The organism is Bradyrhizobium sp. 164 (assembly GCF_023073715.1).
Taxonomy (GTDB): domain Bacteria; phylum Pseudomonadota; class Alphaproteobacteria; order Rhizobiales; family Xanthobacteraceae; genus Bradyrhizobium.
Genome location: NZ_JADPKA010000029.1, coordinates 275,671 through 331,094 on the forward strand (window position 1 = coordinate 275,671; position 55,424 = coordinate 331,094).

At 63.2% G+C, this 55,424-nt stretch carries 55 protein-coding genes and 2 tRNA genes (1 of these 57 running past the window's edge); 30 read left to right on the forward strand and 27 right to left on the reverse strand.

The window, feature by feature from the left end; all coding sequences use genetic code 11:
• Window positions 1–943, forward strand: partial view of a polysaccharide deacetylase family protein gene (locus tag IVB01_RS12505; RefSeq protein WP_247277096.1) — the 3' portion only. It extends 101 nt beyond the left edge of the window; the window shows 943 of its 1,044 coding nt (coding positions 102–1,044); the start codon falls outside the window, past its left edge; it ends in the stop codon at window positions 941–943.
• Here IVB01_RS12505 and IVB01_RS12510 read toward each other — a convergent pair.
• A complete protein-coding gene (locus IVB01_RS12510) occupies window positions 940–1,170 on the reverse strand; it encodes a DUF2842 domain-containing protein (RefSeq protein WP_247277097.1) in 231 nt (76 codons plus the stop codon). The two genes, IVB01_RS12505 and IVB01_RS12510, sit on opposite strands and share 4 nt — an antisense overlap.
• A 108-nt stretch (window positions 1,171–1,278) precedes the next feature.
• Between IVB01_RS12510 and IVB01_RS12515 the strand changes: the two genes are divergently transcribed.
• A complete protein-coding gene (locus IVB01_RS12515; RefSeq protein ID WP_247277098.1) occupies window positions 1,279–2,361 on the forward strand; it encodes a COX15/CtaA family protein in 1,083 nt (360 codons plus the stop codon).
• Here the strand turns inward: IVB01_RS12515 and IVB01_RS12520 are convergent, their stop codons facing one another.
• The 4 genes from IVB01_RS12520 to IVB01_RS12535 form a co-directional block, all read right to left on the reverse strand.
• Entirely contained in the window at window positions 2,362–2,706 is a 345-nt protein-coding gene (locus IVB01_RS12520) for a hypothetical protein (protein WP_247277099.1), read from the reverse strand.
• A 155-nt stretch (window positions 2,707–2,861) separates the two neighbouring features.
• Window positions 2,862–4,142 carry an O-acetylhomoserine aminocarboxypropyltransferase gene (locus tag IVB01_RS12525; protein ID WP_247277100.1) on the reverse strand — a complete coding sequence of 427 codons (1,281 nt, stop codon included), beginning with the start codon at window positions 4,140–4,142 and terminating at the stop codon, window positions 2,862–2,864.
• Between the two features lie 137 nt (window positions 4,143–4,279).
• Window positions 4,280–4,864, reverse strand: a complete 585-nt coding sequence (locus IVB01_RS12530; RefSeq protein WP_247277101.1) for a CoA-binding protein — start codon at window positions 4,862–4,864, stop codon at window positions 4,280–4,282.
• Window positions 4,865–4,883: 19 nt separating this feature from the next.
• Entirely contained in the window at window positions 4,884–5,708 is an 825-nt protein-coding gene (locus IVB01_RS12535) for an enoyl-CoA hydratase (protein ID WP_247277102.1), read from the reverse strand.
• A gap of 86 nt (window positions 5,709–5,794) precedes the next feature.
• On the opposite strand from IVB01_RS12535, the gene IVB01_RS12540 reads away from it, so the two are divergent.
• From IVB01_RS12540 to IVB01_RS12565, 6 genes are all read left to right on the forward strand, one after another.
• The gene (locus IVB01_RS12540) at window positions 5,795–6,223 is read left to right on the forward strand and encodes a PaaI family thioesterase (protein WP_247277103.1); all 429 of its coding nucleotides are present in this window, start codon (window positions 5,795–5,797) and stop codon (window positions 6,221–6,223) included.
• Window positions 6,224–6,378: 155 nt separating this feature from the next.
• Complete coding sequence (gene rplM / locus IVB01_RS12545) at window positions 6,379–6,843, forward strand: 50S ribosomal protein L13 (protein ID WP_011087726.1); 465 nt, start codon at window positions 6,379–6,381, stop codon at window positions 6,841–6,843.
• 1 nt (window position 6,844) lies between these two features.
• Window positions 6,845–7,324: a 30S ribosomal protein S9 gene (gene rpsI / locus IVB01_RS12550; RefSeq protein ID WP_247277104.1), complete on the forward strand. Its 480-nt coding sequence runs from the start codon at window positions 6,845–6,847 to the stop codon at window positions 7,322–7,324.
• Window positions 7,325–7,553: 229 nt separating this feature from the next.
• Window positions 7,554–8,774 carry a GGDEF domain-containing protein gene (locus IVB01_RS12555; RefSeq protein ID WP_247448795.1) on the forward strand — a complete coding sequence of 407 codons (1,221 nt, stop codon included), beginning with the start codon at window positions 7,554–7,556 and terminating at the stop codon, window positions 8,772–8,774.
• A gap of 59 nt (window positions 8,775–8,833) precedes the next feature.
• Complete coding sequence (locus tag IVB01_RS12560; protein WP_247277106.1) at window positions 8,834–9,070, forward strand: hypothetical protein; 237 nt, start codon at window positions 8,834–8,836, stop codon at window positions 9,068–9,070.
• Window positions 9,071–9,171: 101 nt separating this feature from the next.
• A complete protein-coding gene (locus tag IVB01_RS12565; protein WP_247277107.1) occupies window positions 9,172–9,468 on the forward strand; it encodes an antibiotic biosynthesis monooxygenase family protein in 297 nt (98 codons plus the stop codon).
• A 9-nt stretch (window positions 9,469–9,477) separates the two neighbouring features.
• Here the strand turns inward: IVB01_RS12565 and IVB01_RS12570 are convergent, their stop codons facing one another.
• On the reverse strand, window positions 9,478–10,617 hold the full coding sequence (locus IVB01_RS12570) for an AI-2E family transporter (protein WP_247277108.1): 1,140 nt from the start codon (window positions 10,615–10,617) through the stop codon (window positions 9,478–9,480).
• A 248-nt stretch (window positions 10,618–10,865) separates the two neighbouring features.
• Here IVB01_RS12570 and IVB01_RS12575 point away from each other — a divergent pair, with 248 nt between their 5' ends.
• The 3 genes from IVB01_RS12575 to IVB01_RS12585 all read left to right on the forward strand — a co-directional run bounded on the left by IVB01_RS12575 (window position 10,866) and on the right by IVB01_RS12585 (window position 14,136).
• Window positions 10,866–11,639 carry a gamma-glutamyl-gamma-aminobutyrate hydrolase family protein gene (locus IVB01_RS12575; protein ID WP_247277109.1) on the forward strand — a complete coding sequence of 258 codons (774 nt, stop codon included), beginning with the start codon at window positions 10,866–10,868 and terminating at the stop codon, window positions 11,637–11,639.
• 356 nt (window positions 11,640–11,995) lie between these two features.
• Entirely contained in the window at window positions 11,996–13,378 is a 1,383-nt protein-coding gene (locus tag IVB01_RS12580) for a nodulation protein NfeD (protein WP_247277110.1), read from the forward strand.
• Window positions 13,375–14,136, forward strand: coding sequence for a slipin family protein (locus IVB01_RS12585; protein WP_247277111.1), 762 nt, complete (start codon window positions 13,375–13,377; stop codon window positions 14,134–14,136). Before IVB01_RS12580 ends, IVB01_RS12585 begins: the two co-directional genes overlap by 4 nt.
• Window positions 14,137–14,426: 290 nt before the next feature.
• On the opposite strand, the gene glnA is transcribed toward IVB01_RS12585, so the two are convergent.
• The gene (gene glnA, locus IVB01_RS12590) at window positions 14,427–15,836 is read right to left on the reverse strand and encodes a type I glutamate--ammonia ligase (protein ID WP_247277112.1); all 1,410 of its coding nucleotides are present in this window, start codon (window positions 15,834–15,836) and stop codon (window positions 14,427–14,429) included.
• Window positions 15,837–15,986: 150 nt separating this feature from the next.
• Window positions 15,987–16,325, reverse strand: coding sequence for a P-II family nitrogen regulator (locus IVB01_RS12595; protein ID WP_007603495.1), 339 nt, complete (start codon window positions 16,323–16,325; stop codon window positions 15,987–15,989).
• Between the two features lie 381 nt (window positions 16,326–16,706).
• Here IVB01_RS12595 and IVB01_RS12600 point away from each other — a divergent pair, with 381 nt between their 5' ends.
• Window positions 16,707–18,206, forward strand: a complete 1,500-nt coding sequence (locus tag IVB01_RS12600) for an NAD(P)H-hydrate dehydratase (RefSeq protein ID WP_247277113.1) — start codon at window positions 16,707–16,709, stop codon at window positions 18,204–18,206.
• A 4-nt stretch (window positions 18,207–18,210) separates the two neighbouring features.
• Here IVB01_RS12600 and IVB01_RS12605 read toward each other — a convergent pair whose 3' ends face one another.
• Window positions 18,211–19,515 (reverse strand): multicopper oxidase domain-containing protein, encoded by a 1,305-nt coding sequence (locus tag IVB01_RS12605; RefSeq protein ID WP_247277114.1) that lies wholly within the window; start codon window positions 19,513–19,515, stop codon window positions 18,211–18,213.
• A 153-nt stretch (window positions 19,516–19,668) separates the two neighbouring features.
• Here IVB01_RS12605 and IVB01_RS12610 point away from each other — a divergent pair.
• The 3 genes from IVB01_RS12610 (at window position 19,669) to IVB01_RS12620 (ending at window position 22,213) form a co-directional block, all read left to right on the forward strand.
• Window positions 19,669–19,753, forward strand: a tRNA-Leu gene (locus IVB01_RS12610).
• A 173-nt stretch (window positions 19,754–19,926) separates the two neighbouring features.
• Window positions 19,927–21,288 (forward strand): trigger factor, encoded by a 1,362-nt coding sequence (gene tig, locus IVB01_RS12615; protein WP_247277115.1) that lies wholly within the window; start codon window positions 19,927–19,929, stop codon window positions 21,286–21,288.
• 289 nt (window positions 21,289–21,577) lie between these two features.
• Window positions 21,578–22,213: an ATP-dependent Clp protease proteolytic subunit gene (locus IVB01_RS12620; RefSeq protein ID WP_247277116.1), complete on the forward strand. Its 636-nt coding sequence runs from the start codon at window positions 21,578–21,580 to the stop codon at window positions 22,211–22,213.
• A 13-nt stretch (window positions 22,214–22,226) separates the two neighbouring features.
• Here IVB01_RS12620 and IVB01_RS12625 read toward each other — a convergent pair whose 3' ends face one another.
• The gene (locus tag IVB01_RS12625) at window positions 22,227–22,481 is read right to left on the reverse strand and encodes a hypothetical protein (protein WP_247277117.1); all 255 of its coding nucleotides are present in this window, start codon (window positions 22,479–22,481) and stop codon (window positions 22,227–22,229) included.
• 178 nt (window positions 22,482–22,659) lie between these two features.
• On the opposite strand from IVB01_RS12625, the gene clpX reads away from it, so the two are divergent.
• From clpX to IVB01_RS12640, 3 genes are all read left to right on the forward strand, one after another.
• Window positions 22,660–23,931, forward strand: a complete 1,272-nt coding sequence (gene clpX / locus IVB01_RS12630) for an ATP-dependent Clp protease ATP-binding subunit ClpX (RefSeq protein ID WP_008547851.1) — start codon at window positions 22,660–22,662, stop codon at window positions 23,929–23,931.
• A 323-nt stretch (window positions 23,932–24,254) separates the two neighbouring features.
• A complete protein-coding gene (lon, locus tag IVB01_RS12635; protein WP_247277118.1) occupies window positions 24,255–26,678 on the forward strand; it encodes an endopeptidase La in 2,424 nt (807 codons plus the stop codon).
• A 71-nt stretch (window positions 26,679–26,749) separates the two neighbouring features.
• Complete coding sequence (locus tag IVB01_RS12640; protein ID WP_247277119.1) at window positions 26,750–27,154, forward strand: GFA family protein; 405 nt, start codon at window positions 26,750–26,752, stop codon at window positions 27,152–27,154.
• Window positions 27,155–27,280: 126 nt separating this feature from the next.
• Here the strand turns inward: IVB01_RS12640 and IVB01_RS12645 are convergent.
• From IVB01_RS12645 to IVB01_RS12655, 3 genes are all read right to left on the reverse strand, one after another.
• Window positions 27,281–27,357: transfer RNA gene (locus IVB01_RS12645), tRNA-Val, on the reverse strand.
• Between the two features lie 227 nt (window positions 27,358–27,584).
• On the reverse strand, window positions 27,585–27,941 hold the full coding sequence (locus IVB01_RS12650) for a hypothetical protein (protein ID WP_247277120.1): 357 nt from the start codon (window positions 27,939–27,941) through the stop codon (window positions 27,585–27,587).
• 149 nt (window positions 27,942–28,090) lie between these two features.
• Window positions 28,091–28,705 carry a hypothetical protein gene (locus IVB01_RS12655; protein WP_247277121.1) on the reverse strand — a complete coding sequence of 205 codons (615 nt, stop codon included), beginning with the start codon at window positions 28,703–28,705 and terminating at the stop codon, window positions 28,091–28,093.
• Between the two features lie 801 nt (window positions 28,706–29,506).
• Between IVB01_RS12655 and IVB01_RS12660 the strand changes: the two genes are divergently transcribed.
• Window positions 29,507–30,367, forward strand: a complete 861-nt coding sequence (locus IVB01_RS12660) for a methyltransferase domain-containing protein (protein WP_247277122.1) — start codon at window positions 29,507–29,509, stop codon at window positions 30,365–30,367.
• A 152-nt stretch (window positions 30,368–30,519) separates the two neighbouring features.
• Here IVB01_RS12660 and IVB01_RS12665 read toward each other — a convergent pair whose 3' ends face one another.
• From IVB01_RS12665 to IVB01_RS12705, 9 genes are all read right to left on the reverse strand, one after another.
• Entirely contained in the window at window positions 30,520–31,404 is an 885-nt protein-coding gene (locus IVB01_RS12665) for a cation diffusion facilitator family transporter (RefSeq protein WP_346015615.1), read from the reverse strand.
• A gap of 101 nt (window positions 31,405–31,505) precedes the next feature.
• Window positions 31,506–34,724, reverse strand: a complete 3,219-nt coding sequence (locus IVB01_RS12670; protein WP_247277123.1) for a CusA/CzcA family heavy metal efflux RND transporter — start codon at window positions 34,722–34,724, stop codon at window positions 31,506–31,508.
• Window positions 34,717–35,694, reverse strand: a complete 978-nt coding sequence (gene ihpB, locus IVB01_RS12675; RefSeq protein ID WP_247418463.1) for a divalent metal ion exporter adaptor subunit IhpB — start codon at window positions 35,692–35,694, stop codon at window positions 34,717–34,719. Before ihpB ends, IVB01_RS12670 begins: the two co-directional genes overlap by 8 nt.
• Window positions 35,691–36,965, reverse strand: a complete 1,275-nt coding sequence (gene ihpA, locus IVB01_RS12680; RefSeq protein ID WP_247277125.1) for a divalent metal ion exporter subunit IhpA — start codon at window positions 36,963–36,965, stop codon at window positions 35,691–35,693. The genes ihpB and ihpA overlap by 4 nt, the downstream gene beginning before the upstream one ends.
• Window positions 36,966–37,019: 54 nt before the next feature.
• Window positions 37,020–37,394, reverse strand: a complete 375-nt coding sequence (locus IVB01_RS12685) for a hypothetical protein (protein ID WP_247277126.1) — start codon at window positions 37,392–37,394, stop codon at window positions 37,020–37,022.
• Window positions 37,395–37,530: 136 nt separating this feature from the next.
• The gene (locus tag IVB01_RS12690) at window positions 37,531–40,689 is read right to left on the reverse strand and encodes a CusA/CzcA family heavy metal efflux RND transporter (protein WP_247494582.1); all 3,159 of its coding nucleotides are present in this window, start codon (window positions 40,687–40,689) and stop codon (window positions 37,531–37,533) included.
• Window positions 40,686–42,125, reverse strand: a complete 1,440-nt coding sequence (locus IVB01_RS12695) for an efflux RND transporter periplasmic adaptor subunit (protein ID WP_247494583.1) — start codon at window positions 42,123–42,125, stop codon at window positions 40,686–40,688. The genes IVB01_RS12690 and IVB01_RS12695 overlap by 4 nt, the downstream gene beginning before the upstream one ends.
• Window positions 42,122–42,520, reverse strand: a complete 399-nt coding sequence (locus tag IVB01_RS12700; protein WP_247277129.1) for a FixH family protein — start codon at window positions 42,518–42,520, stop codon at window positions 42,122–42,124. The genes IVB01_RS12695 and IVB01_RS12700 overlap by 4 nt, the downstream gene beginning before the upstream one ends.
• A 132-nt stretch (window positions 42,521–42,652) precedes the next feature.
• Complete coding sequence (locus IVB01_RS12705; protein ID WP_247277130.1) at window positions 42,653–43,027, reverse strand: hypothetical protein; 375 nt, start codon at window positions 43,025–43,027, stop codon at window positions 42,653–42,655.
• A 192-nt stretch (window positions 43,028–43,219) separates the two neighbouring features.
• On the opposite strand from IVB01_RS12705, the gene IVB01_RS12710 reads away from it, so the two are divergent.
• A complete protein-coding gene (locus IVB01_RS12710; protein WP_247277131.1) occupies window positions 43,220–43,624 on the forward strand; it encodes a hypothetical protein in 405 nt (134 codons plus the stop codon).
• A 10-nt stretch (window positions 43,625–43,634) separates the two neighbouring features.
• A complete protein-coding gene (locus IVB01_RS12715; protein ID WP_247277132.1) occupies window positions 43,635–44,528 on the forward strand; it encodes a hypothetical protein in 894 nt (297 codons plus the stop codon).
• Between the two features lie 63 nt (window positions 44,529–44,591).
• Here the strand turns inward: IVB01_RS12715 and pepT are convergent, their stop codons facing one another.
• From pepT to IVB01_RS12730, 3 genes are all read right to left on the reverse strand, one after another.
• Window positions 44,592–45,842: a peptidase T gene (gene pepT, locus IVB01_RS12720; RefSeq protein ID WP_247277133.1), complete on the reverse strand. Its 1,251-nt coding sequence runs from the start codon at window positions 45,840–45,842 to the stop codon at window positions 44,592–44,594.
• A gap of 104 nt (window positions 45,843–45,946) precedes the next feature.
• A complete protein-coding gene (locus tag IVB01_RS12725; protein ID WP_247277134.1) occupies window positions 45,947–46,246 on the reverse strand; it encodes an HU family DNA-binding protein in 300 nt (99 codons plus the stop codon).
• A 478-nt stretch (window positions 46,247–46,724) separates the two neighbouring features.
• A complete protein-coding gene (locus tag IVB01_RS12730; protein WP_247277135.1) occupies window positions 46,725–47,096 on the reverse strand; it encodes a cupin domain-containing protein in 372 nt (123 codons plus the stop codon).
• A 395-nt stretch (window positions 47,097–47,491) separates the two neighbouring features.
• Between IVB01_RS12730 and IVB01_RS12735 the strand changes: the two genes are divergently transcribed.
• The 3 genes from IVB01_RS12735 (at window position 47,492) to IVB01_RS12745 (ending at window position 49,992) form a co-directional block, all read left to right on the forward strand.
• A complete protein-coding gene (locus tag IVB01_RS12735; RefSeq protein WP_247277136.1) occupies window positions 47,492–47,881 on the forward strand; it encodes a helix-turn-helix domain-containing protein in 390 nt (129 codons plus the stop codon).
• Complete coding sequence (locus IVB01_RS12740; RefSeq protein WP_247277137.1) at window positions 47,862–49,013, forward strand: hypothetical protein; 1,152 nt, start codon at window positions 47,862–47,864, stop codon at window positions 49,011–49,013. Before IVB01_RS12735 ends, IVB01_RS12740 begins: the two co-directional genes overlap by 20 nt.
• Before the next feature lie 271 nt (window positions 49,014–49,284).
• Complete coding sequence (locus IVB01_RS12745; protein ID WP_247277138.1) at window positions 49,285–49,992, forward strand: hypothetical protein; 708 nt, start codon at window positions 49,285–49,287, stop codon at window positions 49,990–49,992.
• 7 nt (window positions 49,993–49,999) lie between these two features.
• Here IVB01_RS12745 and IVB01_RS12750 read toward each other — a convergent pair whose 3' ends face one another.
• A complete protein-coding gene (locus tag IVB01_RS12750; protein ID WP_247277139.1) occupies window positions 50,000–50,395 on the reverse strand; it encodes a response regulator in 396 nt (131 codons plus the stop codon).
• 387 nt (window positions 50,396–50,782) lie between these two features.
• Between IVB01_RS12750 and IVB01_RS12755 the strand changes: the two genes are divergently transcribed.
• The 6 genes from IVB01_RS12755 (at window position 50,783) to IVB01_RS12775 (ending at window position 53,763) form a co-directional block, all read left to right on the forward strand.
• Entirely contained in the window at window positions 50,783–51,319 is a 537-nt protein-coding gene (locus IVB01_RS12755; protein WP_247277140.1) for a hypothetical protein, read from the forward strand.
• Complete coding sequence (locus IVB01_RS12760) at window positions 51,319–51,903, forward strand: hypothetical protein (protein ID WP_247277141.1); 585 nt, start codon at window positions 51,319–51,321, stop codon at window positions 51,901–51,903. Before IVB01_RS12755 ends, IVB01_RS12760 begins: the two co-directional genes overlap by 1 nt.
• A 164-nt stretch (window positions 51,904–52,067) precedes the next feature.
• Complete coding sequence (locus tag IVB01_RS12765) at window positions 52,068–52,574, forward strand: HK97 family phage prohead protease (RefSeq protein WP_247277142.1); 507 nt, start codon at window positions 52,068–52,070, stop codon at window positions 52,572–52,574.
• A 159-nt stretch (window positions 52,575–52,733) separates the two neighbouring features.
• Complete coding sequence (locus IVB01_RS35455) at window positions 52,734–52,862, forward strand: hypothetical protein (RefSeq protein WP_256464556.1); 129 nt, start codon at window positions 52,734–52,736, stop codon at window positions 52,860–52,862.
• Window positions 52,859–53,482, forward strand: a complete 624-nt coding sequence (locus tag IVB01_RS12770; RefSeq protein WP_247494584.1) for a hypothetical protein — start codon at window positions 52,859–52,861, stop codon at window positions 53,480–53,482. The genes IVB01_RS35455 and IVB01_RS12770 overlap by 4 nt, the downstream gene beginning before the upstream one ends.
• The gene (locus tag IVB01_RS12775; RefSeq protein WP_247277144.1) at window positions 53,479–53,763 is read left to right on the forward strand and encodes a hypothetical protein; all 285 of its coding nucleotides are present in this window, start codon (window positions 53,479–53,481) and stop codon (window positions 53,761–53,763) included. The genes IVB01_RS12770 and IVB01_RS12775 overlap by 4 nt, the downstream gene beginning before the upstream one ends.
• Before the next feature lie 1,365 nt (window positions 53,764–55,128).
• Here the strand turns inward: IVB01_RS12775 and IVB01_RS12780 are convergent.
• A complete protein-coding gene (locus IVB01_RS12780; protein ID WP_247277145.1) occupies window positions 55,129–55,326 on the reverse strand; it encodes a hypothetical protein in 198 nt (65 codons plus the stop codon).
• Window positions 55,327–55,424: the final 98 nt, after the last annotated feature.

The window sequence follows — 55,424 nt, forward strand, 5'->3', positions numbered from 1 at the left end:
CTTTGCGCATGTGCGGCCGCGGCGGCGCGGCGGCTTTCAGCCGCTGGGGGCGCACGAGATCACGCCGCAGTTCCTCGACCGCGCCATTCGCGCGCTGAAGCAGTGGAAGTACGATTTCCTTGGCATGGACGAGGTCTGCCGCCGCGCGGTGACGCTGCCGGAGAAGCGGCGCTTCGTGGCGCTGACCTTCGATGGCGCCAACAAGGATTTCATCAACTTCGCCTATCCGGTGCTGGCGCGGCACGCTGTGCCTTGCACGATCTATGTCCCTACCGCCTTTCCCGACGGCGTCGGCGAAGCCTGGTGGTTCGGGCTCGAACGGATGATCGCGCGCGAGAGCCGCATCAGCCTGATGATGGGCGAGAAGGAGCAGCGCTTCACCGTCACCGACAATGCCGAGAAGCAGGCGCTGTTTTCGTATCTCGAGAGCTGGTTGCGTTCGCTACCGCCGGCGGATCTGTCGGCGGCGATCGCCGATCTTTGCGCGCGCTACCGGATAGACCTCGCCGCGATCTCGCGCGAGGCGTCGATGGGTTGGGAAGATCTGACGAAGCTCGCCGCCGATCCGCTCGTCACGATCGGCAGCGCGACCGTCAACTATCCTGTTCTCGCTAACATGAAGGATGCGGCCGCGCTCCGCGAGATGACCATGGGCAAGGCGGTCGCGGAAGCGGCTTTCCGCCGCGAGATCAGGCATTTCGCCTTTCCGTTCGGCGATCGCTCTTCGTTTGGGCGCAGCCACGTCGTGATGGCAGAGGAGGCCGGCTTTGCCAGCGCCGTGTCGACGATCCCGGGCATCGTGGATGCAGAGGGACGCACCAATCTGCGCGCGCTGCCGCGGATCTCGTGGGACGGCCGGGTGCGATCGCTGCGCATGATGCGCGTGCTGGTGTCCGGCGTTGCCTTTGCGCCGGTGAAGCCGACCGGCAGTGCCGCGAACTAGAAGGGCTGCGAACTGGACTTGGCGCGATCGGGACGCTGCATCCAGCTCACGATCGGCATCGCCGGTAGCACCCATCCCATGCCAACGACCACGTAGTAGATCGCCTGGCGCCAGCCGGACTCGGCGATCCACGGCATCTGCGCCAGCGCCATGCCGAGCAGGGCCCAGACCGTGGCCAGCATCAGGAGCAGGATGGCGCCGAGGAACTTGCGGGTGCGGATCGTCATGGCGGGAGCTTGCTGCGTTGGCGTAACTTGCGCTGCGGGAGCGGGGGACTATAAGGGGCGCGCAGTCCGGTTCAAGCCTCCTTGGTTCAAGTCCTGGTTTTTGCCCTAATGACGACGATTTCCGCCCCGTCCGAACCGCATCGCGCCGTGCGCGTGTGGCTGATCGCCGTGGCCGCGCTGATCGCGCTGATGGTGCTGGTCGGTGGCGCGACGCGGTTGACGGAATCCGGCCTCTCGATCGTCGAATGGAAGCCGGTAACGGGCAGCGTGCCGCCGCTCACCGAGGCGCAGTGGACCGAGGCGTTCGAGGCCTACAAGAAGATCCCGCAATATCGCGAGCTCAATGCAGGCATGAGCCTGTCCGAGTTCAAGGAGATCTTCTGGTGGGAGTGGAGCCACCGGTTGCTCGGCCGTTTCATTGGCATCGCCTATCTGCTGCCGTTCCTGTTCTTCCTATGGCGCGGCGGTCTGTCGGGTGAGCTGAAGCGGCGGCTATGGCTGCTGTTTGCGCTCGGCGGGCTTCAGGGCGCGGTCGGCTGGTGGATGGTGGCCTCGGGCCTGTCGGAACGCATCGAGGTGTCGCAATATCGGCTGGCGACGCATCTGGTGCTCGCGCTTCTGATCTTCGCCGGCATCGTCTGGACGGTGCGGCGGCTCAAGGAGCGGCCGCAGATCGCAGCACCTGCGCGCCTGCGGTTCACGAGCGCGCTGCTCCTCGTCGTGACTTTCGTGCAGATCTATTTCGGCGCGCTGGTCGCGGGCCTGCGCGCCGGACGCGCCTACAACACCTGGCCGCAGATCGACGGCGCGTTCATTCCTTCGGCAGAACGGCTGTGGTTCGAAACGCCGTGGTGGCGCAACCTGTTTGACAACGTGCTGACGGTGCAGTTCGAGCACCGTATGACCGCGTACGCGTTGTTCGTGCTGGCGGCGCTGCACGCGGTTGACGCCGTGCGTTCGCGCGCAGGTGCGGCGGCAAGCGGCGCGCTGTGGTTGTTGGCTGCGGTAAGCATGCAGGCGGTGCTCGGTATCCTGACGCTGCTCAACCAGGTTCCGATTGGACTGGCGCTTGCGCACCAGGCGGTCGCGATCGTCGTGTTGATACTCGCGGTGGTGCAGACGGAGCGACTGGCTTCGCGGCAGTCGATCGAGGCGCGGCCGCGCGGTGTTCCGCTCGGTCAGGCGAGCTGATCAGCAATAGCCATAGATGCCGCACGCGTAGGGCAGTCGCCAGAAATAGTCGACCTGCTTTCCGCCGTAATACGGGCCCTGATAATCGTAATCCCAGGGGCGACCGTAATAGCCCGGCAGCGTGTGCGAGCCGGGCAGCAGCGGCGTGCCGGGCAGGTTGCGGATGTAACTGCCGATGCCATAGGCCGGCGAGATCAGCGCGTCGGGATCGGTCTCGACATAGACTCTTGGCGCTTCCTGCGGCGGAACAGCTGCGCGCCGCTGCGGCGTGGCCGGCAGATCGGCAGCCAGCGCGGTTGAAACCGTCAGCATCGCCGCAAGGGCAGGCACCATCCAGCGCAGCATCGTCGGCTCCGAATCAAAGGAGGGATCCAGTGACGATGTATGCGGCAGATATGGTTAACGACTGTTAACTGACGTGAGCCATTCCGGGCGGGCGAAGCACCGAACCCGGAATCTCGGGTTCAGCGCTACGCGCCCCCTGGCATGACGCCAAAGCCTTACGCGCCCAGCGCCTGTTCCAGATCCGCAATCAGATCTTCCTTGTCCTCGATGCCGATCGAGAGCCGCACCACGTCGGGGCCGGCGCCGGACTTGATCTTGGCGGCATCGTCGAGCTGGCTGTGCGTGGTCGAAGCCGGGTGGATCACCAGCGAGCGGGTGTCGCCGACATTGGCCAGATGCGAAAACAGCTGCAATTTCGACACCAGGCTGACGCCGGCATCATAGCCGCCCTTAAGGCTGAAGGTGAACACGGCGCCCGCGCCCTTCGGTGCATATTTGCGCGCGAGCTGATTGTATTTGTCGCTCGGAAGGCCGGCATAACTGACTGAAGCCACCGCCGGGTGGCCGACGAGGAATTCGGCGACCGCCTTGGCATTGTCGCAGTGCTTCTGCATGCGCAGCGGCAGCGTCTCGATGCCGGTCAGGATCATGAAGGCGTTGAACGGCGACAGCGCCGGCCCAAGATCGCGCAAGCCCAGCACGCGGCAGGCGATCGCGAAGGCAAAATTGCCAAAGGTCTCCTGGAGGCGGATGCCGTGATATTCGGGCCGTGGCTCCGACAGCATCGGATATTTGCCGCCGGTGGACCAGTCGAAGGTGCCGGCATCGACGATGATACCGCCCAGCGAATTGCCATGGCCGCCCAGGAATTTCGTCAGCGAGTGCACGACGATGTCGGCGCCATGGTCGATCGGGCGGATCAGATAGGGCGAGGCCAGCGTGTTGTCGACGATCAGCGGCACGCCGGCTTTGCGCGCCACCGTCGAGATCGCTTCGATGTCGGTGATGCCGCCGGCGGGATTAGCGATCGACTCGATGAAGATCGCCTTCGTGCGCGGCGTCACCGCGCGCTCGAAGCTTGCGATGTCGTCGGGATCGGCCCACACCACGTTCCAGCCAAAGCTCTTGAACGCATGCGTGAACTGATTGATCGAGCCGCCATAGAGCTTTCGCGCCGCGATGAATTCGTCGCCGGGCTGGAGCAATTGCTGCAGCACCACGACTTGCGCAGCATGGCCCGAGGCCACCGCAAGCGCGGCCGTGCCGCCTTCGAGCGCCGCGACACGTTCTTCCAGCACCGCGTTGGTGGGATTGCCGATGCGGGTATAGATGTTACCGAACGCCTGCAAACCGAACAGCGAGGCGGCGTGGTCGGCATCGTTGAACACGAAAGACGTCGTTTGATAAATCGGAGTTGCGCGCGCACCGGTGGTGGGATCGGGCTGTGCACCGGCATGCACGGCGAGCGTGGAAAATCCTGGAAGGCGATCGCTCATTGAGGCGTCCTGTTCTCTTGATCTGAAATCGCGCGGCATGCTGATCGGCGCGGCATCCGCCGTCAAGCTGCTGCTTCACATCGGAACGATCGTGCTACGCATTGTCGCGATCGCGAAATGAATCCTTCGCGATCGCGTCAGCGCTGCTCGGTCTTGTTTTTGGCGGCGCGATCGGATGCCGCGGTGTCGCCACCGCCGACACTCATCCGATTGAGGGATAGCCGCATGCCTTGCGTCGGTGCCGGAGCGCGCTTGGAACTGAGCGTGCGTGAATTGACGCCCATCCAGGAGATCTCGGACGACAGGCGGCCGTATTCGATCTTGGGACAGCGGTTCATCACCACCTTGATGCCGACGGACTCTGCCTTCGCCGCCGCCGCGTCGTCGCGCGCGCCAAGCTGCATCCAGATCACCTTCGGCAGCGGATCGAGCGTGAGCGCCTCTTCGACGACAGGCATGATGTGGCTCGAGTTGCGAAAAATGTCGATCATGTCGACGGGACGGCCGATGTCTACGAGCGAGGCGACGAAGGGGTTTCCGAGCAGCTCCTTGCCGACATGGCCGGGATTGACCGGGATCATGTCATAGCCGCGCTGCGCCAGATATTTGAACGCAAAATAACTCGGCCGCACGTTGACGGGCGAGGCGCCGACCATTGCGATCGACTTCACGCTGTTGAGGATGCCGCGGATGTAATTGTCGGGGTAGGCGTCGTGGTTCATCTCTTATCTTTTCTTGTTATCATTCATCCCGCCACGTCGGCGTACGCTTCTCGATGAAGGCGCCAATGCCTTCCTCGGCGTCGCGCGCCATCATGTTCTCGGTCATCACCTCTGCCGCATAGCGATAGGCATCGGCAAGGCTCATCTCGGCTTGGCGATAGAACGCCTCCTTGCCGAGCTTGACGGTGTAGGCGGATTTCAGCGCGACCTGATTTGCGAGCGCAATCGCGGCCTCGCGCTCAGTGCCGGCGGGGACCACGCGATTGATAAGGCCGATCTCGCGGGCGCGCGCGGCCGGAATCGGCTCGCCCGTCAGCAGCATCTCCATCGCCTGCTTGCGCGGAACGTTGCGCGACAGCGCCACCATCGGCGTCGAGCAAAACAGTCCGATATCGACGCCGGGCGTGGCGAAGCTCGCAGCGTCCGAGGCGATCGCGAGATCGCAGCTTGCAACCAGCTGGCAGCCGGCCGCGGTGGCAACGCCCTGGACCGCGGCGACGACCGGTTTGGGCAGGCGCACGATCGCCTGCATCATGGCGCTGCAGGCGGTCATGATCTGCGCAAAATAGGCGCGGCCGTGATCAGGATCGACGCGGCGACCGCTCAGTTCCTTCAAATCGTGGCCCGCGCAGAATGCCGGTCCGTTGGCCGCGATGACGGCCCCGCGGATACGCTTGTCCTCGGCGATCGCATTCACGCTCGCGTGCAGATGCCCGATCATCGCCTCAGAGAGGCTGTTGCGGGCCTCGGGCCGGTTCAGCGTGAGGATGGCAATGCTGCCGACGATTTCGCGCAGCAGGATCGGCGGTTGCGGGGAAGGGGCGCGGGCGACCTGGGCGGACATCGAAGCGTTTCCGGTTAGATTATTGCATTTGGATGACGCAGATAACTTAATGTACCAGGGGACATGAAGCGAGGGTGGGGAACAGCATGGCGTTAGCAAAAATGAGCGTGGCAGAGCTCGAGCAGTTTCTGCGCGACGAGTTTCCCCAGGCCTTCAGCGGCGATGACGTTACGATCGAAAGCGCCGATGGCCAAACCTGCCTTTTGCGTCAGCGCTACAGCGAAAGGATGCTGCGGCCGGGCGGAACCGTGTCCGGCCCGACGCTGATGGCGCTGGCCGATTTCGCCATGTACGTGGTGCTGCTGTCGGCGATCGGGCCGATCGGGCTGGCGGTCACCACCAATCTCAACATCAACTTCCTGCGCAAGGGCCAGCCGGGGCAGGACGTGCTGGCGGAGGCGCGGCTGCTCAAGCTCGGCAAGCGCCTTGCGGTCGGCGAGGTAAATCTGCTGTCCGGAACCTCGCCCGACCCAATCGCGCATGTCACCTCCACCTATTCCATTCCAAATGTTTGAGGTTTTTGCAGGTATATTAGTACCATAATTTCAAACCATTGATATTGTTAGTGTAATTTCGCGCTTTGGGCATTGACCGCTGCGCCGCTCTTCTCTAGAAACCGCCCAGTCCGGTGCGGTGTTCGCGCCGATGTCTCCCTCACGGAAATTCTGACATGAAAACCTTTTCGGCAAAGCCGGCCGAGGTGACGAAGAAGTGGGTGCTGATCGACGCCAAGGGTCTGGTCGTCGGCCGTCTCGCCACCATTGTCGCCATGCGGCTCCGCGGCAAGCACCTCCCGACCTACACCCCGCACGTCGATTGCGGCGACAACGTCATCATCATCAACGCGCAGCATGCGGTCCTCACCGGCCGCAAGCGCGAGCAGAAGACCTACTACAAGCACACCGGCTACGTCGGCCACGTCAAGGAGCGCACAGCGCGCCAGATCCTCGAGGGCAAGCATCCTGAGCGTGTGCTCGAGAAGGCCGTCGAGCGCATGATCCCGCGTGGTCCGCTCGGCCGCGTGCAGATGGGCAATCTCCGCGTCTACGGCGGCGCCGATCATCCGCACGAGGCGCAGCAGCCCGAGAAGATCGACATCGCCAAGTTGAACCGCAAGAACACGAGGGCCGCATAACATGGCCGAATCCATCCAGTCGCTCGACCAGCTCTCGCAGCTCAAGACGGCGGCCGCGCCCGAGGCGCCCAAGCACGAGAAGAAGGTCGACAAGTTCAACCGCGCCTATGCTACCGGCAAGCGCAAGGACGCGGTCGCCCGCGTCTGGATCAAGCCGGGCGCCGGCAAGGTCATGGTCAACGCGCGTGAGGTCGAGGTCTATTTCGCCCGTCCCGTGCTGCGTATGATGATCCAGCAGCCGTTCGTCGCGGCAGCGCGCGCCGGCCAGTATGACGTGATCTGCACCGTCGCCGGCGGCGGCCTGTCCGGCCAGGCCGGCGCCGTCCGTCACGGCATCTCCAAGGCGCTCACCTATTTCGAGCCGGAGCTGCGCAGCGTACTCAAGAAGGGCGGCTTCCTCACCCGCGACTCCCGCGTGGTCGAGCGCAAGAAGTACGGCAAGGCCAAGGCCCGCCGGTCCTTCCAGTTCTCGAAGCGTTAATCATTTCGGCCGCATTCGCCGCGAAAGCGGCTTCAATGAGATGCAAAAGGGCGCTGATTTCAGCGCCCTTTTTGTTGTTCGTTTGTACGCAAATTGATGGCGTGTTTCCCGAAAACTTGGGTCCGCGCGAAAACCTGAATGGAACCCGCGGGACATAGCGTCGCATTCGGAAGGGCGCGCAAATCGGCGGTGCCGATCGCGTAACTGCTATGTTCTAGAGGGGGCCGACATGATGTCGCTCGATAGCATCACGCTCTATTTGGTCGCCACCATGGTTGCCGCACTGCTCGGCGCCATGATGGTGTTTTTCGGCAGGCAAGAGAACAGCCCCGCGCTGAAATGGTGGGGCACCGCCTATCTGCTCGGTGCAGCCTCCGTCGCGCTGTGGACTGCGGCCGGCGAAAAGCTGGGGCCGCATCTTTACCTCGCGCTGAACGCGATCGGATTCGCGGCCTGCGGCATGGTCTGGAACGCCGCGCGAGTCTTTCATGGCCGCAAGCCGAACTGGCCCGGCCTCGTGCTTGGCGCGCTCGCCTGGATCGCCGCCGTGACGCTGCTCGGCGCCGAGCCGTCCATGCTGCGTATGATCATCGGTGCTGGCATCGTCTCGGTCTATGCGGCGCTGACCGCGAGCGAACTCTGGACCGAGCGGCGCAAGAGCCTGCAACGGCGCTGGCCGGCCTTCGCGGTGCCGATGATGCATGGCTGCGTCTTGATGCTGCCAATCCTCATCGGCAGCTTCCTGCGCCCCCACGATGCGACCTTCTCGTCGAGCATCTGGGTCACCGTGTTCGCGGTCGAACTCGTGCTCTATGCCGTCGGCACCGTGTTCGTGATCTTCATGCTGGTGTCCGAGCGCACGGTGACCGCGCACCGGACCGCCGCGTCCACCGATCCCTTGACCGGCATGCTCAACCGGCGCGGCTTCTCCGAAGCCTGCTCGCGCGTGATCGAGCGCGAGGCCAAGGCCGGGCGGCCGGTGACCGTGATGATCTTTGATATCGACCACTTCAAGTCGATCAACGACCGGTTCGGCCATCCCGCCGGCGACGAGATGCTGAAATTGTTCTCGACCGTAGTCGTCAACAACCTGCGCATCTCCGACCTCTCGGGCCGTATCGGTGGCGAGGAGTTCGCAGCCCTGCTGCCGTGTTCGCTGGAAGAGGGGGTGCTGGTCGCCGAGCGCGTGCGCGAAGCGTTCGAGACCTCCGGCGTCGTGGTCGATGAAGGTCCGGTCGATACCACCGTCAGCATCGGCGTCGCCGGCGGTCCGGCCGGCACCGAGCTCGAGGTGCTGCTGGCCTCGGCCGACACCGCGCTCTACCAGGCCAAGCGCGGCGGCCGAAACCGCGTCGAGGCGGCGGAGGAGCTGCCGCTGTCGCTGGAGAACTGGCGCCGCCAGAGCGCGGCGCGGACCGGCGCCGCGCAGGTGCGTCCGGCCACCGCCTGAGACGGCAGGCGACCTTGCGGTAATCCTCTGTTTACCATTCGATCCCTACCATCATGGTCATGGAATCGATCCGTCGACAGACCCCGCAGGCCGCCCTGATGTCACTCGAAGCCCAAGCTGCCTCGGCGCGCGGTGGCTTCGCCTGTCTGTTCTCGACCGCGGACGAATACGAGCGCGCGCTGATCACGGAGCGTCGTTCTCAAGGACGATACGGCCAACGCCGCAGCTACTGGCCCTTCGTGCTGTTCGTCGGTTGCGCGTTCATCGTGGTGGGCACCGTGCTGCTGCTCGCCTGAGAGATCTGCGTTTGCCAGCCGGCCAAGCGCCGTTTCGGAGCCTTTTTCTTTTGCGACGGCTGCGGTAGACACGCCCATCGAACAAAAATGGGTGGAAACCGATGATCACCGAGATCGCGCAGATCGACGTCAAGCCGGGCAGCGAAAAGGATTTCGAGGCGGCTGTGGCGAAGGCAAAGGCCGCCTTCGGCCGCTCCAAGGGCTTTCACGGCTTCGAACTGCACAAGTCGATCGAGAAGCCGCAGCGCTATCGGCTGATGGTGAAGTGGGCGAGCCTGGAAAACCACACCGTCGATTTTCGCGGCTCCGAAAACTTCACGGAATGGCGCGGCCTCGTCGGCCAGTATTTTGCTTCACCCCCCGAAGTCGAGCACACCGAGATCGTGCTGACGACCTGACGAGCAGGCTCAGGCCGCCTCGGTCAGAGACGGCGCCTCATACGTCTTGAAATGATCGATCATGACCTTGGCAATGGCGACCAGTGGCAGCGCCAGCGCGAGGCCCCAGATTCCGAACACGACGCCGAGCAGGATCTGGAACGCGAACAGCGTGGCCGGTGGAATGTCCAGCGCCTGGCGCTGAAGGAGCGGCGTCAGCACGTAGCTCTCCATGGCATGCACGCCGAGGAAAAGCAGCAGCGCGGACAGCGCCGCGATCCAGCCCGAAGCCAGGCTCGCCAGCACCACGATGACGCCGGCGATAATGGCGCCGACGGTTGGGATGAAGGCAAGCAGGCCAGCCTGGATTCCCAGGATGAACGCGCCGGGGATGCCGATGATGGCCAGGCCGATCCAGGTCACCGCCCCGACCGCGAGCATGACCGTAATCTGCGCGATCAGCCAGCGCTCCAGCGTCTCAGCGGTACGGTCGATGATGAGGGTGACGCGCGTACGATGCTTGGCCGGCGCGAGGAACAGCAGGCCGTCGTGATAGACGCCGGGTTGGGCCGCGAAGGACAGCCCCAGGAACAGCACGATAAAAATGTTCCCGACACCGTGGATGGTGCCGAGCAGCAGCTTGAAGGTCTGGCTCACAATCGCTCCGCCGCTGGAAGCGAGTGCGCCGGCGCCGGGCAAAGGACCGCGCGTGGGCGCTGCTGGTGAGGGCGTAGAGCTCGCCGGCGCGTCGGCCGAAGAGTCAGATGCAGCATTGCCGAGGTCGAAGAAGCTGGTGTCGATGCCGTGGTTTTCGAGGAAAGACCTGACGTTGGTGATCTGCGACTTGATGGTCTTGCTCAGCAGCGAGGCCTGCTCCGCGATGGTGGCGCCGCCGAGGTAGGCGACGCCCGCGAGCATCAAAGCGAGGGCGATGCAGACGATCGCGAGCCGGACGGGATGGGGCAGTTGCACGCGGCGGCCAAGCGCGCCCGTCAGCGCGTTAAGGCCAAGGCCGAGCAGCATGCCGGTGAAGATCAGCAGCAGGGTGGCGGCAAAATACCAGGTGAAGACCAGCATCGCCGTGAACAGCACGACACTGACGCCCCCGACCGAGATCGCCCAGGCGAGATCGGCGCGGGCGCGGGGCCGTTCATCTGCGGGAATGGTCACATCGGGTCCTTTCGGCGGCTGCGGGGAGGCACTCTTTCGCGAAATCCCGCCTCGGATCAAGCCGGTCGAAAACCGCCGGTTTGACGTTGTCCACGGCCTCGTCGGGCCAGCGCGAACAGTGTCGCGGCCGCCCTCCGGCCAGGCATTTGCGCGAAAATGGCATTGCCGTCCCGCGATCCCCTCTGTTGAATTTGTTCTCCCCCAAGGGCATGTTTGGAGAATCTTCTTGCGGGAGGTCGGAACGGGAGATGAGAAAGCCGGTCGTCGGCGTGATCGGGAATTCCCATCGCGTCGAAAATCGATTTCAGGTCCAGATGGTCGGCGAGCGAAATCTGCGCGCCGTAGCCGAGGTCTCCGGTGGCTTGCCGCTGATGTTCGCGGGCTCGCCCGACATCACCGATATCGGGGCGCTGCTCGATACTGTCGACGGCGTCATCCTCACCGGCGCCCGGGCCAACGTGCACCCGACGCGTTTCAACGTCGATCCTTGCGAGAAGCACGAGCCTTACGACATCCACCGCGACGAAGTCGCGCTGGCGCTCTCGGTGGCCTGCGTCGCCCGCGGCATCCCGCTGTTCGGCATCTGCCGGGGCCTGCAGGAGATGAACGTCGCGTTCGGCGGCTCGCTGCATCCCGAGATCCGCGAAATCCCGGGCCGCATAAACCACCGCATGCCCAGGCTCGAGAATGGCGAGATCCATCCTGATCCCACCGTGGTGTTCGCCGACCGCCACGACGTCGACCTGACGCCGGGCGGCGCGTTCGCGAAGATCCTCGGCTGCGAGAAGATCCGGGTCAATTCGCTGCATGGTCAGGGCATCCTGGAGCCCGGCAAGCGCGTTCTGATCGAGGGCGTCGCCGAGGACGGCACCATCGAGGCGATCCGCATCGCCGAAGCCCCGACCTTCGCGCTCGGCGTGCAATGGCACGCCGAATACGATCCCCAACGCAATCCGATCAATCGCAAACTGTTCGAGGCCTTTGGCGAGGCGCTCGCGGCGCGGCAGAAGGCTGCGGCGTAGGCTAAGCACACGGCGAGAATGCCTCGGTTTTTCGGCAATCCGGTTTCTGCCGCAACGTCTGTGCCAGAATCGAGGAGCACGAGCCCTCGCACTGATCGCTCGGCGGCATGCAGCCAACGAGCGAGATCATCGCGAGCACGGACCGGTCGGCACGGACGGCGTGAGGGTGGTAGGACGGCAGCGCCTGGCGCCGGGCGGATCAGCTAGGCATGGTCGGCCGCTGCCTCTCTTGGCCCAATCACATCGCCATCCTGCAGGACCATCGCATTGCGTTGCACAATCGCGACGTTGGTCTCCACGCGCAGCATTGAGGTTCACGAGAGGACCACCATATGCTCTGCAAGGGAGCCCTTGCCGTGCAGACCATGAAGGCGGCCCTCGTTGCGGCGATTACCGTCGTGGCTTTGACCTGCTGCCTCCTTCCCAGCTCAGCGGAGGAGAGCGGCCGTGTTGCACTGGTTGCTTCGATCGACGGGGCCATTGGCCCTGCGTCAGCCAGCTACGTGCGGGAGGCTTTGGCCAAAGCGAGCGAACGGCGCGCCGAGGTCGTGCTTCTGAGAATGAACACGCCCGGCGGTCTCAATTCCAGCATGCGCGAGATCATCGCGGATGTGCTCGCCTCGCCCATCCCTGTCGTCGGCTACGTCGCCCCCTCCGGCGCCCACGCGGCGAGTGCCGGGACCTACATTCTTTATGCGACCCACATCGCGGCGATGGCACCAGGCACCAATATCGGTGCGGCGACGCCGGTCCAGATTGGCGGGCCGCTACCGGGCCTGCCGAGCGGCACACCCGAGAAGGATGGCAAAGACAAGAAGGATGAGCCGAAGGACGCGATGACGGCGAAGGCAACGAACGATGCCGTCGCCTTTATCCGCAGCCTTGCCGAGCTGCGCAACCGCAATGCGGATTGGGCAGAGAAGGCGGTGCGTGAGGCCGCCACTCTCTCTGCCAATGGCGCGTTAGGGGCACATGCCATCGATCTCGTCGCGCGCGATCAGGCCGAATTGCTGCGGCAGATCGATGGCCGTGTGGTGGAGATTGCAGGCGGCAAAACGCAACGCCTCGCGACGAAGGATGCTGTCGTCGAAGCCATCGAGCCGGGACGGATATCCCGCTTCCTGGCGGTCATCACCGATCCGAACGTGGCGTTCATTCTCCTGATGGTGGGCATTTACGGTCTGATCTTCGAGTTCATGTCTCCCGGAGCCGTCGCTCCTGGAGTGGTCGGCGCGATCTGCCTGCTGATCGGCCTCTATGCGCTCAATTTGCTGCCGATCAACTATGCCGGCCTCGCCCTGATGCTGGTCGGACTCGTGCTTCTCACGGTCGAAGCCTTCAATCCGACGGTGGTGATCGGTCTCGGAGGGATCATTGCCTTCGTGCTGGGTGCGCTGATGCTGTTCAGGGTCGAGGCGCCCGGCTACCGCCTGTCGTGGTCGGTGATCGGCATCACTGCAGCTGTGTTCGTCGGCTTTGCTCTGGTCTTGCTTGGTTCGCTTCGGCGTGCCGCCAAGGCTCCTGAACGGGTCGGCGCGCAGGCCATGCGAGGCTTGCCTGCTGAGGTCCTCGACTGGAATGGGAGCGAAGGTCATGTCTTCGCCCATGGCGAGCGCTGGCAGGCGCGCGGCGCCGACACGTTCAAGCCCGGAGAGACGGTGGAAGTTACCAGCGTCGTCGACCTGACGCTGCTGATACGGCGCGCGCCGCTGCGGACCGGTAAGGGAGGTACATCATGATGCTGGAATATCTGACCTATGCGGCACTCGCGCTGCTGGTCATCATGTTTCTGTCCCAGGCCATTCGAATTCTGCGCGAATACGAGCGCGGCGTCATCTTTACGCTCGGCCGCTTTACCGGTGTGAAGGGCCCGGGCCTCATCATCCTCGTTCCGATCGTGCAGCAACTCGTCAAGGTCGATCTACGCGTGATGGTGCAGGTCGTGCCGCCGCAGGACGTGATTTCGCGAGACAACGTGTCCGTCAAGGTCAATGCCGTTCTGTACTTCCGCATCGTCGACCCCGAGCGCGCCATCATCAAGGTCGGCGATTACATGGCGGCCACGAGCCAGCTCGCCCAGACCACGTTGCGTTCGGTGCTTGGCAAGCACGAGCTCGACGAGATGCTTGCGGAGCGCGACAGGTTGAACGCCGATATCCAGGAGATCCTCGACAAGCAGACTGACATCTGGGGCATCAAGGTCACCGGCATAGAGATCAAGGACGTCGATATCAACGAAACCATGGTTCGCGCGATTGCCAAACAGGCCGAGGCGGAGCGCTTGCGGCGAGCCAAGGTGATCAATGCGATGGGCGAGCAGCAGGCCGCCGAAAAGCTCGTCGAAGCCGGCCGGATCCTCGCGCAGGAGCCTCAGGCAATGCAGCTGCGTTATTTCGCGGCTCTGCACGACATCGCCGGCGAACGGTCGTCGACCGTCGTGTTTCCGCTACCGACGGGCTTGCTCGACCATTTCATGCCGCGGCCTAACAACCCGTAGCCGCAAGCGGCGCGGATGACCCATCTCGGCCCAAATGGGCCTCTCGAATGTTGATGCCTACTTAAACGGGAGAAACATTCGAAGGACCCCGCCTATGGCGGACCCCCGGGCGAATATCACGCCCTCATGGTGAGGAGCTCGCCTCAGCGTGCGCCTCGAACTATGCAGGCAGGCCGAGCACGTTCGGCAAGATTGCAGCAGTCATCTGCGATAGCCTTACCACAACTTCCGAAACGAAAAGGCGCCCCCTTTCGGAGCGCCTTTTGCTTGTCGCATGGCGTTCGAGCCGATCAGCCCGAATAGTACATGTCGAATTCGATCGGATGCGGGGTCATCTCGAAGCGCTCGACTTCGGTCATCTTCAGCTCGATATAGGCATCGATGAAGTCGTCGTCGAACACGCCGCCGGCCTTGAGGAAGGCGCGGTCCTGGTCGAGATTCTCGAGGGCTTCACGCAAGCTGCCGCACACTGTCGGGATCTGCTTCAGCTCTTCCTTCGGCAAATCGTAGAGATCCTTGTCCATCGCCGGACCCGGATCGATCTTGTTTTTGATGCCGTCGAGACCGGCCATCAGCATCGCGGCGAAGCCGAGATAGGGATTGGCGAGCGGATCGGGGAAGCGCACCTCGACGCGCTTGGCCTTCGGCGAAGCGGTGTAAGGGATGCGGCAGGAGGCCGAGCGGTTGCGCGCGGAGTAGGCGAGCAGCACGGGCGCTTCATAGCCCGGGACCAAACGCTTGTAGGAATTGGTCGAGGGATTGGTGAAGGCGTTGATCGCCTTGGCGTGCTTGATGATGCCGCCGATGTAATGGAGGCAGGTCTCGGACAAGTCGGCGTATTTGTTGCCGGCGAACACCGGCTTGCCGTCCTTCCAGATCGACTGGTGAACGTGCATGCCCGAACCGTTGTCGCCATAGACCGGCTTCGGCATGAAGGTGGCGGTCTTGCCGTAGATGTGCGCGACCTGGTGGATGCAATATTTGTAGATCTGGATGTGGTCGGCCATCAGCGTCAGCGTGTCGAACTTCATGCCGAGCTCGTGCTGGGCGGAGGCGACTTCGTGATGATGCTTCTCGACCTTGACGCCCATCTTGGCCATGGCCCCGAGCATCTCCGAGCGCATGTCCTGCACGGAGTCCTGCGGCGGAACCGGGAAGTAGCCGCCTTTGGTGCGGACGCGGTGGCCGAGATTGCCGCCTTCATATTCGGTATCGGAGTTGGTCGGCAGCTCCGAGGAATCGAGACGAAAACCGGTGTTGTAGGGAGTCGAGGAGAAGCGCACGTCGTCGAACACGAAGAACTCGGCCTCGGGGCCGACGAAGACGGTGTCGCCCACGCCCATCGACTTCACCATCGCCTCGGCCTTCTTGGCGATGCCGCGGGGGTCGCGGTTGTAGGGCTCGCCGGTGGTCGGCTCGAGCACGTCGCAGGTGATGACCATCGTGGTCTCGGCGAAGAATGGGTCGATCGTCGCGGTCACCGGATCGGGCATCAGGCACATGTCGGACTCGTTGATCGCCTTCCAACCTGCGATCGAGGAACCGTCGAACATCGTCCCTTCGGCGAAAATATCCTCATCGATCATGCTGACGTCGAACGTCACATGCTGCCACTTGCCGCGCGGATCGGTGAAGCGCAGGTCGACGTATTTGACGTCGTTGTCCTTGATCGATTTCAGGACGTCTTTGGCGGTCTTCATGCATACCCCTTTTGGCTCTGCGGGTCGGTTTCCAGATGAGCAAGATTATTCTCGCTTTGGGCGAGTTTTGCGCGCGTACAAACGAAATCAGGCCGCCGAAGCAGCCTTATTTCCTGTCAGAGTGTCGCAAAATGCGGGATAGCACCCGGCTCAGATAGCGTCCAGCCCGGATTCGCCGGTTCGGATGCGGATCGCCTCTTCGATATTCGAGACGAAGATCTTGCCGTCGCCGATGCGCCCGGTCTGCGCCGCGCGACGGATCGCGTCGATGGCGCGCTCGACCAGATCGTCGCCGATCACGATCTCGATCTTCACCTTGGGCAGGAAGTCGACGATGTATTCTGCGCCGCGGTAGAGTTCGGCGTGACCCTTCTGCCGGCCAAAGCCCTTGGCTTCGGTGACGGTGATGCCCTGTAGGCCGACTTCCTGAAGCGCTTCCTTCACCTCGTCGAGCTTGAATGGCTTGATGATGGCTTCGATTTTCTTCACTGCGCGCCTCCCGGCCTTTCGATCAAATAGCAACGTCTTCGTCAGGATGCGCTTTTGTCACGCACGATCTTGTCTTCGCTATGCCGGAATGCCTGACCAGCCCGGCAACGACGGCCGGCCACACCCTGATAAATGCCAGTGAGCACGACAAACCGAAGCGGCTTCCTCGAAAGCAGGGTCTATGCCAAGTTGCAAATGCCCTGATTATTGGAGCGTTATCAGCCTTTTAACGAGCACAATCTGATGGGTGGCGCCGACCGGCACAAAATACCGAAGACTACGAAATAGGCAAACGGTTCAATATGTGTGCAGATCGTTGGTCCGTGGGATGGGTCGGCACGGAACGTGCCTGTTGAACGGGCGTTTGGACAGGGAAGTGGCATGGAAGTTCTGACCAACGCTGAAATGCAGCGCGCCGATCAGCTCAGCATTGCGGCAGGCACGCCCGGCTTCAAGCTGATGCTCGGCGCCGGCCAGGCGGTCGCCGAGGCGGCCAATGCGCTGGTGGAGGAGGGGCCGATCCTGATCGTCGCCGGTCCCGGCAACAATGGCGGCGACGGTTTTGTCGCAGCTGCCGAGCTCGCCGCCCAAGGGCGCGAGGTCTCGGTGATCCTGATGTGCGAGCGCGACCAGCTCCAGGGTGACGCCGCCTCGGCCGCGCGCGGCTGGAAGCACCCGGTGCTCCCGTTCAATCCGCAGGCGATCGGAAAGCCGGCACTGATCATCGATGCGCTGTTCGGCGCGGGTCTCAGCCGTCCGGTCGATGGCGAGGCGCGCGCGATGATCGAGGCGATCAACGGCAACGGCGCGCCGGTGCTGGCCGTCGACCTGCCGAGCGGCATCAACGGCACCAGCGCCGCGGTGATGGGCGCGGCCGTGAATGCCGCGGAGACCGTGACTTTCTTCCGCAAGAAGCCGGCGCATCTGTTGCTGCCCGGTCGCATGCATTGCGGCCGTGTGCGCGTCGCCGACATCGGCATCGACGCAAGCGTGCTGGACGAGATCGCCCCGCAGCTCTTCGAGAACGATCCGGATTTCTGGGGCGCCGCCTTTCCGGTGCCGCGCGTCGACGGCCACAAATTTGCGCGAGGCCATGTGATGGCCGTCTCCGGTGATGCAGCCGCAACGGGCGCTGCGCGGCTTGCCGCGCGCGCGGCGCTGCGGGCCGGCGCCGGGCTCGTGACGCTGGCGAGCCCGCGCGATGCGCTCGCGATCAACGCGAGCGCGCTAACCGCGGTGATGGTTCGCCCGGTCGACACCGCGATCGAGTTCGGCGAGCTCCTCGGCGACAAGCGCTATAACACCTGCATGATCGGGCCCGGCGCGGGCGTCGGCGAGCGCACCTGCGATCTCGTTCACACCGCGCTGACGGCGCAGCGGCGCCTGGTGCTGGACGCCGACGCGCTGACGAGCTTTGCCGCGAAGCCCGAGCGGCTGTTCGAATCGATCAAGTCGTCGCAGGACAATACGGTGGTGCTGACCCCGCATGAGGGCGAGTTTCCGCGGCTGTTTTCCGACCTCAGCAACAAGCATCCGGGCCGCTCGAAACTCGAGCGCGTTCGCGCCGCCGCCGAGCGCTCCGGCGCCGTCGTGCTGCTGAAAGGACCGGACACGACGATCGCCGCCCCCGACGGCCGCGCCACCATCGCCGCCAACGCGCCGCCCTGGCTCGCCACCGCCGGCGCCGGCGACGTGCTCTCGGGCATCATCGCTGGCCTCCTGGCGCAAGGCGTGCCGGCATTTGAGGCCGCCAGCATCGGCGTCTGGATGCATGGCGAGGCGGGAAGCGAGGCGGGGCCCGGGCTGATCGCGGAGGATCTGACCGAGACACTGCCGGCTGTGCATCGGCGGATCTATGACGCGCTCGGGGTCGAATACTGAGCGTTCACTCCACCGCGTACCAGCGCACCAGGCGCGGGGCGGCCCAGTCGGTCAGAACGGATTCGAGCAGCCATCGTCCGGGTGAGGTCGCCGCGAACGCGATGCGCTGGGTCTGACCGGGCTCGATCGCGAGCGTGTCGAGCCAATAGGGCTTCCAGCCGTCGTCGAGCTTGTCGAGCAGGCGGAAGGGGTGGCCGTGCAGGTGGAACACGGTGGTGATCGGGGCGGGGTTCTGCAGGGCCAGTACGACGGTGCGGCCGGCCTTGGCGCGGAAGGCGGGGGCGGAAGCGGTGGAAAAGTTTGCCGGCCGCGCCCAGCCGGAATCGGCTGCGCCCAGCGCGACATCGAACCGCAGGGCGCCTCTCAACTCGAGCTTCTCAGGTAGATCGTTCGACGGGAGTGGCTGCGGTTCGAACAGCGGAATGCGCCGCTCCAATTGGCCCGATACCTTGAGGCTGCCTACGCTTCGCGCCTCCTTGCCGTCATGCAGCACGAAAGCGGCCGATATGGCCGTGTTCACAAACGCGTCGGCCCGTCCGCCGGGGGCCAGCACGAGAGCGCCATTGCGAGCTGGGAAGGGCTCGGCCGGCTGTCCGTCCAGGGCCATGACCCTGACCTCGTGGCTTTCCAATTTGATCGCCAGAACAGTGCGTTGGGAGCCATTGATAAAGCGCAGCCGTAGCCGCTCATTGGCGGCAGCTGAGAGCTCGAATGAAGTCTGTCCGTTGATCGTGTAGAGCGGCGTCGTGTCCTGGGGATCGCGACCGGGGGAAAGCGCGGTCCCGTCCGGCCGCAGGCGCCATTCCTCGATCAGCAAAACCTCGTCGCGATCGACGGGGACCCGATTTGCCTCCTCGGCGATGATCGGAAGCGGGCGGGCGGGTTGCTTCAGGCCGTCCTCGAAGAGCCGGAAGTCGGCCAGCAGGGTTCCTGCACTAGATATTGAGATGATTGATGTTTCAGTCGCACCCGGGGCGGTTGGCGCGCGCCCCCGTAGCGGGTCGGAAGCGGCCGGGCCGTTCAGGCCGGACCAGACCGGTGCAAGCGGCACAGGCAGCTCGTTCCGGAACACCACCTCGCAGCGGTTGCCGCGCTTGAGACGAACGTTTCCCAGATGGCTTACGGCGGCGAGCTCCCAGATCGGCGTAGGCGGCTGACCCTGCCTCAGCGCCAACGTGGCCGGCCTTGCCTGGAGGGCGAGCTGGGCTGTGGCCGGCGGGGTTGCGCCGCCGGCGATCAGCCCGGCCGCCGAGGCGCCGAGGCCCGCCAAAACCTCGCGTCGGCTCAGGTCAAAAATCCGCGTTGTCATGGCCGATCCGGACCACGCCGCGCTGGATAAGTCCAGCCGGCGTGCCTATTTGATGCCTGCCTCCGACCAGCCATTTTTTTGCTGCGAACAGTCAGGCACATGCTATAAGCCCGGCCGCCCGCGGCATCGCGGCCGGCCTTGATGCGAATTCACGCGGGCGTGGCGGAACTGGTAGACGCGCTGGATTTAGGTTCCAGTGTCGCAAGATGTGGGGGTTCGAGTCCCTCCGCCCGCACCAAGCGCTTTCAGCGTTTGCACGGATTACGAGGCCAGCTTCCTCGCGGATGTTTGTCCGCTTGGAGCCGGCCCGCTGAACCACCGGCGTTGAGGCGTCTGCCTCGCGCCGGATCGATTAATGACAGCGTCCCGACGCATGCGCGCCGGGACCGAACGAGAAGAAGATTGGACGCCATGCAGGTCACAGAGACCCTCTCGGAAGGTTTGAAGCACGAGTTCAAGATCAGCGTCCCTGCGTCTGATCTCGACGCCAAGGCCGATGCCAAGCTCGTCGATCTCAAGGACAAGGTCCGCCTCAACGGCTTCCGTCCCGGCAAGGTGCCGGTCGGTCACCTGAAGAAGGTCTATGGCCGCTCGGTGATGGCCGAGACCATCGACCAGACCATCCGCGACACCAACACCCAGCTGTTCTCCGAGCGTGGCTTCCGCCTTGCGACCGAGCCGAAGATCACCATGCCCAGCGAGCAGGCCGAGGTCGAGGAGCTGCTGTCGGGTAAAACTGATCTGACCTACACGGTCGCGATCGAGGTGGTGCCTTCGATCGCGCTCGCCGACTTCAAGACCTTCCAGGTCGAAAAGCCCGTCGCCGAGGTCACCGATTCCGACGTCGACGAGGCGATCAAGCGCATCGCTGATTCCAACCGTACCTATGCTGACAAGGGCGAGGGCGCCAAGGCCGCCTCGGGCGACCGCGTCACCGTCGCCTTCAAGGGCACCATCAACGGCGAAGCCTTCGAGGGCGGCACCGGTGAGGGCATCCAGGTCGTCATCGGGTCCAACACCTTCATCCCCGGCTTCGAGGAGCAGCTGACCGGCATCGGCGCGGGCGAGACGCGCACGCTGAAAGTGTCGTTCCCGAAGAACTACATGAACGACAAGCTCGCCGGCCAGCCCGCCGAGTTCGAGACCACCGCGACGCTGATCGAGGCGCCGCAGGACATCGCGATCGACGACGAGTTCGCCAAGACGCTCGGCCTTGAATCGCTCGACAAGCTGAAGGAAGCCGCGCGCGAGCGTCTCGCCGCCGAGTTCGCGACCGCGACGCGTCAGCGTGTCAAGCGCGCGCTGCTCGACCGCCTCGACGAGGCGCATCGCTTCGAAGCGCCGCCCTCGCTGGTCGACGAGGAGTTCAATCTGATGTGGAACTCGGTCAAGGCCGAGATGGACTCCGCCGGCAAGACCTTCGCCGACGAGAACACCACGGAAGACGCCGCCAAGGAAGAGTACCGCAAGATCGCCGACCGCCGCGTGCGCCTCGGCCTCGTGCTCTCCGAGATCGGCGAGAAGAACAAGATTACCGTGACCGACGACGAGGTCGGCCGCGCGGTGATCGAGCGGGCGCGCCAGATGCCCGGCCGCGAGAAGGAGGTCTGGGACTATTACCGCAACAACGCCCAGGCGCTGGCCCAGCTTCGTGCACCGATCTATGAGGACAAGGTCGTCGATTTCATCCTCGAACTCGCAAACGTGACCGAGAAGAAGGTCTCGCGCGAGGACCTCTACAAGGACGACGAGGCGGAAAAGACCGCTGCCTGAAGGGATTGAGGCAGTCTTCTATTAAGAATGATCAGCGAAGAGGCCAAGCTAGCCAGATGGCCGGCTGGGCCTCTTTGTGCGAATCAGCTTCAACTACCCGAGGGATTAAGCCTTAATGCGCTCCGCACTTGTCAGGCGCGAATTGGGCTATATCTGTCGGTACGCCCTGTACCAATGTTCTACCTCTGCCAAGTTCCTGCATCACAGGACGTCCATCCGCCTTCCGGCAAATCCAGCCAAACTGGCAGCCAAGCTTGGCGATGTCCGTCTCCGAAACCCTAGGTGACTCATGCGCGATCCGGTTGAAACCTACATGAACCTCGTGCCTATGGTGGTCGAGCAGACCAACCGTGGCGAGCGCGCCTACGACATTTTCTCGCGCCTGCTGAAGGAGCGCATCATCTTCGTGACCGGCCCGGTCGAGGACGGGATGTCGACGTTGATCGTCGCGCAGTTGTTGTTCCTCGAGGCTGAAAATCCGAAGAAGGAAATCTCGATGTACATCAACTCGCCGGGCGGCGTGGTGACGTCGGGCCTTGCCATCTACGACACCATGCAGTTCATCCGCCCGCCGGTCTCGACGCTGTGCACGGGCCAGGCGGCTTCGATGGGCTCGCTGCTGCTTGCCGCCGGCGAGAAGGACATGCGCTTCTCGCTGCCGAACGCGCGTATCATGGTTCATCAGCCCTCCGGCGGCTTCCAGGGCCAAGCCACCGACATCATGCTGCACGCCCAGGAAATCCTGAACCTGAAGAAGCGGCTCAACGAGATCTACGTCAAGCACACCGGCCAGACCTACAAGTCGATCGAGGACGCGCTGGAACGCGACAAGTTCCTGACTGCGAACGACGCCAAGGAGTTCGGTCTGGTCGACAGGGTGATCGACAAGCGCGCCGAGGAACCGGTGCCGGCGAAAACCCAATAGCACTACCCGGTGGTTACGGCGATCCCTCGGGATCGCCGGGGACCGTCAGGACGATGTTCACGTTAAGGACCGCGCGCGCGTTGCAAAACGCCGTTTTGCGTCCTGCGACAGGCAGAAAGTTCCGCTTTCGTGCTTGTTTTTCGTGGTAATCCAGCAACGCCGGAATGATTTCGATCACTTCGCCCGTGCCAAGACCGGAAATCACGGTATTGTCACGGGTAGCCGGCGAGCCCCGATTAGCGAATTCTTGATAGTCGGGTGACAGCATGGTTGGCTACGATTGATCGGCTAAGATCGCGGAGAATCGAGCGACCGTGATTCGCACGGGATGTAACGCGTAGGGTCTTTTTTGGTACGGAATTTGCTCTACTTAAGCTTCATGCCGGCCATCGTGTCGGAATGGAGCGATCGAGCGGAACGGGATCGAACCGCGGACGGAGACATGAATGAGTAAGGTCGGCACGAGCGACTCCAAGAACACGCTATATTGCTCGTTCTGCGGCAAGAGCCAGCACGAAGTCCGCAAACTGATCGCGGGTCCCACGGTCTTCATTTGCGACGAGTGCGTTGAGCTCTGCATGGACATCATCCGCGAGGAGAACAAATCCTCGCTGGTCAAGTCGCGCGACGGCATTCCGACGCCGAAGGAAATCTGCAAGGTGCTGGACGACTACGTGATCGGCCAGAGCCATGCGAAGAAGGTCCTGTCGGTCGCGGTGCACAACCACTACAAACGCCTCAACCACCAGACCAAGCACAACGACGTCGAGCTCGCGAAGTCGAACATTCTGCTGATCGGTCCGACCGGCTCGGGCAAGACTCTGCTCGCGCAGACGCTCGCCCGCATCCTCGACGTGCCGTTCACGATGGCGGACGCGACGACCCTGACCGAAGCCGGCTATGTCGGCGAGGACGTCGAGAACATCATCCTGAAGCTGCTCCAGGCCGCCGACTACAATGTCGAGCGCGCCCAGCGCGGCATCGTCTACATCGACGAAATCGACAAGATCAGCCGCAAGTCCGACAATCCCTCAATCACGCGCGACGTGTCGGGTGAGGGCGTGCAGCAGGCGCTGCTCAAGATCATGGAAGGCACGGTGGCTTCGGTCCCGCCGCAGGGCGGCCGCAAGCATCCGCAGCAGGAATTCCTGCAGGTGGATACCACCAACATCCTGTTCATCTGCGGCGGCGCCTTCGCCGGTCTCGAAAAGATCATCTCGGCGCGCGGACGGTCGACCTCGATCGGCTTCGGTGCCCAGGTGCTCGCGCCAGAGGATCGCCGGACCGGCGAGATCTTCCGTCACGTCGAGCCTGAGGACCTCCTGAAGTACGGCCTCATCCCTGAATTCGTCGGTCGTCTGCCGGTGGTGGCGACGCTCGAGGACCTGGACGAGACCTCGCTGAAGAAGATCCTCACCGAGCCGAAGAACGCGCTGGTGAAACAGTACCAACGCCTGTTCGAGATGGAGAACATCGAGCTGACCTTCGCCGACGAGGCGCTTGGCGCGGTCGCGCGCAAGGCGATCGAGCGCAAGACCGGCGCGCGCGGTTTGCGTTCGATCCTTGAGGCGATCCTGCTCGAGACCATGTTCGACCTGCCGGGTCTGGAAGGTGTGGAAGAGGTCGTGATTTCGCGAGAAGTCGTGGAAGGCACGGCGCGTCCGCTCTACATCTACGCCGATCGGTCCGATCGCGCCGTCGAGAATGCCAGCGCCTGATTTCTCGGCGCTGGAACGCTCCAATCGTCTCATCAAGGAGGGCTGCGGAGCTGTATCTCCGCAGCCGGTGTTGCGTCGCTTACCTGCGTGCGTAAGCGCCTGAAGGCGCGCGTTTTTCAATGACTTGACACCCCCCGGGTCGATAGCCACCTAATGTCGGCGGCGAGCGAAAATTCTCTTCTGGATTCGCCTCAGTTCCGATCCGGCAAGCCGGTCCGACTCGCAAAAGGACCGACCGGCTCTGCGGATCACGTCGGCACCTTGTGGCGGTTGCGCATGATCAGCGGGCTGCGTGCAAGGGGGCAAAGCAAAAGGAAAAGGCCATGACTAATCCCAAACCTCGGCCAACCATCGTTCATGGCGAAACGCACGCTTATCCCGTGCTGCCGCTGCGCGATATCGTCGTCTTCCCGCACATGATCGTGCCGCTCTTCGTGGGTCGCGAGAAGTCGATCCGCGCGCTCGAAGAGGTGATGAAGAACGATGCGCTGATCATGCTGGCGACGCAGAAGAACGCGTCCGATGATGATCCGGCGCCCGATGCCATCTACGAGACCGGTACGCTTGCCAGCGTGCTCCAGCTCTTGAAGCTTCCCGACGGCACCGTGAAGGTGCTGGTCGAAGGGCTCGAGCGTGCGCGCGTGCAGAAATACACCGATCGCGCCGACTATTACGAAGCGACCGCGGTCGCGCTCGCCGACACCGACGCGAAGTCGGTCGAGGCGGAGGCGCTGGCGCGCTCGGTCGTGTCCGACTTCGAGAGCTACGTGAAGCTCAACAAGAAGATCTCGGCCGAGGTCGTCGGCGTCGTGCAGGCGATCACCGATTTCGCCAAGCTGGCCGACACGGTTGCCTCGCATCTTGCGGTCAAGATCGCGGACCGCCAGGGCATCCTGGAGACGCTGTCCGTCACGACGCGCCTCGAGAAGGTGCTGGGCCTGATGGAGAGCGAGATCTCGGTGCTCCAGGTCGAGAAGCGCATCCGCTCGCGCGTCAAGCGCCAGATGGAGAAGACCCAGCGCGAGTATTATCTCAACGAGCAGATGAAGGCGATCCAGAAGGAACTCGGCGACGACGACGGTCGCGACGAGCTCGCCGATCTCGAAGAGAAGATCTCCAAGACCAAGCTCTCCAAGGAAGCGCGCGAGAAGGCGCAGCACGAATTGAAGAAGCTGCGCCAGATGTCGCCGATGTCCGCGGAAGCGACCGTCGTGCGCAACTATCTGGATTGGCTGCTGTCGATCCCGTGGAACAAGAAGTCCAAGGTGAAGAAGGATCTGGAAGCGGCGCAAGCCATCCTGGACTCCGATCATTACGGGCTCGAGAAGGTCAAGGAACGCATCGTCGAGTATCTCGCGGTGCAGTCGCGCGCCAACAAGTTGACGGGTCCGATCCTGTGCCTCGTCGGGCCTCCCGGCGTCGGCAAGACCTCGCTCGGCAAGTCGATCGCGAAGGCGACGGGGCGCGAATTCGTGCGCGTCTCGCTTGGCGGCGTGCGCGACGAGGCCGAGATCCGTGGCCACCGCCGCACCTATATCGGCTCGATGCCCGGCAAGATCATTCAGTCGATGCGCAAGGCGAAGTCGTCCAATCCGCTGTTCCTGCTGGACGAGATCGACAAGATGGGCGCCGATTTCCGCGGCGATCCGTCCTCGGCGCTGCTCGAGGTGCTCGACCCCGAGCAGAACGCGACCTTCAACGACCACTATCTCGAGGTCGACTACGATCTGTCCAACGTGATGTTCATCACGACCGCGAATACGCTCAATATTCCGGGCCCGCTGATGGACCGCATGGAGATCATCCGGATCGCGGGCTACACGGAGAACGAGAAGGTCGAGATCGCGCGCAAGCACTTGATCCCGAACGCCGTGTCCAAGCACGGCCTGGACTCCAAGGAGTTCTCGATCGACGACGACGCGCTGCTGCTCTTGATCCGCCGCTATACTCGCGAAGCGGGCGTGCGCAATCTTGAGCGTGAGCTTTCGACACTCGCCCGCAAGGCGGTGAAGGAGCTGATGATCTCCAAGAAGAAGTCGGTCAAGGTCACCGAGAAGACTCTGGAAGAGCTGCTCGGCGTGCCGAAATACCGCTTCGGCGAGATCGAGAGCGAGCCGCAGGTCGGCATCGTCACCGGCCTTGCCTGGACCGATGTCGGCGGCGAGCTGCTGACGATCGAAGGCGTCATGATGCCCGGCAAGGGCAAGATGACGGTCACGGGCAATCTCCGTGACGTCATGAAGGAGTCGATCTCGGCGGCGGCGTCCTACGTCCGCTCGCGTGCGATCAACTACGGCGTCGAGCCGCCGCTGTTCGACAAGCGCGACATCCACGTGCACGTGCCGGAGGGCGCGACGCCGAAGGACGGTCCCTCCGCGGGTGTCGCCATGGCCACCGCGATCATCTCGGTCATGACCGGCATTCCGGTTCGCCATGATGTCGCGATGACCGGCGAGATCACGCTGCGCGGCCGCGTGCTGCCGATCGGCGGCCTGAAGGAGAAGCTGCTGGCTGCTGCCCGCGGCGGCATCAAGACGGTGCTGATCCCCGAGGACAATGCCAAGGATCTCACGGAGATTTCCGATGCGATCAAGGGCGGCATGGAGATCATCCCGGTTTCGCGCCTCGACGACGTCGTCGCCAAGGCGCTGGTGAAGAAGCCGGTGCCGATCGTCTGGGAAGAGGACACCAAGGTGACGGTGAAGCCGGACGGCGATGAGGCCGCCGGCGGCCTGACCGCTCACTGAGATTCCGCAAAAGATGATAAAACGGCGCCTTCGGGCGCCGTTTTTGTTTTGGAGCCAAGGGGGAGAGGGCGATGCAGATCGATGGGCAATGCCATTGCGGCAAGATCAGCTTCGAGGCCGACATCGATCCCGAGGCGGTCTCGGTTTGCCACTGCACTGACTGCCAGACCCTGACCGGCTCGCCGTTCCGGGTGACGGCCGTCTGTTCCGGAGCCGACGTCCGCCTGACCGGCGGCACGCCCAAAATCTATGGCAAGCGGGGCGACAACGGCCAGATGCGCTTCCAGCATTTCTGCGCCGATTGCGGTTCCCCGCTATTCACGAGCGGCGAGGGCGACCAGGCCGATGATTGGGGCATCCGCTGGGGTAGCATCCGCCAGCGCGACAAGTTGCGGCCGACGCGGCAAATCTGGTGCCGGTCGGCGGCGGTGTGGATCGACGCGGTGCCGTTGCTGCCGGGCCGGCCGCAGGATTGAGCTCGGCGAGTGTCGGGAAGTCCGCCTTCGCCTGTCCGGCTTCGGCGTGACAGCCCTCGCCCGCTTCGCGTCAATGATGTTCCGAAGGTGGCTTGCCCAGCCGTAGCTCGCGAAGCGAGCGAAGGCTGGTGGGCGGTCACGGATTCGAACCGCGGACCCTCTCGGTGTAAACGAGATGCTCTAACCAGCTGAGCTAACCGCCCAAGTGCGCCTCTTTAGCGCCCCGGCGGGTGCCGAAGCAAGGGCCGAGCGCGCCGCCAACTGGCTCCAATTTGCCGCCTGGGCAGGGTTTTGATGCTGAACACGAGTAGCCCTGCTGCAGGCCCGCTGCAGGGCCCTCCTCTTTTTTCGTAGCGCGAATCTCGTCGTCCGGCTGAGGGGGCGGCGATCAGCTCGCCGCCACCGTGCGTTTCGAATCTCCCGTCTGATGTCACGCCGTCTTGGTGAACATCGTCAGGACACCGTCGGCGATGTTGATCGCGACGACTTGTGACGAGCTCAAGCCCTTGGCCTTGAGCACGGAGGCTGCCTGCGGTGTGGCGTCGATGGACTGCCGAAGCGACTGGATGTCCTGATCGCTTGTGTGCGCCACGAGTTCATCGACTTTCGCGCGCACCGCCGGCTGCAATTCCTTAACGTCGACAACCTGTATGCTCCGGATCACCGTGCTGGACTGCGTGGACGGGGACTCGGCGCCGGATTGCGGCGATGCGCCCTGTGCCTGCACCAGAGCCGGTGTCCCGAGGGCGAGAGCTGCAACGATGACGGATGCCGTGAAGCTGCGCATGGTATGCCTTTCCAGTTTGAGGAACGGCGAACCTATCGAGGTAATTTGGTTGGCATCTGATTCCGATGTGGCCGTTCGGTGAAACCAATACGGCCGCAATGCGCACAGATCCCGCGCCAGCGTTCCATTCCCGAGCCTGCGTTGTGCCGTCACGTCATCGGCCTTGCCGTTTCCTTGACCGCCTGGGCCGTCGTCGCCATACCGGCGGCATAGGCCGCTCCTGCGCCGAGGAGCAGCGAACAGAAGCTTGCAAACATCACGTACGAGAAGTGTTTGCGGGCCTCATCGAGCTGGGCCGGCGTGGCCGGCCGAGTCGTCGCACCGACCGTATCCCGTCCCGTATTGTTCGACCAATAGGCGATCCGGGCGCTCGCTGTATATGACGGGCCGACGAGGTTGCTGGCGATGCTGGTCGCGGACGCCGGCATCATCGCTGCCGCAGCCACCACGACCACGGTTGTGACCGCCCAGGCGGCAAGTGCGTGACCGACGCGGCCGAGCCCGGACTGATCCGGCGAGTTGGCTGCCGCAACGGCACCGCCGACAAAGGCGGCGATGATTCCCGACACCGCCCACCACACGAACGCCGCCCAGCCAGCGCCAGCGGGTGCCGTTGAGGCTGTGGGTATGTCGATTGCGAGCAAGCCAATGCCCAGACCGAGCATCGTCAGCAAGATCTGGACGACCAGCGAAGCGAACATGCCAGCCAGCACGGCCGACCATGTCCAGCCAAAAAAGGGATTAGGTATTGCACGTGTCACCATGGTGAGATCCTCCATGAACTTCCACTTTCTGTTCCAACGCGCCCTCAAATCTTCCGTTCCTGAAGCAGGAACTCCCGAGGGCTTCGCGGCTTGGTCTATGTCAAAGCTAGAAGAGGCCGGACACCATGACACTTGGTCGAGGCGCCCTGTTGTGGCTGCTAGGAATTCCGCTTCCGATCATCCTGCTGCTGGCGCTGTTCTGGCGCTAGCTTGGAGGAACGGCGAGTGAGGCGCGGCGCTCGATAGAGGGCGCCGGCCTACGATTTGCTGTGGCTAGAAACGAGGGGCACCCGCAACGGCGGAGAGGCGCCTCAATGACTGAGCTCCTCCTCGACCCGTCGTAAATCCTCCTGACGTAACCGGTGCTGATCGCCTTGCGCCGTCATCCGTCCGGATCAGACCGTCTGCCGGACTGTATGTCATCATCGATGTGCTGCCGCGCCTGCCTGCGCGAAAGCCGGCGCGATCGGCAAGTCTTGGGGTGTCACGTCGCTGGGCGTGCAGCGACGGAGGATTTGACCGCCTCCGGCTGCCATTGGCGAAGCCAGGCAAGCGGGTGGGTCAGGCACCCATATGATCGAGATTGTCCGCAAGCAATCGATGTCGACTGATCGTTCCGACTTCACGGGGTTTTCTCCCGTTCGCTGAGTTCATACAGGGCCGCTTGGCCGTGTCGACTTGGCTTGGCAAAGCGGCGTCGGGGCTTGTCCCGCGCGGAAATCGGCCTTGCGGCTGGGATCGGCATGTGGATAAGCGTCTCGGGCCGAGCGCGGACGTTCGGCACCGTCGCGGAGAGGGTTGATGGAACAGTCAAGCGGACACGAGCTCAACGCCGACCAGATCGCCTATTGGAACGGCCCGAGCGGCCAACGTTGGGCCGATCGTCATGCGGTGCAGGAAAAACTGCTCGGGCCGATCGCGGACGTGCTGATCGACCGTGCCGAGCCGAAGCCCGGCGAGCGCGTGATCGACGTTGGCTGCGGCTCCGGTGCAACGACGGTCGCCCTTGCGAAGGCGGTGGCGCCTGATGGCTTTGCGCTCGGTCTCGACGTCTCCGAGCCGATGCTGTCGCAGGCGCGCGCGTTGGCGCCGAAGGGCCTGCCGCTCGATTTCGTGCTGGCGGATGCCACGGTGCATTCGTTCGAACCGGCGAGCTTCGATCTGCTCGCCTCGCGTTTCGGCGTGATGTTCTTCGCCGATCCCATTGTGTCCTTCACCAATTTGCGGGCAGCGCTGAAGCCGACAGGGCGGCTCGCTTTCGCTTGCTGGCGCGAGCCGAAGGAAAACCCCTGGATGATGGCGCCGCTGATGGCGGTCTACAAGCACGTGCCGAAAATGCCGCCGGTCGGACCGGAAGAGCCGGGCCCGTTCGCCTTCGCCTCCGAAGAGCGCGTGATGCGCATCCTGAAAGGTGCCGGCTTCGTGGACCTTGCATTGCAGCCGCACAATCTGGCGATGGATATAGCGATCGGCGGTGGCCTCGATGCCGCTGTCGACGGCGCACTCCAGATCGGCCCCGCCAGCCGCGCGCTTCAGGGCCATCCGCCGGAGACGTACGAGGCCGCCAAGGCTTCGATCCGCGACATGCTCGCGCCGTTTCAGGAAGGGCAGTCGGTGACGTTGCAGGGCGCGATCTGGATCGTGACAGCGAAGGCGGCGTAAGCGCGCTGCTTCCCGATCGTCATTGCGCGCAGCGAAGCAAATCAGGCGGCCTCAGCAGAGACAGTCTGGATTGCTTCGTCGCATCAGCGCAAAATTGCTGTGCAATTTTGTCGCGAGCTCCTCGCGATGGCGGGTGGATGGACCGTGAGATCCTACGCCACATCGTCCGGCGCCAGGGCGCAGCCGTTGTCAGGATGCGTCTCGACCTGAATCGTGGTGTGACCGACGCGGAACGAGGTCTTGAGCAGTTGCGCGGTCTCCATCAGGAATGCATCGCCTGTGCTGCCGGCGGGCATGACGAGGTGGCAGGTCAGCGCCGTCTCGGTGGTCGAGATCGGCCAGACGTGGAGATCGTGGATCGCGGAGACGCCCGGCCGCGCCAGCAGGAACGCCCTGATCGCGGCGAGGTCGGTGCCCTTGGGCGCTGCCGCCATTGACATATCGATGGAGCCGCGCAACAGGCTGGTCGTGCCCCAGAGGATGATGGCGCAGATGAGGAGGCTGGTTAAGGGATCGAGCCAGAGCCAGCCGGTCCACGTGATCAGCGCCGCCGAGACGACGACGCCGAGCGAGACGGCGGCATCCGCCGCCATGTGCAGATAGGCGCCTTCGATGTTGATATCGTTTTTGCGTCCGCGTGCGAACAGTATGGCGGTAAAACCGTTGATGAGGATGCCGACGCCTGCCACCACCATTACGGTCACGCCGGCGACCGGCTCCGGCTCGCGCAAACGCAAAATCGCCTCCCAGCCGATCGCGCCGGTTGCGACCAGCAGGAACGCCGCATTCGCCAGCGCGGCCAGGATGGTGGAGGCGCGCAGGCCGTAGGTGAAGCGGCCGCTCGGCGCGCGTCGCGCTGCAATCGACGCACCCCAGGCGACGACCAGGCCGAGCACGTCGGAAAGGTTATGCCCGGCATCCGCGAGCAGGGCGGTGGAGTTGCCGATATAGCCATACACGGCTTCGGCCACGACCAGCGCGATGTTCAGCGAAATGCCGATCGCGAACGCCTTGCCGAAGCTGGTCGGCGCATGCACATGCGCGTGGCCAAGACCATGAGCATGATCGTGACCATGATCGTGTGGATAGCCGGCATGATCATGATGGCGATGTTCGTGATGGTCGGGGCCGGCCATCTCTAGCGCTCCCCGGACGCTGCCAAATCAGGCGCCATTGTAGGCGCTTCGCGCACCTCGTCACGGCGGAACAGCACGTAGAGCGCCGGCAGCACCAGCAGCGTCAGCACGGTCGAGGAGATGATGCCGCCGATCACCACGGTCGCGAGCGGCCGCTGCACCTCGGCGCCAGCGCCGGTCGCGAGCGCCATGGGCACGAAACCGAGGGAGGCGACGAGGGCCGTCATCAGCACCGGGCGCAGCCGCGTCAGCGCGCCCGCGCGCACGGCATCGACGACGGATCGCCCCTCGCTGCGCAGCCGCTCGATGAAGGCGATGATGACGAGCCCGTTGAGCACGGCGACGCCGGACAGCGCGATGAAGCCGACACCGGCGCTGATCGACAGCGGAATGTCGCGCAGCAGCAGCGCCGCGACTCCGCCGGTCAGCGCCAGCGGCACGCCGGAGAACACCAGTGCCGCATCCGCAGCCGATCCCATGCCCATGAACAGCAGCAGGAACACGAGCAGCAGCGCCACCGGCACCACGATCGTCAGCCGCTTGGTCGCGGAGACCAGTTGCTCGAACTGCCCGCCCCAGCGGATGAAGTAGCCCGGCGGCAGCTTGACCTTCTCAGCCACCGCCGCTTCGGCCTCGGCGACGAAGGAGCCGAGGTCGCGCGCGCGGACATTGGCGGTGACGACGATGCGCCGCTTGCCATTTTCGCGGCTGATCTGGTTGGGGCCGGGCGTCGCATCGACTGTGGCGACCGATGACAGCGGCACATACCGCATCTGGGCGAGGGGAGAGGCGGCCAGCGCGGTTCGCACGGCCGTGCCGGAGCTGGCCTCCTCACCGGGCGGCAGCGGGATCGGGATAGCCCGGATCGCCTCGAGATTGCCACGCAGATGCTCCGGCAGGCGCACCACGATGTCGAAACGGCGGTCGCCCTCGAACAGTTTGCCGGCCGACTTGCCGCCCACTGCGATCTCGACGATACCCTGCACCTCACTGATGCTGAGGCCATAGCGGGCGAGCGCCTGGCGGTCGAGCCGGACGGTGAGGATCGGCAGGCCCGCAACCTGTTCGATCTTGACGTCGCTGGCGCCGCGGATGCCGCGGATCGCTGCCTCGACCCGTTTTGCCGCGCCTTGCAGGATGTCGAGGTCATCGCCGAAGATCTTGACGCCGACGTCGCTGCGCACGCCGGAGATCAGCTCGTTGACACGGAACTGGATCGGCTGGGAGATCTCATAGGCGCTGCCGGGAATCTCGTTAGCGGCATGGTCGATGGCCTCGATCACCTCCGACTTCGGCTTGTTCGGGTCGGGCCATTCGGCGCGCGGCTTCAGCATGATGTAGCCGTCGGTCTGCGCCGGCGACATCGGGTCGGTGGCGATCTCGGCGGTGCCGATACGGGTGAAGAACTCCTTCACCTCCGGAATCTGCTTGATGCGTTTCTCCAGCGCCTTCTGAAGATCAAGCGACTGCGTAAGGCTGGTCCCGGGAATCCGGATCGAGGCCAGGGCGACGTCGCCTTCGTCCAGACTCGGAATGAACTCGCCACCCATCCGCGCGGCAGCGATGCCGCTTGCGACCACGATGAGCGCGGTCATGATTGCGACGGCGAGCCGGTTGTCGATGGCAAATCGGAGCAGGGGAAGATAGGCGCGCTTCGCCGCCCGCATGAACAGGTTCTCGTGCTCGGATACTTTGCCGGTGACGAAGATGGCAACCGCCGCCGGCACGAAGGTGATGGAGAACAGCACGGCAGCGCCGAGCGCCATCAGCACGGTCAGCGCCATCGGCGTGAACATCTTGCCTTCGACGCCGGTCAGCGTCAGCACGGGGAGGTAGACCACCGCGATGATCAGGGTTCCGAACAGGCTCGGCTTGATCACCTCGCTCGACCCGCGCAGGATCGCACGCAGCCGCTCCGAGGTCGTCAGCAGCCCGCCTTTCTCGCGCTGGGCCGCGGCCAGCATGCGCAGGCAGTTCTCGACGATGATCACCGCGCCGTCGACGATGATGCCGAAGTCGATCGCGCCGAGACTCATCAGGTTGGCGCTGACCTTGGTCTTGACCATGCCGGTAATGGTCATGGCCATGGACAGCGGAATGACGCAGGCGGTGACCAGCGCGGCGCGGATGTTTCCGAGGATCAGGAACAACACGGCCACCACCAGCGCCGCGCCTTCCAGCAGATTATTCCGGACCGTGCGGATGGTGGCTTCGACCAGATCGGTGCGGTCGTAGACGGTCCGCGTCACGACGCCTTCGGGCAGCGACTTGGCGATGTCCTCCAGGCGGGCTGCGACGCGGCGCGCCACGGTCCGGCTGTTCTCCCCGATCAGCAACATCGCGGTACCGAGCACGGTTTCCTCGCCGGCCCGCGTCGCCGCGCCTGTGCGCAGATCGCGGCCTTCCGTCACTGTCGCGACATCCCTGATCCTGACGGGATTGCCGCCGCGCGAGCCGATGACGATGTCCTGGATCTCGTTGATATTGCCGACCTGGCCCGGGGAGCGAACCAGGTATTGCTCGCCGTTGCGCTCAATATAGCCGGCGCCCACATTGGCGTTGTTGGCGGCGAGCGCCGTCATGACGTCGCGAAAGCCGAGCCGGTAGGCCATCAGCTTGCCCGGGTCCGGCAGCACGTGGAACTGCCGCTCGAACCCGCCGATGGTGTTGACTTCGATCACGCCTGGCACGTTGCGAAGCTGCGGCCGGATAATCCAGTCCTGCACGGTCCGCAAATCGGTCAGCGAATAGTCGTGGCCGCCTTGCGTCTTGGCGCCCGCCTTGGCCTCGACGGTATACATGAAGATTTCGCCGAGCCCGGTCGAGACCGGGCCCATCGCGACCTCGACCCCGGCCGGAAGCTGGTCCTTCACCTGCTGGATGCGTTCGCCGACGAGCTGGCGGGCGAAGTAGATGTCAGTGCCGTCCTTGAAGACGACCGTCACCTGGCTCAGGCCATAGCGCGACAGCGACCGGGTGTAATCCAGCTTCGGCAGGCCGCCCATCGCGGTCTCGACCGGGAAGGTGATGCGCTGCTCGGTCTCCAGCGGCGAATAGCCGGGCGCACGGGTGTTGATCTGGACCTGGACGTTGGTGATGTCAGGCACGGCATCGATCGGCAGGTGCTGGAAATTCCAGACGCCGAAGGCGAGGGCGCCGAGCGCCAGCAGCAGAACCAGCCAGCGTTGATGAACTGAGGCGGCGATGAGACGCTCAATCATGCTCGGCCTCACCCTTGCCCATCTCCGCCTTCACGACGAAGCTGTTCTCCGCGACGTAATGCTCGCCGGCCGCAAGGCCCGCCTTGATCTCGACATGGCGCGGATCGGCATCCCCAAGCTCCACCGGCCGCGCCTCGATCTTGTCGCCGTCCTCGCGGACGAACACGATGGTCCGGTTCTCCAGCGTCTGGATCGCGCTGCGGCGCACCGCGACCGCGACGTTGCGCGCGGCGAGGATCAGCCGCGCCGTGACGAACAGGCCGGGACGCAGGCGCCCGTCCGAATTTGGCAGCACCACGCGGGCCAGCGCGGTCTGGGTTTCGCTCGAGCCAATCGGCGCCATGTAGGAGATCATGCCCTTGATCTCGCCGCGGCCATCATCGGGATCGATCAGCACCTCGTCATTGAGGCGGACGCGCCGCAGGTCCTGCCGGTAGATCGACAGGTCGACCCAGATGGTGGAGAGATCGGCGAGGACGAAGGCCGGCTTTTGTTCGGAGGCGTATTCGCCGAGCGAGATCTGCCGCTCGATGATGGTGCCGGCGATCGGTGCTTTCAGCTCGTAGACGGTGAGGCTCTGGTTGCTCTCGATCGCGGCGAGCAGATCGTCCTTGGCGACCTTGTCGCCAATGCGCTTCAGGAGCGATTTGGCGATGCCTGGAAAGCGCGGCGTCACCTGCACCACGGCTTCCTGATTGGCGCGCAGGATGCCGTTGAAGGCGAGCGTGTCGGTCAGCGTCGCGCTCGCGGCCTCCGCCAGCACCACGCCGGCGGCGGCGAGCTTGACGTCGGAGATGCGGATGCGATCGGCGCCGTGCTCGTCCTGCTCGACATGGTCGTTCGGTTTCTCCGGCTTCTTCTCCGCGGCATGCTCGGCTGGCGAGAGCCTGGCCGGCGCGAGCATGGAATAGGCGTAGGCGCCGAGCCCGGCGGCAACGAGGGCGACGACAAGGGTGGAGGACGTCTTCATCGTGCGCTCTCCCGCGCCAGCGTGAAGGGATTGCCGACAAGGCCTTCGATGGTCGCAACGCCTGCATGGAAATTCTGCAGCGCCTCCTGCTCCCGCAGCCGCGCCTGGGCGACGCTCGCCTGGGCGTCCAGCACTTCGAGCAGTGTGAAGCGGCCCTGGGCGTAACCTTGCGAGATTGCTTCGGACGCTTCGACGGCCTTGGGGATCGCGGTCTCGCGCAGGACCGCAAGTTCGCGCAGCGAACCCTGGAGCGAATCATAGGCGCGGCCGGCGATCACGATCAGCATGTTGCGGTTGGCCTCGCGCTCGGCTTTGGTCTTGGCGAGGCTTTCCTGGGCGGAAAGGATGTTGCCTTGGTTCTGGTCGAACACGGGAATCGGCACCGAGACGGTGAAGCGCACGGCATCGTCATTGGTTTCGTTGTAATGGCGCCAGCCGGCTGCGATCCGCACGTCGGGATAGGGCTTGAGCCGTGCCAGCAACAGCTCGGCATTGCGCTGGGCATAGACGGCGGTCCAGCGCACCAGTTGCGGATTGGCATCGATGGCGGCGACCACCGACTGGAACGTCGGCGGCCGATCGGTGGTGTCGAGCCGGCCGGAGACCTCGCCGAATTTCGCGGCGGGATCTCCCATCAGCACCCCCAGCTCGCGCCGGGCGCTGGCCAGCGTCGCCTTGAAGCGCTCGCGGTCGGCTTTCACCAGGGCGGAGGCGACTTCGGCGCGGCCGGTCTCGGCGGGCGAGGAGGCGCCGGCCTCGACGCGGCGGCGCAGCAGCGGCGTCAGGCGGTCGATCGCGGCGATCTGCTCGTCGAGGATCTGGATGCGCCGCTGCGCGCCGAGCACGCTGAGGAAGGCGATCGCGGTCTCCGACAGCAGCTCCAGCCTGACGGCCTTGCGCTGGATCGCGGCGACCTCGATGCCGGCTGCGCCGGCGGCAATCCGCGCTTCCCGTTTGCCGAACAGCTCGAAAGCTTGGCTGATTTGGAGCGTAGTCTCGGCCGACCGCGTCCCGCGATATTTGCCAGAGCCGAGTGAATCGTCCTGCTCATAGGACAGCTCCGGATTGAGCAGCGCGCCCGCCTGGATGCGCTGGCCCGTGGCAATGCCAAGGTCGCGCTCAGCTGCCGTCAGGCGCGGGCTCGCCTCCAGCGCGCGCGACAGCGCGCTCCGCATCGTCAAAGTCTGGGCGTAAGCCGGTGCAAGCGCCAACCCGGCAATCAGACACGCCGCAGCGCACGCGAGGCGCGCGGCCATACCCCTGCAAAACATGAAGCCGACCTGTGAAGGATGAACCTAATGGGCGCGGGCGCCCGACCAATCCGTTCAGGCAATGTGTTTGGGAGGCGGCGAGTCGGTATCGGGAATAATTCCGGCGAGCCGGGGTCCACGCTGCGGGCGCGATGCAGACGCGAGCGCGACGGATGCGGCGGATAGCGCCGGCTGCGCCACCGTCACCGAGAAGCAGCCGTGGCAATGGTGTCCGCCGATCACCTTGTGGTCGCCGTGGCCTGCGGTGCCATCGAGAATCGAAGCGATGTCCGAGCCGCCGGACGGGCTGGTCACATTGATGTCATGAGTGCCGTGGAGCGCGCCGGACAGCAGGTACATGACCGTGACAAACACAGCCACGAGCCCACGCCAATTGCGCGTGTGCCTGAGTCTGAGGGGCCGGCGGTTCAAGACCACGAATTTACTCATCCTGTCGATCAGGCTGGCCTACCACAGCGATGGGAACAGTGTCGACCCGCAACAATGTTCCGTATGGGAACTCAACGTCGCAGCCGCACAGGCACTCGCGCGGCTGCGACCATTCGCATCGTCGACGGCTACGGCTTCATTCAGCGGCCTCCGCAATGTGGACAGGCATGACGGCGTCCCCGGCCGAATCCAGTCCAAGACCCTTCACCAGGGCGAAGATCGCGGGGATCACGATCAGCGTCAGCAGGGCGGACGAGATCATGCCGCCGATCATGGGCACGGCGATGCGCTGCATGATCTCCGAGCCGGTGCCGGTGCTCCACATGATCGGCAGCAGGCCGGCCATGATCGCGACCACCGTCATCATCTTCGGGCGGACGCGCTCAACGGCGCCCTCCATGATGGCGGCGTAGAGATCCGCGCGCGTCAGCATGCGGTCCGCGAGCGCGCAGCGCGCTTTGGTCGCCGCGAGCGCGTGGTTGAGATAGATCAGCATTACGACGCCGGTTTCGGCTGCCACGCCCGCCAGCGCGATGAAGCCGACGGCGACCGCGACCGATAGGTTGAAGCCGAGCCACCACATCAGCCAGAGGCCGCCGACCAGGGCGAAGGGCAGCGAGAGCATGACGATCATGGTGTCGGTGACCGAGCGGAAGTTGAGATAGAGCAGCAGGAAGATGATCAGCAGCGTCACCGGCACCACGATCTTGAGCCGCGCGGTGGCGCGTTCGAGATATTCGAACTGCCCGCTCCAAACCAGATAATAGCCGGGCGGGAATTCGATGCTTGCCTGCACGGCGTGCCGGGCATCGGCGACATAGCCGCCGAGATCGCGGTCGCGAATGTCGACGTAAATATAGGTCGCAAGCTGGCCGTTTTCGGTTCGGATCGAGGTCGGCCCGCGTGCCGGCGTTACGCTCGCGACCTCACCGAGAGGGACGGCGCCGCCTGATGGCATCGGCACCAGGATGTCGCTGCTGATCGCCTTCGGATTGTCGCGCAGGTCGCGCGGGTAGCGCATATTGACCGTGAAGCGCTGACGCCCCTCCACCGTCGTCGTCACGGTCTGGCCCCCGAGTGCGGTCGCGATCGTGTCCTGCACGTCCTGCACCATGATGCCGTAGCGCGACAGCGCCTCGCGGTTCGGCGTGATCTCGAGGTAGTAACCACCGAGGCCGCGCTCGGCATAGGCCGACGAGGTGCCGGGGACCGCCTTGAGCACCTGCTCGACCTGCTTTGCAAGCTTGTCGATGCCGGCGAGATCGGTGCCGATGACCTTGACGCCGACGGGCGTTCGGATGCCGGTCGAGAGCATGTCGATGCGGGCCTTGATCGGCATGGTCCAGGCGTTGGAGACGCCAGGAAACTGCAAGGCCTTGTCCATCTCGGCGACCAGACTGTCGACAGTCACGCCCGCGCGCCACTCAGCCTTCGGCTTCAGGTTGACGATGGTCTCGAACATTTCCGGTGGGGCAGGGTCGGTTGCAGTCGCCGCGCGCCCAGCCTTGCCGTAGACCGAGGCAACCTCTGGAAACGAGCGGATGATGCGGTCCTGTATCTGCATCAGCTCGGTGGCCTTGGTCACGGAAATGCCGGGTAGCGTCGTCGGCATGTAGAGCAGGGTGCCTTCGTTGAGGTTGGGCATGAACTCGGTACCGAGCCGCCCGGCCGGCCAGACCGACACCGCGAGCACGCCGAGCGCGAGCAGGATCACGGGGATCTTGGCGCGCAGCACACCTGAGATCACCGGGCGGTAAATCCAGATCAGGAAGCGGTTGATCGGATTCTTGTGCTCCGGAATGATCTTGCCGCGGACGAAGATCACCATCAGCGCCGGGACCAATGTCACCGAGAGCAGCGCCGCCGCGGCCATCGCAAAGGTCTTGGTGAAGGCGAGCGGGCTGAACAGCCGTCCCTCTTGCGATTCCAGCGTGAAGATCGGCATGAACGACACGGTGATGATCAGGAGACTGAAGAACAGGGCGGGCCCGACTTCCACCGCAGCGTCGATCAGGATCGCGAGCCGCGAGCGCCCGGGCTCGGCGCGTTCGAGATGCTTGTGGGCGTTCTCGATCATGACGATGGCGGCATCGATCATGGCACCGATTGCGATCGCAATTCCGCCGAGACTCATGATGTTGGAGCCGATCCCGAGCAGTTTCATGGCACCAAAAGCCATCAGAACGCCCACGGGAAGCATCAGGACCGCGACCAGTGCGCTGCGGACATGCAACAGGAACACGATGCAGACGAGGGCGACGACGATGCTCTCCTCGATCAGCGTATGCCTCAGCGTATCGATCGCGGCGTAGATCAGGTTCGAGCGGTCGTAGACCGGAACGATCTCGACCGATTTCGGCAGGCTGGTTGCGATCTCCCTGAAGCGCTTCTTGACGTTCTCGATCACGTCGAGCGCGTTCACGCCAAAACGCTGGAGCACGATGCCGCTCGCAACCTCGCCCTCGCCATTGAACTCGGCGATGCCGCGCCGCTCGTCGGGACCGAGCTCGACGCGGGCGACGTCGCGGAGCTTGACCGGTGTGCCGTTGTCGGCCTTCAGCACGATGTCGCCGAGATCCTCGATGCCCCTAAGATAGCCCTTGCCCCGGATGACATATTCGAACTCGGACAGCTCGACGGTGCGGCCGCCGACATCGGCATTGCTGGCGCGGATCGCCTCGCGCATCTTCTGCATGGTGATGCCGAGGTCGCGCATGCGCTGCGGATCGAGGATGACGTTGTACTGCTTGACGAAGCCGCCGACGCCGGCGACCTCCGCGACGCCTTCGGCCCTGGCCAGGGCGAATTTCAGGTTCCAGTCCTGGATGGTCCTGGTCTCCGCGAGGTTCAGCTCTTTCGACATCACGGCGTATTGGTAGACCCAGCCGACGCCGGTAGCGTCCGGGCCGACCGTCGGCGCCACGCCGGCCGGCAGCCGCGATGCCGCCCCGTTGAGGAATTCGAGCACGCGCGAGCGCGCCCAGTAGATGTCGGTGCCGTCCTCGAAGATGACATAGACGAAGGAGACGCCGAAAAAGGAGAATCCGCGCACCACCTTCGATTTCGGCACCGTCAGCATCGCCGTGGCGAGGGGATAGGTGACCTGGTCCTCGATCACCTGCGGCGCCTGTCCCTGATATTCGGTGTAGACGATGACCTGGGTGTCGGAGAGATCGGGAATGGCGTCGAGCGGCAGATGAACGAGGGCATAGAGGCCCGCGGCGGCGGCAAAGCCAGCGCCGAACAGCACCAGCAGCAGGTTGCGTGCCGACCATGCGATGAGGCGCGCGATCATGGCCTGGCTCCCATCGCCTTGTCGCCGGCTTGCGCCGTGCCGGCTTCGGTGAAGCCTTTCAGCGCGGCCTTCAGATTGCTCTCGGCATCGATCAGGAAGTTGGCGGAGGTGACGACGGCGTCGCCCTCGGCAAGGCCGTCGCGGATTTCGACATAGCCGTCGCCGCGCCGTCCGGGCTTGACCTCGCGCGGCTCGAATCGGCCCTGGCCCTTGTCGACCAGCACGGCCTGTCGGCTGCCGGTGTCCAGCAGCGCGCTCTCGGCGACGCTGAGCACCGGCACCGGTGTGCCGGTGTCGATCTCGGCGTCGACATACATGTCGGGAAGCAAAGCGAGATCGGCATTCGCCAGCTCAATTCGCACTCGCGCCGTGCGCGTCTCCTTGTTCACCTGCGGATAGATCACGCTGATCAGGCCCTTGAAGTCCCGCCCGGGATGGCTGCGGGCCCGCACCGTCACGGGCTGGCCGACCGCGACATTGCCGAGATCGCGTTCGGCCACATCGACGGTCGCCCAGACCTGCGAGATGTCGGCGATGCGGAACAGCACGTCCCCGGGCTGGGCACGCATGCCCTCGATGGCGTTGCGCTGAAGCACGATGCCATCGCGCGGCGACGACCACTGAATGGTGATCGGCAGGGCGTGGCTCTTCTCCATTTCGACGATGACGGGTTCGGGGACGTCGAGATTGATCAGGCGCTGCCGGGAGCCGCGGCCATAGGGCTCGATGCCCCCCGTCGTCTTCGAGGTGATCGTCGCGAGATATTCGGCGGCTGCCGACGCGACGGCGGAGCTGTAGATCTCCATCAGCGGCTGGCCTTTGGTGACGCGGCTGCCCGTGGTGACGTCGGCCACCTTCTGCACAAAACTGTCAGCGCGCATCGCGACCAGCGAGACCCGGCGTTCATCGAGCTGGATCGTGCCGGGCGCGCGCAGCAGCATTCTGATCCGGCGCAGTTCGGCCGGTTCGGATTTGACGCCGCTACGCTGAATCTTGCCGGGCGACAGTTTCACCGAACCGTCGTCGCTGTCCTCGCCTTCGTAGACGGGAATGTAATCCATCCCCATCGAGTCCTTCTTCGGCACCAGCGAGGTGTCTGGCAGGCCCATCGGGTTGCGGTAATATTTGATCTTGCGATCGCCCTTGGCGTCAGCCGTTACGACCCTGGGCGATTCGTCCGGCTCGTCGAAGCTGATGTCCTCGTTCGCCCGCACGGCGCGATAGTCGCGGCCGTCGGCCGTCTTCTTCGGGGTGAGCGAGTAGAACGGCCTGCCGTCCGGATCCCGGAAATAGATCGGTGCGCCCGTGTCCGCCTGCGCGGCGAAGGTCAGCGAGCTTGACCCCGACTGAGGCTGCATGGCGCGGCCGCCAATCAGCGCGACAGCGGCCGCCGCGAAAATCGCAGCGGCACTGCCTGTAACGGCGAGGCGGGTCATTTCTCGGCCGTGACGACGAGCTTGTTTTCGACCGTGCCAGTCTCGCCCTGCACCTTGGCGCCCAGTGAGAGCTGCCAGCGTCCGGCCATGCTGAAATTGGCCTTGAAGCGATAGGTCCCGGGTTCGGTGCCCGGCAGCGGCGTGAGCTTGGTGACCATCTCCTGCATGCCGTCAGGCGCCATGTCGAGCCGAGTGGCGAAGATCACCGCATCGGGTATCGCCTTGCCGCTGGTCTTGTCGACCAGCCGCACGGTTACGATGCGATCGGCCCCCGTCTTGATGGTCGGTTGAACTAGTTGGAATTCGTAGTTCTTGATCTCGGCCTGAGCGCTCCCCGTGAGCACAGCACCGATCAGCGCGGCCAGAGCGGTGCGCGCGAGCTTGGTCGTCGTCATGATTTATAGTTCCTCGATGGGTCTGATGGAGCCGCCGGAGCTGCACGCGGCGAGCCGGGATGCAGCCAATCGGCAGGCAATGGCGTGCGCGCCGATGTCGGCGCGCACGATCATCAGGCGCGTCAGCGCCAATCAGGCCCGGGTTCGAGGAGGATGGTCGGGTGGCTTGGCGGCGAGCCCGTCGCGCAGGCGGTCATTGCGCGGCGCGAGCGCGCTCCTCTGCGGCTGCCGCTCGATCATCGTGCTCGCTCCGAACGGAGCGGAGAGCGACAGGCTCAGCATGCACAATGCGACGAACGGACAGGAACCGCAGGCCTTGCTCTTGGTCTGATCCGGGCAGCAGGGCATGTCTTCGGACATGCCTTGCGTGTCGTCTGACATTGCGGGCATGCTGGCAACAGCACCGGATACCGGCATGGCGGATGCAGGCGTCGCCAGCGGCGCGAGCAGGAGCCCGGCTGCCACCAGCAGCATCACCACAGCGTTGGCGAACGGTCTCACGGACATGCCTCATTGTCGCACGGCGGAGCGGAACCTGCAAACCGGCCGGGCATCACGACTTGGCCATTCGTTTGCGTGCCTTGTGCAAAGGAGCCTCCGGCAATCGGGCGTTAACCAGCGCGGAGGCCCCGTTACCGCGACGAGATCGTTCGGCAGATCGCAAGAAGTCGCGGCTCGACCGTGATGGTGGAAACGGGGATGGCCTTTTCCCGGAATGCGCATTTGCCTGATACAGCCAGGCTGTTCTGCGGTCCACGCGGCGCTCCCGATCCGGAAGGTTCCGCCGACCGCATTTCATCATCTGCCCTCGGCGTCGTTAACCCAGCAAGAGACCTCAAAGCCGGCCCTAAGCGCAAAGGCCCCAGCCCGGGACTGACCGGCTGGGGCCTCATGTGCTCACAATCTTCATCCTTGGGACTCGCGCAGACAATGCGCATCTCGCCGATCCGTTCCATGGCAGATGACAAATTTGGAACGTTCCTCATTCCTTGTGATTACCGAGCAGAGGTATCTGAGGAGGAAGGGACCATGGACGGACTGATTTATCTCATCGGCTTGATCGTCGTGATCATGGCGATCCTGTCGTTCTTCGGCCTGCGCTGAGAGAACGGCGATGGCTATTGAAACTCTCATACGGGAAGACGTCATGGAGGGCGGCGTGGCTACAGCCGACGAACGCCGGACCATCCAATGGAGCTCGGTACTTGCAGGCTCTCTCGCCGCCAGCGCAATGTCGTTCATCCTGATCGGCTTTGGCGTCGCGGTCGGCCTGGGTGTCAGCTCGGCCTCGCCGACATGGCGGGATGCCTCAGCGGCCCTTGCGTTGCTGTCCGGCTTGTATCTGATCATCCAGGCGATCGTCAGTTTTGGCTTTGGCGGTTACATCGCCGGCCGGACCGCGCGACCGGCGCCGGCACTTGCAACGATCGAGGATGATGGCGAGCGGCGGGACGGGCTGCATGGCCTGACGTCGTGGGCTCTCGCGGTGCTTCTCGGCGCCGCGCTGCTCGCGCTGCTCGGTGCAGCTGCGATCGACCGTTCGCCGATGCGCAGCTCGGCCAGCAACACTTCGGCCGCCGAACCGCTGTTGAGCTATGAGCTCGACAAGCTGTTCCGCGCGCCGCGGCGCCCGCCCAACACCGATCTGCGGGAACCCCGCGCCGAAGCGGGACGCATCCTGATGACGTCATCGAGCCACAGCGGTGTCAGCACCGACGATCGAAACTATCTCGTGCAGCAGGTGGCCGCGCTGACGGGTCTCGCGGCGCCCGACGCCGAACGACGAGTCGATGCTTCGATCGCGGATGCCAGGACAGCCATCAACCGCGCGCGGCGCAACTCGATCATCGTTGCGTTCTCGGTTGCGGCCGCGACCCTGATCGGGGCCGCAGTGGCCTGGGCGGCGGCCGCCGCCGGCGGCCGACATCGCGATGGAGAACCGCTGCCGAGCTGGATGGCGAGTGCCAACCGGTTCCATCGCAATCCGCGCGCGATGCCGGTGCCCTGATCCCAAAGCAAATGGCCGGGCATAAGCCCGGCCATTTCCGCATGCACAACCCGATAAGGGGCGCTAGGCCCGTTCTTCCCAGATCATCGCGAGATGCACGATGGTCTGCACCGCCTTCTCCATGTCCTGCCGGCTGACCCATTCGAGCCGCGAATGAAACGCGTGCTCGCCGGCGAAGATGTTGGGGCAGGGCAGGCCCATGAAGGACAGGCGCGAGCCGTCGGTGCCGCCGCGGATCGCGGTGCGCATCGGGCGCAAACCGGCGCGGCGGATCGCTTCGATGGCGTATTCGAGGACGTGGGGGTGACGGTCGATCACCTGCTTCATGTTGCGGTACTGCTCGCGCACCTCGAATTTGTAGGTCGAGCGCGGATAGTCCTTCATCACGTCCTTGACGATGTTCTCGAGCAGGACCTCCTTCTCCTTCAGCCCATCCTCGTTGAAGTCGCGGACGATGAAGGAGAGCGTCGCCTGTTCCAGCGCGCCCTCGATGCCGACCGGGTGCAGAAAGCCCTGCTTGCCTGAGGTCGTCTCCGGCGAGCAGCCTTCCTTGGGCAGCCGCTCGACGATGGCGGCGGCGATCTTGATCGCGTGCTCCATCTTGCCCTTGGCATAGCCGGGATGGGCGCTGACGCCGTTGATGGTGATGGTAGCCCCATCGGCCGAGAAAGTCTCGTCCTCGACGCAGCCGGCGCTCTCGCCGTCCATGGTGTAGCCGAAATCGGCGCCGAGCTTCTTCAGATCGACATTGTCGACGCCGCGGCCGATCTCTTCATCCGGCGTGAACAGGATCTTGATGGTGCCGTGCTTCACATCGGGATTGTTGATGAAGAAATGCGCGGCATCCATGATTTCGGCGACGCCGGCCTTGTTGTCGGCGCCTAACAACGTGGTGCCGTCGGTCGTGATGATGTCGTTGCCGATCTGGTTCTTCAGCGCAGGGTGCTCGGCGAAGCGGATCACTTGGCTGGTGTCGCCGGGCAGCACGATGTCGCCGCCGCGATAGTTCTTCACCACCTGCGGCTTGACATCCTTGCCGGTGACGTCGGGCGAGGTGTCCATGTGCGAGCAGAAACAGATCACCGGCACCTTCTTAGGTGTGTTGGCCGGGATCGTTGCATAGACATAGCCGAACTCGTCGAGATGCGCGTCCGCAACGCCCATGGCTTTGAGCTCGGCGGCGAGCACGCGGCCGAGCTCCTTCTGCTTCTCGGTCGAAGGCGAGGCCGCCGATTCCGGATCGGACTGGGTGTCGATGGTGACGTAGCGCAGGAAGCGCTCAGTCACGGTATGCGAAAAGGTGAGGGGGGACATTTCTGCTCAAACCGCCGGGTCAGGGGGAAGCTGGCGGTATACCAGAAAAGCGGGCTGCGTTGCGGACAGAACGATGTTGGGTCGGGCGTCACGAAGCGTAATTGCTAGATCGCCTCTTTCAGTTCCTTGACGGGGCGGAACGCGACCTTCCTGCTGGCCTTGATGTGGATCGGCTCGCCAGTGGCGGGATTGCGGCCGGTGCGGGCGGCGCGCTTGCGGACCTGGAGAATGCCGAGGCCGACGATCCGGACGCGGTCGCCCTTCTTCAGGTGCTTGGTGATCAGGTCGACCATGTTGGTCAGGACGGCCTCGGCGCGCTTTTTCGACAGGTCCTGGCTTTCCGCGATGTCAGCAGCGAGGTGCTTGAGCGTAATAGTGGCGGGAGCGGCTGCCTTCTTCGCCATGTCTAACCTCCTCGTTCTGGCCGGTGGCTCGGGGACACCCCTGGACCCCGCAAGTTCCTGGAGGCGTAGACGATTCGGGCGCGGCCTGACTATGCCGGCTCGAATGTCGTCCATGGCTTGCCGCAGACGCGACAGCGTCGAGAAGTTCAGGCTAAGACTATGAAGGAATTGCCAAAATGGCGCGAGAGACGGGGCTCGAACCCGCGACCTCCGGCGTGACAGGCCGGCTAAAAGGCTCCTGCCTTCAATCAGAGTTTCAACTTTCGTGGAACAAAAACGAGCCTGAAACTGGCCGAAGTTGAAACCTCGGCCGGAGTCGTCTTGAGGAGCCTGCTGCGCCGAACACAACCACACAACCGGAGAATTCACCTTTAGGTTGTTAACAGAACAAAAGAAGGCTGTAAGCACGGCTGGGCTCGAAGCCGAGGCACGCAAAGCACGCGGTCGCTTTGATACATCAGAGCCGCAGGCGGAGCGACTATTGAGCCGGCTCCATCATCGGCTTGCCCTTATCAATGATGTGGACGGTTAGCATCTTCAGGGTCTTATCGCCCGCAATCTTGAAGCCCGCATGAGGGACGTCGCGAGCGTTGATTACTGCCGCGCCAGTTGGAAACTGAATCTCCTTGCCATCGGGGAGCGCCAGTGTCGCGCCATCGAGCACGTAAACCGCCTCTTCACCGTGGTGGGTGTGGCGCGCGAGATTATTCCCTGGCGGCACGTCCACAACGCTGACGATGACTTCCATGTTGGTGCCGGTTAGATCGGCACGCTTCAATTCCTGGCGGTTGGTTTGGGCTTGGGCGGCAAAGGTGAGCACGAAAAAAAGAATGGCAGTCAGGCGGAGCATGTCACTCTCCCAAAAATGAGCGCCGTCTAGCGCTTCTCAAAAATGGCCAGTTCAGTACTGTGGCAACGCAAAAACCGTTTAAAGAGCCGCCCGCAGGCCAAACCTGGGATGGATGCGTTTAGCCGGACCGCGGACGGGCATTGAAAGGGTATGCTCGCCCAGGTCGAGGGCAATTCACGAGCCGGTGATGACCCCTTGCCAGACCTCCACTTGGTCGCCAACGAGAGCGCCGCGACCGCGCAAGTCCTGGCATTAATCTTCCGGCGGCCCTTTACCGCCGCCGCGCTCGCCTCCTATCTCCCCCAGCTTTTTCGGGCGGCCCGCTTTAGTGCCTGCCCAGCAGAGCCGCACTATTCAACAGTAACAACAATTGGGGGCCTTCATGGGCGATGTCCATGACGCTTGATCAGGTTCGGTCAGCGATGCCGTCTGGCGAGAAAGAGTGCGACCTGTACTGCAACCACAACGCCGATGTGTGGAGGACTGTACGTTGCGGTTCTGGAGGCCGGGTCGCTCATTATATTGCAAAGGCGACGCTGGCATTCGGCCATTGTGCAATCAGCCATAATGACCTGGCTGCCGCATCATTCTGTGGCCGTCGCACGATCGGCAAAGCCGTTCGAGAGCTTATCGAGAAGGGCTTTATTTCATACGAGGGGCGCACCGCGACCGGCGAGCCCATCTACAAGGCGATCTGGGGGCGTGCCGAGGCATGCGCAGCGCGATACGATTTCGTGGCTCCCGAGGATTCTCTGGAGCCAACGAATGCCCAAGAAGCAGCGTGATTTCGCGCCAACCTACTGGGTGCGCTCCAATCTTCGTGACGACATAAACGGAGATTCGAGGGTCACTCACACAGCAACTCGTTTCTTCGAGAAATTGCTTGCCTCCTACAGCTGGAAGAACGGCTATGCGGAGTGTGCTGACACGTTTATAGATCGTGACATCCCGATTTCCCTGGCCTCAATCAAGCGCGCTCGCAAACTGCTGTGCACGCTTGAACGAATTTGGATTATACGGCGCGGCGGTCGAAGGGGTGTAGTCAATCTGCCGACGCGCTATGGCATCGCGCTCTATTACCGAGGTTCAGATCGCTTCCGTGAACTCAGCGGCGGCGAGCACGCGGTGGACTTTCGCACCAGCACGGTCACCATGCCGAACGACTATCATTTGGCCGGCCGGCTAGCAGGTCCGCCCCAAGGGGCAAATGACGACCTTCCCAAGGTATCAAAAGTGCGCTCCCAAGGTATCAAAAGCGCACACCCAAGGTGTCATGGTGACCCCCAAACCCATCCTCTTACAGAGGATAATATAGGCGCCCCTAAAGGAGCGCGCCCTGTTGAGGGCGCGCAGGGTGGCGCCAAGAAAGAGGAAAGTGCGGCGCGCTGGCATGCCTCTGAGGGAGGTCGGTTTGCGAAGTGGCGCATCGTCCACGCTGAATATGTCGGCAAGAAGGGCGCAGACGATGACGAGAAAGACGTCTTGCTTGCCCACCTTCGGAGCGCACGTGGTGCCAAGTTTACATTGCGCTGCCATATCGACAGCGACGAATACGCAAGCCTTGACGATGCTTTAGGCGTGGATGGCGAACCTGAGAGGTTGGCAAACCAAGAAGTGATGATGTCAACCGGAAATGCTGCAAAGACTTTCCGTAGATCTGCACCACTCCCATGGTGCGAGGTGACAATCCTGTCTGGTGAGTCTGATGAAGACGGTAGCGCACGTGTTCGGGTGGAGTTTCACGACAATCACGGGGGCGAGTCGACGATGAACCTGTCAGCAGAAGCAGCAGCGGCGCTTGCGGCCGAATGCGGCGGGGAAGATCGGTCAGTCGGATCTCGCGTCCGGTACCGGATCATGCCGGACGATTCATACGAGTGGAGGCTTGTCGTCGCGGCCAGCCGAACGGCGGCCTGACCGGGGGGCCATCCTGATCCCTTTCGCAAGCCGCCCCGCTTACCGGCCGCCCACTCGCGCGCTAAATCCCGCAGATATCGAGGAAAATTTTCACCGGTGACGCGAACTGAAAACCTGCGGCGTCGCGTCCGCAAGTGCACATACCGGTAGGAGGCGTGGTGGGCTGAGAGTGTCAATCCACCCCCGTTCAGCATTCGATCCGGCGGCAACAGCCGGACGAAACCAAGAGCCGATAACGGCCAAGCAATATGCACTGTTACGTCGAGACCTTATGAAACACGCAAACGATAACGGCCCCATTCAGGCCGACGACTTCACCGACCTTGCAGCCCGCCGTGCCTGGCTGGAGACTGCACCAGCTACGCACGCTGCACACCGTGAGCAGTCCCCCTGCGCAACGTGGGCGAAGCGGGAGAAAGACGAGGTCACGTTCATGGGCCTCAGACTATGGCGCGCCTTGAACGAGCCGCCGCGCCTTGCCGCCAATGATAACGATGCGCCGGACGAGGAGGGTGCGGATGCCGGCGGGCAGCCCGTACTGCTCAACATGGATAGAGAGCTGGTCGACGTCAGCGCCAAGCAGCTCAAATACGCGGCGGAGCATGGCATGGTTCGCTGGCAGGGCGCCAAGCTCGTGAAGGTCTGGAGCGGACGCAAATGGGTTAGCCCGGACGCCAAGTTCGGCAAGGTGCGCACGCGCAAAATCGAGAAAGCCGACACCGAGCATTTTGACGCCGAAATGCCCGACGCTCAGACGGAGTTGGCTCGGGCGCAGGATACTGAGAGGTTGCGCAGCCGGCTGGGGCACAAGGTGTGCACTGTGCTGGATATGGCCTCAGGCGACAGCACGCTTGCGGAGATAGGCGAGTATCTGGGCTTTGCTGGCCAATACGCGCAGCGATCGGCCTCCAAGGAAGTGCGGGCGGCTGTCGCTGCGCTGAACGTGGCCATGGCTGAGGGTGAGCGCGCCGCAGCTTGACGGGGCCTTACTCTGCCGGGGGAATGGGGGTTGCATTCAGCAGATTGGAAATGGCTGTAACCAACTGCGCCGGCGCAAATGGTTTGGCGAGGAGAAGGCTATTTGGAACGCCGTGTATCGGCCATTTGTCGGCGCTAGCGCCTGACATGTAGACGACGGGGAAATTAGGGTCGATGGCTCTTGCACATCTTGCTACCTCCCAGCCGTCCACGGTGCCGGCGAGGTTGATATCCGTGACTAGCGCGCGATATTTGCTGTTGGTCCCCTGCAGCAGTGTAACCGCTTCCTCACCCGTGGCTGCGACCTCCGCTTCATAGCCGCCGTCAACAAGAGCGTCTTCAACAAGCGCCCAAATTAGCTGCTCGTCTTCCACGACCAGAATGGCAAGCGATAGCTCTGACACAGACGCGCTCCCCGACAGCCCTCAACATGACGCGCAGCAAGTAGAAAAGTTCCAATGCGCAAAAGTGAACTTAGGCCATTTTTGGCCACTGTGGTCGGCGCGGGTCCGCATCTAGACCTCCGGGGGAAGAGACGTGGGCCGGCAATGGGAAACACCACCTCAAATTTCCAATGGTTGAGTGCTAGCGTCCCATTCCGACCGGACGTGTACGCTCGCAATCGCTCCAAGCTCTATAGTCCTTATAGGCAGAGTTTCTGCCCTTACGTGACGTGCACCACTGTGCCGGTTTCGGCCGGCGTCCTTTTTTCCGGCCTAGAGCCGTGAAGCCGCTAGTCGGCCAATTCCAACAACCGTCTATTCGACATTTTTCATTGAGGAGAAGAAAACGTGGCGAAACTCGCCGACGTCCTCGCCGCAGTTGACTCCCTCGGATTCGACGCTGCGCGAGTCAAACACGTGGCACGCCGTCTTAGTGAGGCGGGAAAGATCCCGGCTGGTGGCCCAGCAAGATCACCAGAGTTGAGTGAAGATGACGTCTTGCGGCTCGTCATGGCTGTGGCCACCTCGCCGAAACTTCGGCAAGCAGAAATGTCTGTCGATACCTACGGAGCGTTGACGCCGGTCGGCACGTGTCTTGCTGGCGATGCACCGGATTCTATTCCGCGAAATGCCGCCGATGCAATCGCAGTCGAAGTCGAGATGGCCCGTAGGGGCGATACGAAGGCGCGGCATTCCTTCCTCAGCTTCGTCCGATCGTGGCCGGAAATCGTGATCGAACGCCGTGGCGATCCCGTTGTGCGGTTCCGCCAGCCGGGTACGAACGCTGCCCATTGGGCACACGACGGCCACAGGACAGCCACCACGATTCCGGTCGCTGCTGTCGCCGACATTCTTGATCTGTTGTTTGGAAAGGTTGCTGCCTGATGGCTCTCCTAAAGAAGAAACCCGCCGACGAATTCATTGTTCCGAGCCTAGCTGACTCTAGCCCTGAATTCGCCGCCCTGATCGCAAAGAGGCAGGAGCTGGAGCAGAATTACGCGAAGCTCAACACCGAGCGCTCTAAACTTCTTGAAGAGATCAAGGCCGCTAAAGCGGCTGGAGGGGAGCACCTGAATAGTAGTGTCGCCCGAATTCTTGGTGATGCCGCGAAAGGCAGCATCGGAGAGCTGTCGAAGCGACTTCGCGACATCGTAACTGAGATGAGCAACATTGAAGATGCTCGGGAGGTGTTGTACCGCCGCACCGGCGAGGCGCGAGACAAAGCCAGCAAGATTGTCTGCAGCGCGGTACGACATGAATATAAGCGCCGTCTCGCTGCGCTGTGTGACGCCGCGCGCGCATTGGAAGCGGCTCGCGAAGACCATGATGCGCTAATTGATGACCTAGAGCGTGAAGACGTGCGCCTCGGCTATCTGGCGCCGATTACGCCACACTTCATGGGCGATCGCCGCGAGGGCAGGATTTTCCATTTTCTGAAGGAAGTGAGAGAGAAGGGTTACAATGTCTAACGGATCAGAGCGCACCTCCGACGCTGGCGATCGAAAGCCTGTGCGTCGCAGCGTCAAGTTGCCCGGCGAAAAACGACACTCCGAATGCTCGGACTCGCCGGCCGTGATCGCGCGTAAACTAATGCAGGAAAAGCGCGAGAAGAGATTGCGAGCGATGCAGCGCAATGGCTGAAACTATTTCAGGATTCGCCATTTCATGGAACAGACCCGCGATCATCGCCGGGCTCTTCGAGGAAAGGTTCGCGCGTGGTGCATTCGATAGGCACCTCGCGCAGAACCCAGACGTCGCCGCGCTCTGGAGTCACGATCAAAGCAGGCCACTGGGGCGCATCAGTAACGGCGCCCTCAAATTGCGTTCAGACAATGTGGGTTTATATTTTGCGCTAACACCTGATCCCAATGCACCGCTAGGACAAGAGGCATTGGCGACTGTCGGCAACGGCACGGTCAATGAAGTCAGCGTCTCATTTACTCCGGTTGTTGAGGAGTGGACCGACGACGGCGACATGCCGAAACGACTGATTACCGAGGCTAGGTTGTTTGAGATCAGCCTCGTCCTTTGGGGCGCTTACGGCAAGGACACCTCGGCTCAGATCAGCCGAGCATCAAGCAACAGCATCGCAGCCAAGCGGCGCATTGAAGCGAAGATGCGAGCGCGCGGCATTCTTTAGCACCGGGGTGGGGAGGGGTGTAGCAACTCCCTCGGCCGTTTGCCCGCGGAGACCGGCGCCCTCCCATTTCACGCGCATCTGCAATTGAAAAGATGGGGTATCAGAGGTTGCATTGGTTAATCATGCAGCCGACCACAAAATCCCAGAACGGAGATCTCAATGCCAATTTTTACGGCTATCGCGACCGCAGTTCTCGCGACTTTCAGCATCACTAGCACCTTCATCGACGAAGCTGAAATCGTGGTGATTGACGAAGGGTCTGATGATGACGAGGGCGTGGACAAATGACTGCGATTTCGGCTTTCAAGTCTTCAGACTCGATTCACGTCTTTTCCGATGGCGCCTGGCACGACCCGATGTCTGCTAAACTTTGCGGCGTGGGAACCAAAGTCCACACGATTCCGGAGCACAACGCAATTTTTGCGGTCACCGGAATGTCGACGGTGCCGCATCTGCTTTCGGGACTTCTGATGGAAAATCACTTCGCCGATTATCGTTCGCTTGCAGATGCAATGCCGGATCTGGTTAAGGCGTGCTCCACTCGGGCGAAGGCAGTCGGCCTTAACATGACCGGCCGGTGCGACGTCGTCCTGGCGGGTTGGTCCGAAAATGTCGGTCCATCGATCTTCGTCACGGAATGCCATTTTGACCACGGCTTTTTCAAAGGAGCCGCAGTCGAGCTGTACATCAGGCCTAGCGTAGATGGTTCATCGGGAATGCATTTTCCTGATGATGGACTGCGGTTGCTAGAGAAGCAGCATGCCGCAAGATTTAACCGAGCCGCCGAAGGTACATTCGGCAGCGCGACGGTTGGCGGACTTGTCGGCGGCTTCGCGCAGCATACGCAAATCGATGCTGATGGTATCCAAATCAAAGTGCTGAAGCGGTGGCCGGATGAGATCAAATGATTGCATCAAAGCAGAGACGAGCACTCACCATGTGCGCATTGGCAGATGGACATCAACAACATCTTTCCGTCGATGAAGCCGTCGCGCCGACGCATGACCAACGCCACCACGCCGTTCTACCTCAATGCGCAATCCGTCTTTACCGGTACGGCGCCAACGGCCACTTGGTCGATCCGAGCAAGACGGATGTGCTAGCTAACGAGGCGCTTTCCACTCCTGATCGTCTGGGAATGAACGTGATTGCCGCGCCTTTGCTAGTATTTCGCCAGCGGCCGACTTGACCGTCACCTCATACTGGTAGACGCCGGGATTGCAAGGCGCGAACGTGCGAAGAGCGCCAGCGGGAAGGATGCCATTCTTAGGCAAGGGAACTTCCTGGCCGCCATATTCTCGATCGGCCTGGGAAAAGAGCACAAGGATTGAAGCCGCTCCTTGCGGAACATCTTTAAGCCGGAGTTCTGGATTGTCGAAGAGGCTAATGCAGCGCTCTGATCTGAGAAACGAGAAGCTCATTGTCATTCGTGCAGCAGCCGGCGGTGAGATCACCTCGTGCTGGACCTGTTGTCGCGCGGTTGTTTGGGCTGCGACCGACGTGGCCCAGATCAGGACCAAACCCGTGACTACAATTGCTCTCATTGGCTTCGATAGCATAAACCGCGAGACGAGTCTGATCTATTCTCGATCGGTCGCTCCCTCAGGGACGGTCAGTGCGGCCGTCTGCTCTTCTTTTTGCGTTTCGCGATCGCCTTCTTGATCTGCTCTCGCAAGCGAAGGATTTCTGCCCATCGAGCCGCAATCTTCGGATCGAACGGCGCCGGTGCCGGCTTGCTTTTCTGACGGTTGCGTTTCGCCATGCTTGCAGCCCAGCGGCTACAACCTGCGCTCGCGCGATCATTCCGCCGTTAAGCTTGATGGGCGCGGTCCGAGTTAATTCTGGAACTACACACGCGGACTTGCCGGGCGCGGTCAAGCGGCGAAAAGCAAGTAATAAAGAAGCGCGGCGGCGACCATGGCCAGCCAGACTAACGACGCTAAGAAATACGCCCTGTGCCAATTCATGGGCTGGAAGCGTAGCACCGGCGCGGCCAACCGGGAATCTCTTCCACTTGCTCAGGGCTTTGAAGCACCCGTCCAGAGGATTCGCGGCGTTTTCCATGTCAGTGATGGGTAAACGCTGCCGCGGCACAGCCTCTATGCATCAAGGCGCTCGCTATCGTCGGAGCAGAGGCGCGGCACGCGCGCTGACCAAATTGCACTGAGCCGGCCGGGATACGGGAGAACTGCGGACGCGTCTCTCGGCTTCTTTGATCTGAAGCCGAAGGCTCTCCAATTCCGAAAGTTCAGAACAGAGTTCGCTAAGACGTTGGGCGAGAAGGGTCGCGCGAGAAATAAGCATGAGCACCCCGACACAAAAGCCACTGTGAAAACGCTTTAGAAAGAAATGCGCACCTTATCGAAGAATAACAACATGACCGGAACGGCATAGGAGCCGGGCAGTTTAGACTATGAACAGAGCAGTCGTCACAATCAGCAACGCAACAAGCAGCACGTTTTCCAGTTTGTGATTGTAGGAGCCGAAAGATCTTCTAATCGATCGCATGTCAGCGCCTGCTAGCGGTTTCAATCCGGTGGCTTGAGCCTGGAAATTACGTTGGCGCTTGCAGACCAGGAGAGGTCACCCACGCGTTGATTTCAATGGCAACATCGATCTGCCGCGCCTTCCGCAGTAGCTCGTCGCGCCGAACGCTGGTGGGCATTCCTTCAGCCTGCTTGCGCAAGCTGGTCGCCTCTCGATCTAGACGGTATTCAAATGATGTAGATGATGGCTTGAAATGATGTCGCATCACAATGCTCCCTGCTCGATTGGGCGGGAGCGCAATTGGCGGTCTCGTCACCGATAGAAGCCGTGGGCCGAGCGGTGATGAAGCGACTAGACACCCTT

Excerpts from the sequence above, each read along its gene's own strand:
- IVB01_RS12705 (WP_247277130.1), bottom strand. The coding sequence starts at position 43,027 with ATGTCCGTGAGACCGTTCGCCAACGCTGTGGTGATGCTGCTGGTGGCA.
- rpsI (WP_247277104.1), top strand. The coding sequence starts at position 6,845 with ATGGCCGAATCCATCCAGTCGCTCGACCAGCTCTCGCAGCTCAAGACG.
- IVB01_RS12520 (WP_247277099.1), bottom strand. The coding sequence starts at position 2,706 with ATGCTGCGCTGGATGGTGCCTGCCCTTGCGGCGATGCTGACGGTTTCA.
- IVB01_RS12650 (WP_247277120.1), bottom strand. The coding sequence starts at position 27,941 with ATGCGCAGCTTCACGGCATCCGTCATCGTTGCAGCTCTCGCCCTCGGG.
- IVB01_RS12525 (WP_247277100.1), bottom strand. The coding sequence starts at position 4,142 with ATGAGCGATCGCCTTCCAGGATTTTCCACGCTCGCCGTGCATGCCGGT.
- IVB01_RS12725 (WP_247277134.1), bottom strand. The coding sequence starts at position 46,246 with ATGGCGAAGAAGGCAGCCGCTCCCGCCACTATTACGCTCAAGCACCTC.
- IVB01_RS12765 (WP_247277142.1), top strand. The coding sequence starts at position 52,068 with ATGGCTGAAACTATTTCAGGATTCGCCATTTCATGGAACAGACCCGCG.
- pepT (WP_247277133.1), bottom strand. The coding sequence starts at position 45,842 with ATGTCCCCCCTCACCTTTTCGCATACCGTGACTGAGCGCTTCCTGCGC.
- IVB01_RS12535 (WP_247277102.1), bottom strand. The coding sequence starts at position 5,708 with ATGTCCGCCCAGGTCGCCCGCGCCCCTTCCCCGCAACCGCCGATCCTG.
- IVB01_RS12775 (WP_247277144.1), top strand. The coding sequence starts at position 53,479 with ATGATTGCATCAAAGCAGAGACGAGCACTCACCATGTGCGCATTGGCA.
- IVB01_RS12685 (WP_247277126.1), bottom strand. The coding sequence starts at position 37,394 with ATGAGTAAATTCGTGGTCTTGAACCGCCGGCCCCTCAGACTCAGGCAC.
- IVB01_RS12620 (WP_247277116.1), top strand. The coding sequence starts at position 21,578 with ATGCGCGATCCGGTTGAAACCTACATGAACCTCGTGCCTATGGTGGTC.
- IVB01_RS12760 (WP_247277141.1), top strand. The coding sequence starts at position 51,319 with ATGGCTCTCCTAAAGAAGAAACCCGCCGACGAATTCATTGTTCCGAGC.
- IVB01_RS12780 (WP_247277145.1), bottom strand. The coding sequence starts at position 55,326 with ATGCGACATCATTTCAAGCCATCATCTACATCATTTGAATACCGTCTA.
- IVB01_RS12670 (WP_247277123.1), bottom strand. The coding sequence starts at position 34,724 with ATGATTGAGCGTCTCATCGCCGCCTCAGTTCATCAACGCTGGCTGGTT.
- IVB01_RS12715 (WP_247277132.1), top strand. The coding sequence starts at position 43,635 with ATGGCTATTGAAACTCTCATACGGGAAGACGTCATGGAGGGCGGCGTG.
- ihpB (WP_247418463.1), bottom strand. The coding sequence starts at position 35,694 with ATGAAGACGTCCTCCACCCTTGTCGTCGCCCTCGTTGCCGCCGGGCTC.
- IVB01_RS12510 (WP_247277097.1), bottom strand. The coding sequence starts at position 1,170 with ATGACGATCCGCACCCGCAAGTTCCTCGGCGCCATCCTGCTCCTGATG.
- IVB01_RS12625 (WP_247277117.1), bottom strand. The coding sequence starts at position 22,481 with ATGCTGTCACCCGACTATCAAGAATTCGCTAATCGGGGCTCGCCGGCT.
- ihpA (WP_247277125.1), bottom strand. The coding sequence starts at position 36,965 with ATGTTTTGCAGGGGTATGGCCGCGCGCCTCGCGTGCGCTGCGGCGTGT.
- IVB01_RS12565 (WP_247277107.1), top strand. The coding sequence starts at position 9,172 with ATGATCACCGAGATCGCGCAGATCGACGTCAAGCCGGGCAGCGAAAAG.
- IVB01_RS12605 (WP_247277114.1), bottom strand. The coding sequence starts at position 19,515 with ATGACAACGCGGATTTTTGACCTGAGCCGACGCGAGGTTTTGGCGGGC.
- IVB01_RS12710 (WP_247277131.1), top strand. The coding sequence starts at position 43,220 with ATGGCCTTTTCCCGGAATGCGCATTTGCCTGATACAGCCAGGCTGTTC.
- IVB01_RS12660 (WP_247277122.1), top strand. The coding sequence starts at position 29,507 with ATGGAACAGTCAAGCGGACACGAGCTCAACGCCGACCAGATCGCCTAT.
- IVB01_RS12745 (WP_247277138.1), top strand. The coding sequence starts at position 49,285 with ATGAAACACGCAAACGATAACGGCCCCATTCAGGCCGACGACTTCACC.
- IVB01_RS12560 (WP_247277106.1), top strand. The coding sequence starts at position 8,834 with ATGGAATCGATCCGTCGACAGACCCCGCAGGCCGCCCTGATGTCACTC.
- IVB01_RS12770 (WP_247494584.1), top strand. The coding sequence starts at position 52,859 with ATGACTGCGATTTCGGCTTTCAAGTCTTCAGACTCGATTCACGTCTTT.
- IVB01_RS12690 (WP_247494582.1), bottom strand. The coding sequence starts at position 40,689 with ATGATCGCGCGCCTCATCGCATGGTCGGCACGCAACCTGCTGCTGGTG.
- clpX (WP_008547851.1), top strand. The coding sequence starts at position 22,660 with ATGAGTAAGGTCGGCACGAGCGACTCCAAGAACACGCTATATTGCTCG.
- IVB01_RS12740 (WP_247277137.1), top strand. The coding sequence starts at position 47,862 with ATGCCCAAGAAGCAGCGTGATTTCGCGCCAACCTACTGGGTGCGCTCC.
- lon (WP_247277118.1), top strand. The coding sequence starts at position 24,255 with ATGACTAATCCCAAACCTCGGCCAACCATCGTTCATGGCGAAACGCAC.
- IVB01_RS12640 (WP_247277119.1), top strand. The coding sequence starts at position 26,750 with ATGCAGATCGATGGGCAATGCCATTGCGGCAAGATCAGCTTCGAGGCC.
- tig (WP_247277115.1), top strand. The coding sequence starts at position 19,927 with ATGCAGGTCACAGAGACCCTCTCGGAAGGTTTGAAGCACGAGTTCAAG.
- IVB01_RS12735 (WP_247277136.1), top strand. The coding sequence starts at position 47,492 with ATGACGCTTGATCAGGTTCGGTCAGCGATGCCGTCTGGCGAGAAAGAG.
- rplM (WP_011087726.1), top strand. The coding sequence starts at position 6,379 with ATGAAAACCTTTTCGGCAAAGCCGGCCGAGGTGACGAAGAAGTGGGTG.
- IVB01_RS12700 (WP_247277129.1), bottom strand. The coding sequence starts at position 42,520 with ATGACGACGACCAAGCTCGCGCGCACCGCTCTGGCCGCGCTGATCGGT.
- IVB01_RS12585 (WP_247277111.1), top strand. The coding sequence starts at position 13,375 with ATGATGCTGGAATATCTGACCTATGCGGCACTCGCGCTGCTGGTCATC.
- IVB01_RS12530 (WP_247277101.1), bottom strand. The coding sequence starts at position 4,864 with ATGAACCACGACGCCTACCCCGACAATTACATCCGCGGCATCCTCAAC.
- IVB01_RS12540 (WP_247277103.1), top strand. The coding sequence starts at position 5,795 with ATGGCGTTAGCAAAAATGAGCGTGGCAGAGCTCGAGCAGTTTCTGCGC.
- IVB01_RS12515 (WP_247277098.1), top strand. The coding sequence starts at position 1,279 with ATGACGACGATTTCCGCCCCGTCCGAACCGCATCGCGCCGTGCGCGTG.
- IVB01_RS12695 (WP_247494583.1), bottom strand. The coding sequence starts at position 42,125 with ATGACCCGCCTCGCCGTTACAGGCAGTGCCGCTGCGATTTTCGCGGCG.
- IVB01_RS12575 (WP_247277109.1), top strand. The coding sequence starts at position 10,866 with ATGAGAAAGCCGGTCGTCGGCGTGATCGGGAATTCCCATCGCGTCGAA.
- IVB01_RS12730 (WP_247277135.1), bottom strand. The coding sequence starts at position 47,096 with ATGCTCCGCCTGACTGCCATTCTTTTTTTCGTGCTCACCTTTGCCGCC.
- IVB01_RS12600 (WP_247277113.1), top strand. The coding sequence starts at position 16,707 with ATGGAAGTTCTGACCAACGCTGAAATGCAGCGCGCCGATCAGCTCAGC.
- glnA (WP_247277112.1), bottom strand. The coding sequence starts at position 15,836 with ATGAAGACCGCCAAAGACGTCCTGAAATCGATCAAGGACAACGACGTC.
- IVB01_RS35455 (WP_256464556.1), top strand. The coding sequence starts at position 52,734 with ATGCCAATTTTTACGGCTATCGCGACCGCAGTTCTCGCGACTTTCAGC.
- IVB01_RS12655 (WP_247277121.1), bottom strand. The coding sequence starts at position 28,705 with ATGGTGACACGTGCAATACCTAATCCCTTTTTTGGCTGGACATGGTCG.
- IVB01_RS12555 (WP_247448795.1), top strand. The coding sequence starts at position 7,554 with ATGATGTCGCTCGATAGCATCACGCTCTATTTGGTCGCCACCATGGTT.